The sequence below is a fragment of the Cryobacterium sp. Hh7 genome (assembly GCF_004403155.1).
Classification (GTDB): domain Bacteria; phylum Actinomycetota; class Actinomycetes; order Actinomycetales; family Microbacteriaceae; genus Cryobacterium; species Cryobacterium levicorallinum.
The window spans coordinates 1-57,671 of the sequence record NZ_SOHG01000021.1; the positions used below are offsets into that span (position 1 = coordinate 1).

The window sequence follows — 57,671 nt, forward strand, 5'->3', positions numbered from 1 at the left end:
CGTCGGCTTCGACGACATGAGCGAGGCCCGCTATTTTCAACCTGGCCTCACGACCGTTCGGCTCGACTTCAACGAGGTCGGCCGGCTGGCGGTGGAGCGCGTGCTTCGGCTGATGGGCGGCGAGCCCGCGGAGCTGATCCCCGTCATTCAACCGGAACTGGTGGTGCGCGACAGCACCGCGGCCCCACATCAGTGCCCTTAGCCTCACCATTCATTTAATGGGCTATCCATGTAAGTGCAGTAGACTGCGGAAATGCTGGAACGGCCCGAAGCGGGGCTGCACTATCCAGGTAGCCTCGCGGAGCTACGCAGTTGGTTTCCAGACGACGATGCGTGTCTGGACTTCTTGGACTGGTTGCAATGGCCCCAGGGATTCACCTGCCCTCACTGCGACTCATCCCGCAGTTGGCGGCTACCTGATGGGCGCTATAGCTGCGGAGGCTGCAGGCGTCGGGTCAGCGTGACCGCTGGAACCATCTTTCACCGGACGCGCACGCCGTTGACGGTCTGGTTCGAGGCGGCATGGCTGTTGACGGTGCAGAAGCACGGCGCGAGCGCGTTGGGCCTGCAGCGTGTGCTGGGGTTGGGTAGCTACCAAACCGCCTGGGTCAGGCTGCACCGATTCCGGCGGGCCATGGTCGTGTCCGATCGCGACAAGTTATCAGGTGAAGTGGAGGTGGACGAAACCTTCATCGACGGGAAGAACAAGCCGGGCAAGTGCGGTCGCGGCACTGCTGGCAAGACGTTGGTTGTCGGGGCGATCGAGCGGTTGCCAGAGGGACGACGAGGCTTCCGGCGTGTGCGGATGGCCGTTATCGCCGACGCGACATCGGCGTCACTGCGCGAGTTTGTGGCCGCGAACATCGAGCCGGGCAGCACCGTGATCAGCGACGCGCTCACCAGCTACCCCGGCGCTCTGAAGGGCGAGGAATACGAACATCAGCCGATCAATGTCAAGCGATCCGGGCTGAAGGCGCACGAACTACTGCCGGGCGTGCATCGGATCTTCAGCCTGCTCAAGCGCTGGCTCGATGGCACGCTGCAAGGAGCCGTCGAGCCAGACCATCTGCAGTCCTACCTCAACGAGTTCGTCTTACGGTTCAACCGGCGCCACGCTCGCCGACGTGGCCTACTGTTCTTGCGACTGCTCGAACAAGCGGTCAACACCAAGCCGCTGAGCTACAAAGCACTCGTCGCCAACCCACAGCCGACCGGACGTGTCGGGCGACCACCAGGTGCCCGCGAGTGGCCGGGCACGCTCGCCGCCGAGGCGCTAGATCGTCCGTGGCGTTCAGCCACCCCTGACTCGACAGCCGGGCCGCCTGAAGCCGGCCGCCATTCGGAAAACGCCCGTTGATCGGGAGCAGGACGACCACTGCACTCACATGGATAGCACATTTATTGAATTTCCTCGGAGCGGACCTTGAGGACCTCGTCGAGAACGGCAGCAACAGCACGGGGGTCATGCGCGAACCGGCCGAGGAAGAGACCATCGACCCCGGCGCCGAGACGACCGAGTAGCCCGGGCCCCGCGCTGCCGCCGTAGATAACCCTGCCGGAGTGGATATGTGAATTGGTTTCCAGCACGTCGCGCAGCCTGGCGCAGACCTCGGAGATGTGCTCCACTGAAGCCGGCTCGACCGCGCCGATCGCCCACTGGGGCTCATAGGCGACGATGACATCTGCGCCTGTCTCTATCCCGTCCAAGACTTCGATGATTTGCCCGACGCAGTCCGTGGCTGCGTCCTTAGGTGATCCCGCTGTCTCCTCACCGATGCACAACACAGGAGTCAGCCCGTTCCTCAACGCGGCTCGCGTCTTCGCAGTGACGATAGCGGGGGTCTCACCGAAGAGTCGCCGCCGCTCCGCATGCCCGACCTCGGCAAGGCTGACGCCCATCTCGGCCAGCAACGCGCCGCTGACCTCACCTGTGAACGCGCCGGAATCCTCAACGGCGATGTTCTGCGCGCCGACACGGATCCCCGTGCCCTCTGCCAGATCGAGTACCGATGGGAGTAACGGGAATGAGGGCAGCACGAAGAGCTCGAGCACACCGGACTGTATGGCCGGATGCGTGCGCGCTATCTCGGCGACTGATCGCATCCATTCAATGGTCCGGGCCTGCCCGAAATACATCTTGGTGCTCACACCGACGGTGAACGGTCCGGGCGTCATCGCTTATACGCCGGCCTTCTCGTAGTCGGTGATGGCGCAAACCTTGTCGTTCGACGCGCTGGACGTGTCGAAACGATAGCTCAGCCATTCGCGCGCGAGTCGCCTAGCGAGTTCAATGCCCACAACGCGCTGCCCGAAAGTCAGTACCTGAGCGTCGTTTGAGAGTACCGCGCGTTCTACCGAATAACTGTCGTGCGCGGTAACCGCGCGGATGCCGGTCACCTTGTTGGCGGCGATGGCCACGCCCAGACCTGTTCCGCAGATCAGGAGCGCACGGTCCGCTTCGCCCCTGGCCACCATTTCCGCCGCTTGTATCGCCACGTGCGGGTATGCGGTGTGGCTGTCGGCGTTAACCCCGACATCGATCACGGATGCGACAAGGTCACTATCCTGCAGGTCTTTCTTCAGGACCTCCTTGTAGTCGTATCCGGCGTCATCCGACCCGATGACGATTCTTAGTGACTTCATGTGCGTCTCCTACTTCTCAGTGTTGTGTCGGCCGGCGATCACGCCGGACACGGCGGTCACGATCAGCGCAAAGGAATGGGCGCCGGGATCCGGGGTGCCCACGCTCTTCTGCGCGTGCGGGCGGGCGCGGCCGATGCGCGGTACCAGCGCTCTGGTGGCCGCAGCGGCTTCGGTCGCCGCTTGCGAGGCTAGGAGCCAAGCCTCAGCTAAAGGTGTCCCAGCGCCAACCGCCTCCTCCAGCGAGTCCACGAACGGCACAATGGCATCGACCATCGTCTTGTCCCCGATCTCGGCATGCCCGAATGACCGGATGCAGTCACTCGCTGCCCGCATCGCCTGCGCCACCCCCTGCCCGGTAACCTCCTGTTCGTCGCCGAACTGTTCGCCCAGTGTCCTCAAAGCTCGGCCCCAGAGCGCGCCGGACGTGCCCCCAGCGCGGTCGGCCCACGCGTCACCCGCGGATGTGAGCACCGTCGCCGCGCCGGCGCCGCGCTCGGCGGCCGCTTCACCGGCGGATCGAGCGGCCGTCGCGCCGCGCTGCATGCCGATTCCGTGGTCGCCGTCGCCGGCGACGGCATCCATCTGCCCGAGTACACCGGCGTTTTCATCGATCGTCTGTGTCACTGCTCGCAGCGCGGTGGTGATCAGGCGTGCAACTTCGCGGGAGACGTCGGTCGCCGCCGGAATCTCTTCAATGTTGCCACCATCCATCCCGACTACGGCGGACCTCGTGCTCCAGTCGGGAGCTCCTGCAGCGACGCCGCCCTTGCGGTATGCCGGGCTGTCGGCCCCGGCGAGCCAGTATTCTTCCAGCTCCTCGTCGAGCCACGCCAAGGTCAGAGAGACTCCAGCCATGTCGAAGCTGGTGACGAGTTCTCCCACCTCGGGGTCTACGACGGTCACACCGGCGGCATCGAGCAGCTGCTCGACACGGCGGTACACCACAAACAACTCCTCGTACTTCACGGAACCGAGACCGTTGAGGATGAGTGCGACGCGCTGATCGGATGCGTTGTCGACCCCGGCGGGAAGTTCGGCCAGCAGGGTTGATACGAAAAGTGCAGCGAGTTCGTCGGCACTGGGCACTTCGGCCTCGTCGATCCCCGGCTCGCCGTGAATGCCCATTCCCACAGCCATGCGGCCGGACGGCACATCGAAGAGCGGTGTGGCTGAACCGGGGAGAGTGCATCCGGAGAAGGCTACTCCGAAGCTGCGCGTTCGGTCGTTGGCATGGCGGGCGATGCGTTCGACGTCATCCAGTCCGAGCCCCGCTTCGGCTGCAGCGCCGGCAACCTTGTACACCACGAGGCCGCCGGCGATGCCGCGTCTCTTGTTCTTCTCGGCCACTGATGCGCTCGAGATATCGTCTGTTACCACGACGGTCCTGCAGTCGATGCCTTCCCCTTTGAGGCGCTGTTCGGCCTGGTCGAAGTTGAGCACGTCGCCGGCGTAGTTGCCGTAGCAGAGCAGGACTCCGCCGGAGTCGGCTGCAGACCGGGCGACGCTGTATACCTGCTGGCTCGACGGCGACGCGAACAGGTTGCCCATGGCCGCGCCGGCAGCGAGGCCGGGACCGACCAGCCCGCCGAAAGCGGGATAGTGGCCTGAGCCGCCACCGACAACTAGTGCGACGTGACCCGCAGCCACGCGGTCTCGCCGCACGACGCCACCTGTCACCGCGCGCACCCAGCGGCGGTTAGCAGCCACGAATCCGGCTGTGAGCTCGTCGGCGAAGGAGACAGGGTTATTGAACAAGCGGGTCATACGGGCCTTCCGGTGAGGTGCGAGTCATCGACGTATTGGTCGGGGCTTGGCGGTTAGTGGATCGGTGAAGGTCCGAGTTCCCGCACGAGCTGGGCGAGCCTGCTGTAGGCCTCGCTTCGGTATGCGACGAGAGCTTCCACCTGCTCTGGTGCGAAATTGCCGGTGAGACCGGCTCCGTTCTTGGTCCCGTGCCTGCCGGCTTTGACCGCGTCCTCCAGCATCTTCGGAGTGGCAAGACGCGGGCCGAATTCTTCTCCCAGTGTGCGGAACCCGTTGGCATAGACGTCGAGGCCGGCCATGTCTGCGATCGCGAACGGGCCAAAGAAGGCAAGCCGGAAGCCGAATGTGGAACTGACGATGGTGTCGACATCTTCCGGAGTCGCAATGCCCTCTTCGACGATTGACATCGCTTCCTTGAGGAGCACGTATTGCAGCCGGTTCAGTACAAAGCCGGGCACATCGGCAACAAGGGCGCTAGAGCGGCCCGCACGGGCAAGCATCTCCTTTACGACCGGGATGAGGGCGCGGTCGGTCTGCTCTCCCGCGACTAGTTCGACGCCCGGGATGAACGGAGCCGGGTTGCTCCAGTGCACGGTGAGGAAGCGTTCTGGATGTTCAACGGCCGACTCAAGTACCCGCACCGGGATCGTCGATGTGTTGCTGCCAATGATCGCGTCACCTCTAGCTGCAGCGCTGACGCGGCGAAGTACCTCGTGCTTGACCGCCACGATCTCCGTGACGGCTTCCTCCACGAAGTCCACTCCGGCGACGGCTTCCTCGATCGTGTCGGCCGCGCGGAGATTGGTCCGAACCGTCTCGGTGCTTCCCTGCGCGAAGAGGCCCTGATCCTCGAACTGCTGCGACTCCGTGAGGAGGCGTTCGAGCTGGGCTCGCGACGCTTCGGCGGACACGTCGGCGATGGTCACCGCAAATCCCGCTGACGCCAGCGACTGGGCGATCCCGCCACCCATATAGCCAGCGCCGATAACGGCCACGGTTTGGATTCGTTCAATCATCGTTTACTTCTTCCTTGTGAATCGGGACAGCGATGGCGTCGCATCGCCTGGATCGTTGTGGCCGTACGGTGGTCAGCGGGATACGGCTTCTGATGGAAGGATGCGCCGAAGATAGTCGCGGTTGGCCGCGCTGACGCCGAGGCCGTCCCCCCCGTAGTGCTCCACGCAAAACGCTCCCCGGTAGCCTTCGGCGATCGCGAAGGACACTGCCTCGCGGTAGTTGATCACTCCGGATTCCATCGGCGCCGGCATCGTTGCGATGTGCCCGGTGGTCGCATCCTCACTGCGGTAGTAGCTCTTGACGTGCCAGTAGGAGGCGTACGGCAGGGTTTTCGCAACCATTTCCTGCCATCGTTCGACGGGGCGGTGCAACCGCAGCAGGTTTCCGAGGTCAGGGTTGAGTCCGACCGACGAGTGACCGATGTCCTGCACCAATTTCACCGCGCTGTCGGCACTGCCCAGGTAGGTGTCCTCATACATTTCCAGTGCCAGTGATACTCCCACGGATTCGGCGTGCTCGCCCAGCTCGCGGAATCGCTCGACGGCGCGGCGCCAGACCGATGCGTCGTCGGGGTCGACGGCGCCCTGCGCAGTCCAGAACCACACGGCGGCGGCCTGCGCGGCAGTGAGGGCGCGCATGAGTCCGAACGACACCGTACTGACGCCGAGTTCTGCGGCGACGTCGATGACACGGTGGCTGTATGCCAGATTGTCGTCGCCACTCTCCGGGTCAATGACACTCCTTCTGGCGGTGGACAGTGACACCATGCCGAGTCCGACATCCTTGAGCACGTCAGCGAACTCAACCCGCCGGTCGGCACTGAGGTCGGCGACCCGCAACCAGGAATCCGTCGGGTCTACGTGCTGGAAGCCAGCGTCCGAGACCTGCCGGAGAGTCCCGGCCCACTGCTCGGCGGTCTGCTCCTGTACAGAAGTCCCGGCCGCGTCGGTCGATCCAAAGTTGATCATCGCTGCCGCGATCGGCCAATTCTCGCGGTTGAGTGGGGCTTCGATGCCGGGTACGCCATTCACTTGGTCACCTCGGCTTCGGCGACGTCGAGGCGCGGGATCCATACGCGCATCGTCGACGCTCCGCGGTTCGCCCAGCTGTAATAAGGGATAAGGGTGAACTCGACCGGGCGGTTTGTTCCCTTCGGGACTGCCCCGGAGTACGGCCAGTCATCGTGGTCGATCGCCCGCTCCGCCCCGCGTGCCAGAAGCGGGACGATGCCCTCGAGGCCGACATCTGAGGCTGAATCGTGAAGACCGGCGGACGTGTCGATCGTCACCAAGTCAAGGTCCAGCTCAGGCTGGTCAGGCGATTCCAGCGCGTAGACGAGGGGTCCTCGCTCGACTGCTGCGCAACCGCGCACATCGTCGATCCGCGGATCGGCGTAGACGAACCGGGGGCGCATGTCGAGCCTCAGCTCCACCGTGTCGCCCGTTTTCCAGGCACGAGTGACGCTGACGGTGCCCGAAATGACGAGCTTCTCCTCGCCGGCGACGGTCAGCTTCGCCTCCTTACTCCAGGCGGGCACGCGGAGGCTCAGCGTCCACTCCTCGCCGTCGGTCTCGGCGACCGTCACTGTGATGACGCCGTCGTTGGGGTAGGTGGTTGTGACGTCGAGTCGTGCCCGGCGGTTTCCGAACGCGGTGTCGAGGGCGCCGGCGGCGTATTGGTGGATCTGGATGCCGTCGTCATCGGTCGTTGCAAGATATCCGCCGAGGCTCGCGAGGGTGCGGGCCAGGTTCGTGGGGCAGCACGAGGTGGTGAACCATTCGGCCCGGGTGCCGTCGGTTCGGCGCAAGCTCGGCACGCCGGGCTCCGGATCGATTCCGGGCGCACGTCGCTGTAGGGCGTTGACATAGAAGAACGAGCGGCCGTCTGCCGAAGGGGACGACACAATGCTGTTGTACAGCGTGCGCTCGATCAGGTCGGCGTAGCGTGTTTCGCCGGTGGCGAGGAGCAGCCGCCAGGCCACGTGTACTGACGCTACGGCGGCACAGGTCTCCGCATACGCACGTTCGCTGGGAAGTTCGAAATCATCGCCGTAGGTTTCACCATGGTGGTTCGAGCCCATGCCCCCGGTAAGGTAGGTGCGCCTGTCGAGCGTGCGGTCGTATTGGGCCTTGACGGCACTCATCAGGGCCACGTCGCCCGTTTCCACGGCGACGTCGATGGCGCCGGCGGCCAGGTACAGCGCCCGCACCGAGTGACCGACGAGTACCGCGGCATCCCGGACCGGCACATTGTCCTGGTAGTAGTCGCGGCCCTTGAACATGGTGTCGCCCAGCGTCTTGTGGCCCCGTCGTTCGACGAAGATCCGCGCCTGCTCGAGGTATCGATGCTCACCGGTCGATCGGTACAGCTCCACGAGTGCGGTTTCGATCTCGGGGTGGCCGTCGATGGTCTGCCTACCGTCCTCGCCGAACTCCGCGCAAATGTGGTCGGCGACGCGGCGAGCGATATCGATCAGGTCCTCCGGACCACCTGTGCGAATGGCTGCGACGGCTGCCTGGAGCAGGTGCCCAAAGCAGTAGAGCTCGTGGCCCCACTCCATGTCGCTGTACCGGTCCGGTCCACCGTCGTATCCGTAGTATGTGTTCAGGTATCCATCACTTGCCTGGGCCGCTTGGAGCAGCTCTGTCAGCGCGACGATGCGTTCTGTGAACTCGGGCGCTGATTCCCGCGCGTTTTCCCAGGCCATAGCCTCGATGGTCTTATAAATCTCGGAATCCGTGAACAAGCGGCCGACGCGCTCGGTCGCAAGGGTGCTTCTGGCCGCCGCACGGAAATTCTCGATCCAACCCACTCGCTCGAGTGAGTTATCGCAGTGGGGGATGATCGATTCCCGGTTGAGCCGCTGCCGGTCGGCCCAGAAGCCCCCGCTAATTCGGTAGTCCGTGAGCGCCAGCGGTCGCAACGCGCCACTCGAGGTTCGCGGGTCCACGGGCACTGCGGCGGAAAGGGTCGTTGTCATGTCAAAACTCCTAGGTCGGGAAGTGAGGAAGCGATGCGGGAGAGGGTCAGCCACGGACTGCGCCTGCGGTGAACCCGCGCACGTAGTGGCGCTGCAAGAGGGTGAAGACCAGCAGGCAAGGGATGGCCGTGACGACGATGCCGGCCTGAAGCGCGCCGAGATCGATCGTGCCCATTTCACCGCTTCTGAGGCTCACCAGCGCCACCGGAAGGGTGAAGTTAGTTCCCTCGGTCAGGAAGATCAGCGGGGTGAGGAATTCGTTCCACGAGGCGAGGAAGGCGAACATGCCGACGGTGACCATCGCCGGGGTGACGGCGCGCAGAAGGATCCGGCGTAACGCGCCGAGGCTGGTGCAGCCATCGATGAGCGCAGCCTCCTCGAGTTCCTTGGGAAGACCCTCGAAGGCGTTGCGCATCATGAAGAGGCCGAACGGCAGCTGGAACATGATGAGCACGAGGGCGACGGCCAGGAGTGAGTTCTGCATGCCGAACCAGCCGAGCATCGTGTAGAGCGGCACGAGGATCGTCGGGTGCGGGATCATCAGGATGGCGAGTGCTCCAAGGAACAGGAGGTTCTTGCCGGGGAAGTTGAACCGGGCGAGGGCGTACCCGGCAAGAACTGTGATGAGGAGCGTTCCGACGACGGTGATGGTGGTCACCACTGTGCTGTTCCAGACGTACTGGCCTAGACCGACACCGTATTCGATGAGGCGGTTGTAATTGTCTAGGCCGAAGCCTGCTTCACCTCCGGTGGCACGCGATCCGTAGACCGACGTGAAGAACGCCCACACCAGGGGTCCCAGGAAGAGTACCGCTAGGACGATAGAGACGCTGTAAAAGCCGGAATTGCCGAGCCCGCGGCGGGTTTTTCCGCTCACGCGAGGGTTTTTCACTTGGGGTTCCTTTCGCGGAAGAAGTACAGCTGGGCTGCGTTGATAACGACCAAGGAGACGAGAAGGACGATCGCGATGGCCGCCGCACTGCCAAGGTCGAACATCGTGAATGCCTCGCGGAACATCGCCATCACCATGGTCACGGTGCTATTGCTCGGTCCGCCCGCGGTCAACACGTAGAACGGCTCGAAGGCGAGGAGGGAGCCTGTGATGCTGAGCACCAGGATGAGAAGGATGGTGGGTTTGAGCAAGGGCAGGGTGACGTGCCAGAGCGTCTGCCACCAGCCGGCGCCGTCGGTCCGGGAGGCCTCGTAGACCTCAAGAGGAATTGCTTGCAGTCCTGTCAGCAGAATGATCATGTTGAACCCGGCGAAACGCCAAGTGACCATCACAACCGTCGACGCGAAGGCATTGTCCGGCGTGCCGAGGAAGTCGGCGTTGCCCTGCAACAAGCCAAGCGAGCGGAGAATGTCGTCAAGCGGACCGAACTCGTTGTTGTACAACGCATAGAAGAGGAGCGACGAAGACGCCAGGCCGACGGCGGCGGGAAGCAGGAAGGCTGTGCGAAAGAATCCCACGCCGGGTCGCGCGTTCTGTACCAACAGGGCGAGCGCGAGCGAGACAACCAGGAAGATCACCGTGATGATCAGTGTGTACTTCAGGGTGAAGAGGATCGAGTCGATGAACAGTGTATTCGAGCCGATCGCTATGTAGTTGTCCGGCGCGTTGAACACTGGCTCGCCGATCAGCGGCCAGTCGTTGAGGGACATCCAAAATGCGAGCGCGAGCGGCACGGCGAACAGAATGATCACGAAGATCGCGGCCGGCAGCGCGTAAAGCGCCCCCGCTGCTTGCTCGCGCCGGGCCTTGGTCGCGAATGACTTCTGCCACTTCGGCGGATTGGTTAGCGTTGTTGTCGCCATAACGTGGCTCCTGGTGATAGGCGGTAGTCGAAGGGTCCGGAATCGAACCGGACGCGGACGGGACCCGATCAGAGGCCCGGAATGGACCCCGCCCGGACGTGGGCGGGGTCCGATCCGCGTTAGTTGCCAGCGAGGGACGAGGAGATCGCGTCGTTCGCGTCGGAGAGGGCTGCCTCTGCGTCCGTTCCGAACAGCGCCTCACGGAACGCGCTCAGCGCGGGACCGTTGGGGTCGTTGAAGGTCTGGCCGTAGTTGAGCGCCTTTGGTGTGTCGCCGATGCCGACCAATTCGTTAAGCTTGACGACCCGTGGGTCTGCCGCTGCGTACTGGTTGTCCGCAAGGTCGGCGCGCACCGTGAGCTGGTTCATCTTCGCAAAGACATCGACCTGTGCCTCTTCACCGATCGTCCAGGAGAGGAAGTCCCAGGCTCCGTCGACGTCTTTGCAGGAGGAACTGATACCGACGGCATCCCCACCCACATACGCGCTCTCGCCGCCACCGACGCCGGGAATTCCCTGCACGCCGATCTTCAAGGCTTCCGTTTCGGGAACCGTCTCGAGCACGGAGTTGCTAGCGAGGACGTAGCCCACGTTGCCGGTCCCGAAGACTTCGTTCCTTGTGGCACCAGATTCGTTACGAACGCTGTCAGGACTGGCGCCCGAGGCAAACATCTTGTTGAAAGCGTCGAAGACCGCGACGGACTCTTCCGAATCCAGCAGAGACTCAGTGCCGTCTTCGGAAATGGCCTCGCCGCCAGAGGCCCAGATAGCCGGGAAGTGCGTGAACGATATGCTGCCCGCGTTGTTGCCTGTGTAGTACAGGCCAGAGTAATCGCCACCGAGGGCCGCCACCTTTGCGGCGTTCGAGGCGAGCTCTTCGAGGCTTGCCAGTTTCTTCGTCGGGTCGATGCCTGCCTTCTCGAGGAGGACGTCGTTCTGGAAAATCGCTGAAACGGCCACGTTGTGCGGTACGCCATAGATCTTGCCGTCTTCGCTGGCGAGGTTAATGTGGCCCTGAGCGAGCTCGTCGGCGAAATCGAGCGCTTCAACTCGGTCGGTGATGTCGACATACAGGTTCTTGGTCACGAAGTTGGGCATGTACACCACATCGGATGCCATCACGCAGGGAAGCTGATCGGCCCCGGCAGCGACGCCGACCTTCTGAAGGTAGCTGTCGGTTGGGACGACCGTCAGCTCGACCTTCTGATCGTGCGACTTATTGTACGCGTCGACGAGCGCCTGGCTCTGGCTGGCGGTTGCGGCGCGCGCCCACATGCTGATCGATTCGTTTGACGCGGCGGGCTGTTCACCGCCACCGCTTGCACACGAAGTGAGAGCGAGAGCGCCGAAGAGGGTGCTCGCCACTAAGGCAGTTCGCTTACGAGAGATGCTGCTCATGTTGAGATTCCATTTCTTTGCCACAGCGCCAATGCCGCAGCTAGTTAGTAGTGGTCAATCCGCGCGCAGCAGAGAGGAAGCTACATCGCGACTCGCGACTGAACCTAACACTAGTCAGACTAGTTAGGCAAGAATCGTGGACGAGTTCTCGCCACTCTCACTCGTTTTCTTCTGCTGCGTGGCAAATTTATGCCATTTTCGCGGCAGGTCCCATTACGAACGGGACTCACAGCACGCTGACTTATCTGATGAGTTGCAAGATTTTTCTTACATGAACGCGCGCTTTCTGGCAGACTAGATGCATGACATCCATAGATCAGATGGAAGAGCCGACCTCCGCGGGCGACCGCGGCGCCGGTCAGCTTGCATCGCATGCCGTCGTGCAGCATGTTTTGCAATTGATCTTCGGCGGTGGTGTAGAGCCGGGAGATTCGCTGCCGTCGGAAAGCGAGCTTGCGGGGAGCCTTGGCGTGAGTCGCCTGACCGTCCGAGAAGGGATCCGTGCCCTTGAGGCGCGTGGCCTTATCGAAGTTCGTCACGGCCGTCGACCCGTCGTGGCACATCCAAATGCCGTTCCGCTCCGCGATTTCTTCTCGGCCTCGGTGCGCAGGGATCCGCGGGGCTTGCTTGAGCTGCTTGAGGTGCGGCTTGCGATCGAGGTTCATTCTGCTCAGCTGGCTGCCCAGCATGCGACGAGGGCAGACCTCGCTTTGTTGGAGATGTCCCTCGAAGCAATGCGTCGGTTTGTCAACGACGAGGATGCGTTCAACGACGCGGACGTTCGATTCCATGCTGCTGTGGCTTCTGCCAGTGGGAACAGGATGTTGAACTTCCTGGTCGAAGGCATGGAAGAGCCGCTGCACCACAGTCGCTTGCAGAGCATCCGCGGCTATCGGAGCAAAGCCGACGACATCGAGTCGTTGATCGAGCAGCACGGGGAAATTTTTGAAAAGATCAGTTCTCGCGATGTTCGCGGCGCCGCCACGAGCATGCGCAAGCATCTCATCCACACGCGGAACGATCTTCGGGCGGCGGCCGCAATCCAAAATGGGGCCACCTAACGTTCCCCTGGTTTAGTGCCGTTGCGATAGACATTCCTTTGCCCCGTCTGATCGACACCCTGGCCGTACACGCCGAGGCGGGGCCTTGGGGCCGCTCCCCCTTCGGCGATTCAGTTGATCTAAGCTCTATGCAGCATGGCGCAGAAGGCAGGCTGCGGTGGCATTACCTATTCTCTCACGCTCTCACGGCCCGGCGCCACGAGATTGATCTCACTCCACCGTGGATACGGCGCTTGCGGAATGACCTCGTGCGACTGACGAGGTGACATGCCCGTCGGCTTTCTTTCGGTCGGGGTGCTCTGAGCCCGCGCACTGCGCGCAACACCCGCCGGCTCGGACTCGCCAGGACCCGTCGGACACCCCGGCACCCTCTGAAAGGAAAACTTCATGGACTACAGAAAACTCGGCAACAGCGGCATGTACGTCAGCGCCATTGCTCTGGGCAACTGGGCAACCCACGGCGAAACCGTGGACCAGGATGTCGCCACCTCCTGCGTTCGCAAAGCCCTGGACCTGGGCATCACCACCTTCGACACCGCCGACGCCTACGCGGGCACCAAGGGAGAGACCATGCTTGGGCAAGCCCTCAACGGCGTGCGTCGCGAGGGCATAGAGGTCATGACGAAAGCGTTCTTCCCCACCGGCCCCGGCAGGAATGACCGCGGCTTATCCCGCAAACACGTCATGGAGTCCATAAACGGCTCGCTGCGCCGGCTGCAAACAGACTACGTCGATGTCTACCAGGCGCACCGCTACGACTACGAGACCCCGCTGACCGAAACAATGGGTGCCTTCTCGGACATAGTTCGTGCCGGGAAGGCCCACTACATCGGCGTCTCGGAATGGACGGTGGAAGAGATCCGCGCCGGCGCCGCTTTGGCTGACGAGCTGGGAATCCAGCTCGTCTCCAGCCAGCCGCAATACAACATGCTCTGGCGAGTCATCGAGGCCGAGGTGATCCCGGCCTGCGAGGAGCTCGGGATCACTCAGGTGTGCTGGTCGCCGCTGGCCCAAGGCGTGCTGAGCGGCAAGTATGGCGCTTCCACCGTCCCGGCCGGAAGCCGTTTCAGCGCCGATGACGGCGGCCTGAAGACAGAACACAAATTCATGCAGCCGGCGATCGTCGAACGAGTTGAGAGGCTCAAACCGATCGCCGCCGACCTCGGCGTGCCGCTGGCTACCCTTGCCGTGGCTTGGGTACTGACCAACCACAACGTCTCCGCGGCCATTGTCGGCGCAAGCCGCCCTGGGCAGCTCGACGAAACCGTCAAAGCCACCGACTTAATCCTTGACCAGGAAACGCTGGAACTGATCGACGGCGCCCTGGGCGAAGTCATCGAGCGCGACCCCGCGAAGGTGGAGTCTTTCCTCCAGCGCGTCTAGGAGCGTGGGTCAGTAACACTAAAGTTTAAAACGCCGGTCGATTTCCCGGGGTTGGGGTGGGGGTCTGGGAAAATTGCTTATGAGCGATTCTGATGGTCTGTTCCCCGCGACAGAACTTGAGCATGTTGACCTGGTCGTGGATGACGGAGTCGAGGCTGGCGCTGGCGTGAACAAACGGTTTCGGGCGTTCGAGCCGGCGGCGGTGATGTTGGTGCCGCCGTCGCTGGATGAGTGGTTGCCGCAGAACCACCTCTCTCGTTTCATCGCGGACATCGTCGAGACGCAGCTGGACTTGAAGAAGTTCTACGCGTCCTACGCGAAGTCGAAGGGTCAGCCGCCCTATGACCCTCGACTGATGGTCCGCGTGCTGCTTTACGGGTATTGCGTCGGGGTTCGCTCGTCACGCGAGTTGGAGCGGGTCTGCGTAGACGTGGTCGCGTTCCGCTGGTTGGCCGCGCAGCAGGCACCGGATTTTCGCTCCATCGCCCGGTTCCGCAAACGCCACCTCTCCAGTCTGGGGAACGTGTTCTTGCAGGCATTGGAACTGTGCCGCGCGGCCGGAATGGTCTCGCTCGGGCAGGTCGCGTTGGACGGCACGAAAGTGCGCGCGAACGCGTCCCGGCGCAAGGCCATGAGCTACGCCCGCCTGACGGAGAAGCAGAAAGTCCTCGCCGACGAAGTCTCCGCGCTGCTGGCCGACGCCGATGCGATCGATGACGCTGAGGATGCCCGGTTCGGGAAAGACAAACGCGGTGACGAGTTGCCGCCGGAACTCGCCCGGCGGGAGTCACGCCTGGTGAAACTGGCCGAAGCGCGCGCCGCGTTGGAGGCCGACGCGGCCGCCCGGGCACGGAAAGACGCCGAGAAGAAAGCCCGAGACAAAGGCGACGATGACGATGCCGCCCGGCAGAAGGGTGATGGCGCGGCGAAGAACGCGGTCGTCGCTCCGAAGGCGCAACGCAACTTCACCGACCCTGACGCACGGATCATGAAGACCGCCGATGGGTCGTTCCATTACGCCTACAACGCGCAAGCCATCGTTGATGCCGACCACCAGATCATCGTCGCGACGACGCTCACGAATGTTGGCGTGGACGTTGAACAGGTCGTGCCGCTGGTCGAGAAACTCCACGCCACGATGGGAGTTCTGCCCCGGCAGATCCTGGCCGATGCCGGGTATTGCTCAGCAACAAATCTCGACTACTCCAAGACCATGGAAGCCGCCAGCGACGGCCGGACCGAGTTTTTCATCGCGACCGGCCGGGTGAAGCACGGCGAGAATGTTCCCGACGTTCCCCGGGGCCGGATCCCCGCCAATGCGACGCTCCGGGAGCGCATGGCCCGCAAGCTCAAGACGAAGAAGGGCCGAGCCGTTTACGCGCGGCGCAAAGCGATCGTGGAGCCCGTGTTCGGTCAGATTCATACTCGGCAGGGGAAGTTCGTGTTGCTACGACGGTTGGAGCAAGCAGCTCACGAGTGGGATCTGATCGCGGCCTGCCACAACCTGATGAAGCTGCACACTATGCAAACCAAGGCGCTTCTGGGCGCACGGGCCGCGCTGATAGCGCGGCCGGCAACCTGAAGAACGGGCAGGACCGCCCTGACGGGCGGAACCTGCCCGGGGCCAGACGACGGTCCGCGGTCCTGGCCCTGTTTTCGATCGACACAGAACGATCAGACGTTGAAACCGCCGGAAATCGCCTACAGCCCAGCCCAGCCCGCCCCAGCACCGCCGACCCGAAATCTGCCCGATCAACACGGGATAGGCGTTACTGACTCACGCTCCTAGGGGAGCCACAGGAAAGTGATGCTGTCGTCCGCAATGCAGGGTTTTCCGGGTATACCCAGGGACCGAAGGTGGTGCTGGACGAGTTGGGACCGGATGACAGTGACGTCGTCATCACTGCCATGTACGCATCACCCAGCTGCTCAACCCCGACCGTACTGAATCCGTTCGACGCTCCCTATCAGATCACGCTTGAGCGTGGCGAATTCGCGGTGTGCCCCGAGCTCAACCAGGCCGCCCAGTGGCAGCGCCTCGAAGTGCGCGCGGCCGTGTCTCAGGTGCCCGCGCTCAGGCCGGTGATCTCGGTGATCTGGGGCCAAGATTCCCGTTACTTCGAGAGTCCGGCGATGATCGGGGGGTACAACACAATCGCCCTCGAATACTGCGCTCGACTCGACCTCACCGTGAGGACACACGGCGAGAACGGCTTCGTCAGGACCCTGCCCGAACATCAAGTGAAGTGGATCATCACGGACGACGGCGGGTGCGGTCCATTGGAGAGCCGTCCCGACGCCGCGGTCAGCACCCGGCTCGCGAATGACGTCGCGTACTCCTACTCCCTGGGCCCGGGGAAAATCTCGCTTGACTCCTCCGGCTTTCCTCGATTCACGCGCGCGACGATGCCCACGTTCACGGTGGACCCGCAGGGCGAGTCCAAAGCCGCCATCTTGGACCTGTACGTCAACTGCGTCACGGTGGCGGTGGGGGACCGGACGAGCCGGGTCACCGAGCCCAACTGTCCGGGTGGGGCCGGCGACCGGTATTTGAAGGGCACGGTGGTGCAGCTCGCCGGCGACGTGCACGATGACGAGGGAATCTACGGTTGGTACGGGTCCGACGAATGGAACGGAACGACCGCCTGGGTGATCGCCGAAGAAGACCGTTCCGTCGCCATCTCCATCGACTCTCCGAGTTCGACCGAAAAATTCGTGAACACGATGAGTGGCCTGGCGCAACGGATTGTGGCCGCGGCGGTCATCGTCGCGACCGGACTCGTGCTCGCGAAGATGCTGCTGCTGAAGATCACTACAATGGCGCTCAAAGGGGTGGGCGAACTCGTGTCCATTGCCGGCGGCGGTGACGACATGAAGCGTGCCATGAACCGGCTGGACAACACGGTCAACGCCGTCATGTCGACGGTGGGTCTGTTTAGCACCTGCGTCAGCCAGGGAGCCCGCGGCAAGGGAACGCTCACGCAACCGCCGAGCGGAGCGGCGTCCACGGGCGTCGCCGCGGCGTCGGGTGCGGCGGCGGTCACCGGCCGGTATGCGGGCGGCGCAACGGGCGGCGGTGCGAAGGTGATCCTGACGGCGAGAACAGCGGTCGACCTGTTCGGCAGCAACACCAGCCTGTATAGCAAGGATGCCGCGCAGGCGTGGACCTCGATGGGAACCGGGCTGGGCGGTTGTATGAAATCAGGGCTTCAAGAGAACGCTGAGATGGTGGGGACCGATAAGTAGGCTGCGTGGGCGCCGTCGGACTAATTCGTGAGGAACCCACGAACTCCATCAACGGACTCGAAGGACTGGTGCCGCCCGGAAGCCGTGCTGAGGTGATCGCGACCGGGTCGGTGTGGGCGGAGAGCGTGGTGCACCGGCCGGCTCGTATTCCCTGCGGTGGAGCGACATTCCCGGCAACCGCATCCTGCAGTATGACCTGGTGACGGGTGTGACGAGCGTCTATCAAGCGGATTCGATCTGGTGGATGAACGATTCCTCGGACCTTCGGTGGCGGTGTAGAAATCCGCTGCTATGTGCAAAGCGTCGTCTCGACGAACGTGCTTACGTCGTTTCTCTCTGCACAATCCACCCAGGGAAGGCGGACATGAGATCGGGATCTCGACCCCCTAAAGACGTCAAGGCGTTCTCCGCCCAGAAGTGGGCCACCTTGTCAAAATTGAAACCAACGGTGGTGAGGCCTCGCCTCGCAATGGGACGGTCTCCCGTGCCAATGTGCGAGTAGCGCGTGGACGAGAAGTTGATCGTTGAAGCGTTTCGAACGAACGCAGCCAGCTCGTCGGCATGAGCGATGACTCCCGTGATTGGCTCCGCTCCGGAGAACCACGCCACCCAACGTGACATGACCCGTCCCGGCGAGGGTGAATGTGTATAAGCGTGCATTTCGGAGACATCGGACACACAGCACATTTCCAGATGCGTCGGGCGCCTTGAGGCCGCGTATCTCCACGCCCTCACCGGCAAAGCATCCCCTCGCCGTGACCGATGCGGGGACGTCGAACCGCTGCTCACGAGCCGCCTCAGCGCACCATGAAGATCGTCGCCAGGAGGGTGCAGGCTACTATGCAGTCGCGTGCGTCACCACCCACCGCATGCCTCGCCTCGCACTTGCTCAAACCTGTTGACGCCGACCCAAAACAGGGCCAATAGTGCCTTGGGTTCTACTGGTCGTTGCAACACCCAGACTCTTGGGAGTTTGCATGACCACGATAAAGCCGGCCAATGAGCCCTCGACCGACGAACAGAATCCGCGCGCGGACAAGGCGTCTTTTCTGATCTTGCTGGAGCGTCTTGGGGACGTGACTGCTGCCTCGGCTGAGCTTGGCATCAACCGGGGCGCTGGCTACCGTTGGGCGCGCAGCGTTGGGATTCGCGGACCGAAACCGCACCCTGGGCGCGACATGTTTCGTGAGCTTCGCGCGGCCGGCACCCCACGCCGGGAGGCGGCCGCTTTGGCCGGGGTCGATATCAGGACTGCCGTCGACTGGGACAAAGGAATCCGAAAATCGAACAACCGGCGTATCTACCCAGACGGCCGCGTGATCGAGTACACAGGAAATGTGAACCGCACTCCGACAGCCAAAGCCATCGAGCTCGCCGCGCTTGAGAAACCAATCAATGTCCGCTACCTCTCCCTAGTTGAGAGAGAAACGATCCGGGATCTTCATGTTGCCGGCGGCTCCCTGCGAACAATCGCCACATTGATGAGCCGGTCCCCGTCCACGATCAGCCGCGAAATAGCCCGAAACCGTCAACCCGAACACGGGGAATATCAGCCCTACTCCGCACATCGACTAGCCGCCAGCCGTCGACTGAGGCCTAAAGAATTGAAATTTCATTCTGAGGTGCAGCTGCGCGAATACGTTGCCAAGAAACTTGGCGTGCGCTGGTCTCCCGAGCAGATCAGTCAGGCCCTGATCAGGGAATATCCGACGACCGACACCATGCGGGCAAGTCCTGAAACAATCTATCAAGCTCTCTATTCTCCAGCCCGCAGCGGCCTCCGCCGGGACCTCACCGCGAAGTTGCGCACCGGCCGATCGCGACGCAAACCCCGAAGAAGCAGCGAGAAACGCCGGTCACGATTCGTTGACCCGATGACAATGATCTGCGACCGTCCCCCGGAAGTGGAAGACCGATCCGTTCCCGGCCATTGGGAGGGTGATCTCATCACCGGCGCCCACAACAGGAGCGCGATCGCCACGCTTGTGGAACGCACGACTCGCTTCGTGATGCTCGTGCACCTGCCCGTCGATCACACCGCCGAATCAGTTCGCGACGGCCTCGTGGCTGCGATGAACAACCTCCCCGCACATCTACGCGGCTCTCTGACGTGGGATCAAGGTGTCGAGATGGCGCATCACACCGCCATCCGCCTTGGCACAAACATGGACGTCTACTTCTGCGACGCAGCCAGCCCCTGGCAACGCGGATCCAACGAGAACACCAACGGCCTACTACGCCAGTATTTCCCCAAGGGCACCAACCTCTCCACCTACACCGCCGACGACTTACGCGCGGCAGCACACGAGCTCAACGAACGCCCACGGAAAGCGCTCGACTGGGACACCCCCGCCGAGCGCTTCGCTAAACTGCTGACTACTGAATAGACCACCCGGTGTTGCAACGACCCCTAGAAACCGCCGCGATACTGGCCCTATTTTCGGTCGGCGTTAACAAAACCCGCTCACAGATGTACGCAGTTACTGCTGCGTTACTGCAGGGCCAATCCGGGCAATGAAAACCCCCTACTCCCCAGTGAAAAACTGGGATGTAGGGGGTTTTTCGTGGCGGTACCGGTGGGATTTGAACCCAAAGTTCCCCCCCAGTCACAGCCTGTCGGAAGGTAAACTACCTCGTAAATTCAACGGTTTTCGGTCACCGTGACGCCTCGTGGATCATGCCGAATTTTTTCAAGTGTGGGCAGAATGTGGGCAAGCCCTTCAGGACCAGGGACAGCCTCCACTGAACGCCCTAGGCTGAGAGACCTCAGCGGGAGGCACTGGGCATCAGACACTAATCGACTGTTCCAGGCTGCGCACGATTGTGTATTTGGGATGGCTCGGGCTACGGCCGAGAAGATCGCCGAGGTCGGTGCTCGTGCGGGAGAGAAACCCGTGCGCCACGCTCGAGCAGATCGATACGAGCATCGCTGGCTGGAACGAATACAGCCCTTCTGTTTGAGGGTCAGCGTTCAGGGGCACACTCAGACAAGTCAGTGAAGAGGCTGGAGCCAAGCTCCTATTAAGTCATGGTGGTGCTCCCGAACGCGACAATGCGTTCGGGAGTCGGACACCAGTCGACGCATCGAGACAAAAGACAACCGAAGCGTCAGACAAGCTCAGAGTCAGACCGGGCCAACCCCCTGTAACCATCATCTCTGACAAGTTAGACCAGCGTAGGGGGCTGGACCAGTGGTCGAAAGCTACTCGGCTGCCGGCAGCGCTGCGACTACGTCAATCTCAACGAGAATGTCGGCGAGCTGGGAGCCGACGGTGGTGCGCACGGGGAACGGCGCGCTGAAGAACTCCTTGTAGGCCTCGTTGAATTCGGCGAAGTCCGCTTTGAGGTTCTGCAGGTGCGCGGTGACCTTGACCGAGTCGTCAAGCGTGAGGCCCTGCTCGGCGAGCACAGCGGCAATATTGCGCAGGACCTGCCGGGTTTGATCGCCCACGGCGACGGCCTTCTCGCCGGTCTCCGGGTGCTTCGGGCCGAAACCGGCACTGTAGAAGAATCCGTTGGCGACGACGCCCTGGCTGTAGGGGCCGGCCGGCTGGGGAGCATTGGCGGTTCTGATGGCAATTTTCGACATGTTGTTCCTTTCGTGGTGGGTGGTCTCGATGATCCGATAGATGTCAAGCCGAGATTGCGGCTAGTTGGTGGCGTTCTCGGATGGTGATGAGGATGCGGAAGATTTCGCGTGCGACGTAGCGTTTGAGGGGGCGCCTGGCCTCTCGTTTGGTCTTTCCGCGGGCGAGGGCCTTCACGACGTAGTCGCGGGTCTTCTCGTGGGTTTGCATCCGCACCATGACGATTCGGTAGGCCGCGGAGTTGCCCTGGCGGTGCCCGCCGCGGTTGAGTCGGTGCCGGTTTGTTTTTCCGGATGAGGCTTGGATCGGCGCGGTTCCGATCAGGTGCGCGAAAGCCGCTTCGCTGCTGAGGCAATCGACGTTTTCGCCCGCGACAATCAGCATGGTCGCGGCGACGTCCGGTCCCACGCCGTGCACGATGATATGGCGGCTGGTACCGGCACATCACCCTCGCCATGTTCGCCCACGCCTTCCTCAGTGTCATCCGCTCAAAAAAAAGGGGGCCCACATCCAGGCTCCGACCAGCTGGTGAGGCTCTCACTGCCCGAAATCAGGCACCTCATCACACGTCTGGCACCGGGAATCAGCCCCCGCCACGTGATCCGCTGCTCCCTCTGGCGAAGAAAACACCCCCGCCGCGCCCAACAATTCCATTGCACGCCCGCGGTCACCCCCCACAAACGCGACTGTAGTACTAGATCGAATCGATCACGGCGGGAAGGTGGCCCCCGACGCGCTCGGTAATGCGGGCCCCGCACTCGGCAAGGAGCTTGCCGATCCGGTCAGCGTTGTCGGCATTGAGCTCCGAAGAGAAAGAAAGTGAAGCGATGACGTGAGAGACGCTGCCATCACGGTTGCCAAAGATCGGAGCGCCAACCCCACTTTGGGCGGCATCGAACTGTTGCACGCTCACGCTGTAGCCGCGGTCACGTGTGCGAACCAATTCGGCGCGAACTTCGCCGGGCTCGGTGAGAGTTTCTTCCGTAAATCGGGTGATGCCGATGCGCTTGGCCACCTGATCGAACTCGCTCTCGGCCGACCAGGCGTGGAACGCATTCATGAGAGCTGGAGCGGAGAACTCAAATTGCTGGCCGATGCCGACCGTGACGCGTACTCCGAACCGTTGTTCCGCTTTCGCGATCACAACGTAGCCTCCGGCACCGTCGGGCTCCGTGATGAAGACAACGAAGCCAATTTCACGGCTCAGCGCGTCGATCTCCTCCTGCATGACCTTCAAAGCCATGTCTTCGGTCACTCCGGTCAGAGTGAGCAGTTTGGGTCCGAGCGTCCATCCGGCCCGCTCGCCTAGGGAACGCACCCAGCCAGCTTGCTGGAGGGTGCTCAAGAGGTTGTAACAGGTGCTGCGGTTCAGGTCGAGTTCGTGCACGAGATCACGGGGTGACACAGCTTCGGGCCAGTCGGCAGCGAGGCGTTCGATAATGCGCACCGATGATGCCACTGCTGGAACGATAGTTGCCACGAGAACCCCTTACTGTTCTGCCGTCACAGGTTAAGTGTGATGAACGGATGATCCTACTTTAGCCTCGCGCATCAAATGCAAGTTCTGAGTCAGAAACCAAGGAAATCGGTGATCGTGGACCAGACGGTTGGGTTTTGCAACAGGCTCAGGTGCCGCGTGTCGGGGAGCACGAGCAGTCGCGAGCCGGGGATGTTCCGGCTAATAACGGAGGCCATTAATGGTGGAGTTGCGTAGTCTTCAGCGCCAACCACCACGAGCGTTGGTGCTTTGATGCTGACTAGTTGATCGGAATCGTTGAATGCTCCCAAGGCTCGGCAGGCGGCCGCGTGGGCGCCTGAATCGGTCTGAACGAAGATGTCCGATACCCTTGCCACTTCCGCCGGGTCGTTCTGTAGAAACCACGGAGAGAACCACCGGTCGTGTTGAAACGTGAGCTGCTGCTCACGGGTCTTGCTCTGGGCATTTTGCGCCCGAGTCTCCCACGTTTGCTCCTTGCCGGCGCCGTAGTCGCTCGTCGTATCGGCCAGGACCAGTCGACTCACCTGATCAGCATGCCTGACGGCCAGGTCGATCGCGGTGCACCCGCCCATCGACATGGCGATGACCATGGCGGGTCCGGCCTGGAGCCGGTTGATCAGTCCAGCGACATCGTCGGCCAGATCGGTGATCGTAAAGGGCTCACCGTCCCACGAGGAATCGCCGTGACCGCGGGCGTCCGGTGCCACGACGCGAAATTGGGGCGAGAGCCGATCAATCACCGGGCGCCACAGTTCCGCCCCCTGGGCTAGCGGATGGAGGAGAACGACCAGTGGACCGTCGCCTTCATCGATCGCGTTCATGGTTCCCCAGGCGGTATCGATCTTCACGCTGATTTCCTCCGGGCGGCCTCATGCACTGCTGCTCGAATCTCGAGGTAGGTACCACACCGGCAGATGTTTCCTTCGAGGTGTTCGGTGATTTCTTCGTCGGTCGGATGTGGATTCTGGGCCAGCAGTTCGGTCGTCATGAGTACAAAACCAGGGATGCAGTATCCACACTGCATTGCATTCGAATCCACGAAGGCGGCCACAATGACGTCGTCTGCGGGCAGACCGTCGGCGGTCGTGATAGCACAGTTTTCGTAGCGCTTGGCGTTCGCGAGACAGGACGAAACACTGCGCCCCTCCACGAGAACCGTGCATGCGCCGCACGCTCCGACGCCGCAGCCCTCACGAGCGCTGCGAACTCCTGTCCCATCGCGCAGAGCGTCGAGGAGCACGGTCATATCGTCGACCTCTACCGAGCGTGGCGTGCCGTTGACATTGAGATTGATTGCGCTCATGCGTCGTTCTCCAGTTCTAGGGCCGCAACCACGGATTCGGGGGTGAGGGGCAGTCGAGTGATTCGCACACCGCAGGCATCACGCAGGGCATTGGCGAAAGCGGGTGCAATGGCGAGGATTCCCGTTTCCCCGACTCCCTTGGCCCCGAACGGTCCGTCGTCGTGCGCGCTCTCAATGATGATGGGAGTGATCTTGTCTGGCACATCGGCGATCGACGGCAGCTGATAGTCGAGCAGCGTCGCGTTGATCATCTGCCCCTGATCGAAGACCAACTGGTCAAACAGCGCGTGGCCCAGCCCCATGATCGCTGCGCCCACGAGTTGTTGCTCGACCAGCATCGGATTGATCGCCTTGCCGACATCTCCGGCTACTGCGAGGTGTTCGGTGTGGATGCGACCCGTCTTGATATCAACTTTGATGCGTACCGCGACAGCTCCGGCAAACCAATGCTCGGTCGCCTTCTCGGACAACCCGCTCGTCTTGTCGAAAGGCTTCCACCAGCTCGTAAAATTGGCCTCGGTCGTCGTCGTGGCGCCGCTGGCACCGAACTTTGCCAACATGACATCTTCCAGACGAACGGGCAGTTCGCGCAGCGGATGCGAGATACCCGCCGACCCCAGCTCCAGACCCTCGATAGCAACGGCGAGCTGTTCGGCGGCGAAGCCGAGGAGCCGATCGCGCATTCTCTCTGCGGCAAGCCGAACGGCATTTCCGGTGTGGTAGGTCGTGCGACTGCCCGCGGTGATCGTGTCATACGGGGTGGCATCGGTGTCGGCCCGCACGACGTGCACCTTGGTGCTGTCAATGGACAGGACTTCCCCGACAATCTGCCCCATGATCGTATCGCTGCCCTGGCCCATATCGACCGTGCTGATCAGCAGGGTCGCTGATCCGTCCTGATTCAGCTGTAGCGTGGCGTTGGCGACCGTCGGTGTCAGGACTGCCTTGAGCCCAACGGCGATTCCCTTGCCATAGCGGAATCGCTCATCCGGTTCCTTACTGGGCGCGTCCCAATCCACGGCCTTGGCCACCGCATCGATACAGGCGATGAAATCTGCACTGTGCATAGCGGTGCCCATCGAAGCGACGTCGCCTTCCCGCAAGAGATGGCGGCGACGGAATGCATAGGGGTCTTCGCCCAGCTCGAGAGCCAGCTCATCGATGAGCGTCTCATGCGCCCAGGTGGCCTGGGGAACTCCGAAACCACGAAAGGGTCCAGCGGACGGCTTGTTGGTATAAACACAGCGCGACCGCACCTGAACATTCTGAATGCGATAGGGGCCGGGAATGACCATTCCCGACTTTCCGGTGATGCGGGGGCCAACATCCGCATAGGCACCGGTATCGTAGCGCAGATCGGAGGTGGACGCGACAAGATTGCCGGCAGCGTCGGCCGAGAGCGAACCGGTAACCTCGGCGCCATGCCGGGCCGTCAGGAAGAAGGCGTCCTCCCTGGTGGCCATTATTCGCACCTTGCGTTGAAACTTCCAAGCCAATGCGGCGGCCAAGGGCTCGAGACGGTCGTACATCTTCGAGCCGAAGCTGCCGCCGAGCGCGCGCGTCATGATGCGCACCCGGGACAACGGCAGGTCGAGGAGGCCGGCAACGGCTTGGCGAACGTAGGAGGGAGTCTGCGTGGTCGACATCATTTCGAGCCGGCCGCCGTCGACCCACGCTATGGTCACCGGCAATTCGATCGGCACGTGGTGGGTTGGCGGTGCCCACATCTCGGCGTGCACGGTGTGAGCGGCAGCGTGCGTCGCTGCGGCGGCGTCACCCACGATTTGGTTGTACTCGTAAACGACGTTGGTGCCTCGAACACCGGTCAGGTGTGCTAGGTCGGCGAAGACCGCCGAGGGCAACAGCTCATCGTGAACATGGTGACCGCTGGTCAGCGCATCGTTGATGTCGTAGACAGGCTCGAGCTCTTCGTAGTCAACGTATATCAGGTCGGCCGCGGCCCGTGCAGTGGCGGAGTCAACGGCGAGTACGGCGGCAACCGGCTCACCGACATAACGCACTTTGCCCACAGCGAGACTGGGCTGATCGGCGAAGGCCGGACCGGTGAAAAAGCGCTGACCGTACTCCTTATATAGGTCGTCGCCGGTGACGACCGCGTAGACACCCTCCAGCGCCTCTGCCTCGGTCGTGTCGATCGTCACAATCGTGGCGTGCGGCTGCGTACTCCGATGCACGGCGACATGCGCCGTGTCGTTTCCTGCCTGCTCGTCACCGACGTGAAAAATCGTGCCGCGCACCCGGCCTTGAGCATCGAAGCGGGGGCGACTCTCGCCCACACCAAACAAATCAGTCGGTGTGCCGCCGCTCGTGTTCTCTCCGATTTCAAGCACGAGGGACCTCCTTCAGGACGCTGCGAACAGCGTCTTCAACAATCACGCGCCCAATCCGGGCTTTGTATTCCACGCCACCACGCACATCCGCGATCGGGTCTATGGCCGAATTGGCGAGGTCGAGTGCCGCTTCGATAATTTCCTGGTCGCCGACGGTTGGGTCAACAGTGAGCGAAAGGTAAACGGATGTCGGTGCGAGCGCGCCCAGTCCGAGTTGTACTGTGAGGCTCCCCGAATGTTCGGTGGCGAGGGCAGCGACCGAGGCACACGGCCAGTCATTGGCGCTGAGGCTGCTGAATTTCATGAATCGCCCGGCAGATCGATGCTGCTGCTGGGTGGGGATTCTGATGGCAGAGATCATCTCGTCCTCGGCCACGTCGGTGGCCTGAAAGTCCACGAAGAACTCTCGAATGGGTAGCTCTCGGGTGCCGCGGATCGACGTGATGATCACCGTGGCGTCCAACACCAGCAGGCTGGTCGGTGGATCCAGACGGTAATCACCGTGGGCGATATTGCCGGCAACGCTGGCCGTGTTGCGCACCCGAGGATTGGCGACCCTGGAGTACGCGGCTGAAGCGAGTGGAATTGCACTGCGGATGCGGGGGTCCTGTTCCATCTCACGCACCGACACCATTGCGCCGACGGTGACGTACTCGTCGGTAACGGTGATGTCGTGCAGCCCCGGAATGCGGCTGATATCGATGAAGTCGTCGGTGAACAGAATTCCTTGTTTGCGCAGGATCTGAATGGCGGTTCCTCCGCCGTACACCATGGCGTCCTCGGTTGAGGCTAGGAGGGCTGCTACCTCGTCGAGCGTCTCAGGACGGTGCATCCGGGCCATCAGTTGGACTTCCCGCGATTTCCGAAAAATGCGCCAATGGCCGAGGTCGTTGCGACGGGAGCCGCGGGCACTTCGCCCGCGCACACAGCTGCCAGAGCGACCGCAAACTGCTTCTCGGCCTCCATGCTGCGGCGCCGGATGATGGATTCGCCGAGGCGGCCCAGCTTGCCCCACATCGCCATTTCGAGTTCGTACGAGATGCGCGATTCGTCGCCATCGGGTGCCACGGTCATTGTCGCGTCGATCTTGACCGTGCTGCCCAGGCGGCGATCTTCGCCCCGGAGCACAGCGTGAACGACCGATGAGCCGTTCGGCTCGGCGGCGGGTGTCACTGACTGGATCTCGGCCGAAAAGGCGGCTCGAAACTTCATGTGTGCAACCTCGTTCGTCAGGCTGCCCCGATACGTCTTCTCGTCGACCCGAACGAGCTCTTCGCAGCCGGGGAGGCAGATGCGCATCGTGTCGGCGTCGAAGAAGAGCGAAAAGACCTGGTCAGGTGCTGCCGCGACGTTGAATTGCGAAGCAAGTTTCATTGTTAGCCACCAAAGAGAGAGAGAAAGTAATCCTGTATAACGGACTCTATGACTTCTACACGAGACTGTCAATGATTCCATCTGCCGGCACCGCCTCACGGCCATAGTTCGGCTGCCACCGCCGTTCAGCCGCCGATGTAGCTCATTTCGATCTTTTTCGCACCGGATGCCCGCAGTTCGCTCGTCTTGGCGCTGCGTAACTGCGAGTACCGGTCGGTGCGCTCCCGCCAGAGGTGCGCCATGACGGTGGAGAGCTCTTCGTCGGAGCAGCCGCCGCGCATGAGCGCCCGCAGGTCGTGGCCCTCGGTGGCGAACAGGCAGGTGAACAGCTTGCCGTCGGTGGATATCCGGGCTCGCGAGCAGGTCTGGCAGAAGTTCTGGGTGACGCTGGAGATGACGCCGATCTCGCCGCTGCCGTCCTGGTAGCGCCACCGGCGGGAGGTTTCGCCGCTGTAGTTCGGGGCGATCTCTTCGAGGGGCAGCTCGGCGTGGATGCGCGCGATCACGTCCTTCGACGGAATGACGGCGCCCATCTCCCAGCCGTTGCTGGTGCCGACGTCCATGAACTCGATGAACCGCGGAATGTACGGGGTGTCCTTGAAATGCTGGGCCATGGCCACGATGTCCTGGTCGTTCTTGCCGCGCTGCACGACCATGTTGACCTTGATCGGGCCGAGGCCGACCGCTTCGGCTACGTCGATGCCGTTTAGCACTTTGGCGACGGGAAACTTCACGTCGTTCATGGTGCGAAACGTGGTGTCGTCGAGGGAATCGAGCGACACGGTGACGCGCTTGAGGCCGGCATCCTTGAGCGCCTGCGCTTTCAGGGCCAGCGCCGACCCGTTGGTGGTGAGCGCGATGTCGATCTCGCAACCGTCGGGGGTGCGCAGCTCGGCCAACAGTGCGATGAGGTCTTCCAGGCCCTTGCGCAGCAGCGGTTCGCCGCCGGTCAGGCGAATCTTCTCGACTCCGTGCGCGACGGCAATGCGCGCGAGCCGAGTCAGTTCTTCAAAGCTGAGCAGTTCGTCGTGTTCCATGAACGCGAAGTCCCGCCCGAAGATCTCCTTGGGCATGCAGTACACGCAGCGAAAATTGCAGCGGTCGGTGACGCTCAGGCGCAGGTCGTGCAGGGGCCGATTCAGCCGGTCGGTGACCAGCCCGGTGGGCTCTTCGAGGTGCACCGGAATATCCGCCCGCTCTCGGAAGAAGCGCGGAACTGGTTCTGCAACGTCGGCGCCGGTCACAGTAGCGGCTCGACGTCACTCACCGGCGATGACGAGCTTGCTCAGGTCGACGGTGCCCGTGAACCCGGCAAAACGCTCCATGGCGTCCAGCCAGATGGGCAGGTCCTGGGGACGTGAGCCCGCTTCGTAGGTAGGGATGGGGAAGTTCGCAATGACTGTCTCCGGAAGTCCGGTGAAGTTCTGAAGCGACGCGCGTGCTGCGGTCTCGTTGGCCGGGTCGTCGACCCACTCGACCGCCTTGGCGAGGCCGGCACGGAACGTTGCAACGGCGTCAGCGTTCTCCGCGGCCCAGGCCGGGCTTGTCGCCCAGAGGATGAGACCGATCTCGTCGGCCATCTGGAGGTGGGGCTGACCAAGGTCGACGACGCCTGGCGTCGTCTGCATTGCTGCCATGAATGGCATGACGGTTTCGACGGCATCGATTCGACCTGACATGAGCTGATCCTGCTGAGAGCCCAGGTCTACCTGCACAATGTTTATCGAGTCGAGGGGGACTCCGGCCTGGTCGAGCCAGAACTTGGTCGCGAGGTGCAGGGTTCCGGTCTCGTTGAGGATTCCAATGGTTTTACCGGCGAGGTCGCTCGCCTGGGTCACTCCGGAGTCTGGCCCGGCAAGCACGACGGCCGTTGGGTTTTCCGCGTTTTCGATTGACGTTCCACCGACCTGGGCGATGTCAATTCCCTGGGAGGCAGCACTGATCAGCAGCGTCGGGGTCGACAAGACGATATCGAACGACTTCCCCAGGGCAGGCGGAAGGGTCTCTACGTTTTCCACCATCGTGAACTCCACGTCAAGCCCGTCCAGAAAGCCTTGTTCCTCGGCGATGCGAGCGGTGAGTGCGCCCGCATTGGAGTTGTGAGCAATGCGAATGGTGGTTGGCGCGGTGGAATCCGATGCAGTGTCCGGTGTTGCCGCCGAACAGCCTGCCATCCCGCCGGCGACCAGCAGTGTGACTCCGAGTGCGAGAAATGAACGTTTGACCACGAGTGGTTCCCCTCAATTGTGCTGAATCCTGATTTCAGATTTCAGATTTCAGATTTCAGATTTCAGATTCCAGATTCCAGACTCCAGAAATTCCTGTATGGGGAACAGTACGCACAAAATACAGGTCAAGTCAAGGAATCAACGCCCAGCACTCTTTCGGGCCTGTGCGAGAATGAATGGGACTCGTTGGGGGTGGCGCGGGGAGTGAATCGACGTGGTCGGTACTGCCGGCCCGCCAAGCTATCCTACATACGAGTCCCGATGTCCTTTATGTTGGCATTCAAGAGCTGATCAAATCAGCCGATTCAATCAATCGTTTGTGGCAGAGTTGCCGCGGCCCGCTCCGCGCCCTGTTTGCGAACCTGAGCAACCGGGAAGTTTGGCAAATGACGAAGAGCGAGCCGATCTTGAGTTTGCGGACCTGGATAGACGATATTGACGGCGCTGGGGAGATGGCCCACATTCGTGGAGCGCACTGGGACAAAGAAATCGGGGCGATTGCCGAGCTGAGCTATCAATCGCCCCACACGAAGGCGATTCTGTTCGATGACATCGTGGGGTACGCCCCTGGCCAACGAGTCCTCACAGGAAGTACCGGATCCCCGCAACGCCTGGGGCGAACGCTTCGGCTCGGCGACAATCTGACCAATGCCGAACTCGTAGCCCAGCTCCGGGGCCGTACCGCGCAGTGGGCGGCGGCCGCGCATGATTTTCCGGTGATTGAAGTCGATGATGCCCCCGTGCTCGAGAACACACTGACCGGTGATGACATCAACCTGCTGAATTTTCCGGTTCCGCGCTGGCACGAGCGCGACGGTGGTCGCTTCATTGGTACTGGGTGTTTCGTCACCACGACCGATCCCGAGACCGGGGCAGAAAACGGGGGGTGCTATCGCATGGAGGTGCAGGACGATGGCCGGTCCGCCTCGATCAGTGCTGTGCCGGGAAAACACGGTGCCCAAAACATCGCCAAATGGTTTGAGCTGCACGGCAAAGCGCCCGTGACCGTGTCATTTGGTCATGACCCCGTACTGCTCATTACCGGGGGCACTGAGGTTCCCTCCGGCATTCCTGAACTCGAATATGCCGGCGCGATCGTTGGCCAGCGCGTTCCCGTTATTCGAGGTCATGAATCGGGCCTGTCCATTCCCGCCGGCAGTGAGATCGCGATCGAAGGATGGTTGACTCCGGATCGACTGCGCGACGAAGGTCCGTTTGGGGAATGGACCGGGTACTATTCCGGCAAGCGTCGGCCAGTGCTTGCAATGGATATCACCAAGCTTCACTTCCGGGACAACCCCATTCAGCTTGGGGCACCTCCCGGCAAGCCGCCGCACGACTACTCCTACATGCGCACCATTATGAAGTCGGCAATGATTCTCGACGATCTCGTCGCGACCGGGGTCGGCGGCATAACGGATGCCTGGGCCCACGAGTCCGGTGGCGGCCGGCTCCTTGTTGCCGTTTCGATTTCGCAAAAGTACGCCGGCCACGCACGCCAAGTGGCCCACCTGACGGCCCAATTGCCCACTGCGGCCTATATGAACCGCTATGTCATCGTCGTCGACGATGACATCAACCCGGCCTCGCTCGACGAGGTCATTTGGGCGATGTGTACGCGCACCGATCCCTCGCAGGACATCGATATTCTGCGTAGAACCTGGGGCAGCAAGCTCGATCCGATGCTGGCCGACGGGGCAACCCCACACAACAGCCGGGCGATCATCGATGCCTGTATCCCCTACGAACGCCGATCGACATTTCCGTTGGTGGCGCAGAGCGACCCGGCGTACCTGCGCGTGATCGCGGAGCGATGGGGTGGTCAACTGAAATGATCGTGACGGCAAAATACGGCACGGGAAATCCGCGCCCCCGCACGCCCTGGGTCGTTGGGGTGACCGGTGCGAGCGGAATCCCCTATTCCACGAGCGTGCTTCGAGGCCTGATCGATGCCGGCGAAAGCGTTGACCTTGTCGTGAGCAAGGCAGGGCGATTGACCATGATCGACGAGCTCGGATTCGCGGTGCGGGACAGCCACTGGCGAGAGGATGTCACCCATTGGCTGCAGCGCGACCTGGCGTCGGTCTGTTACTGGTCGCCCGGCAACTTCGCGGCCGGGCCGGCAAGCGGCTCGTACCGCACGCGCGGAATGATCGTGGTGCCCGCCACCTCGTCAGTTGTGGCCGGAATTGCACTCGGCACCAGCAAAGACTTGATCCAGCGTGCCGGTGACGTGACCCTGAAAGAACGGCGCCCTCTGGTGTTGGTCGTGCGCGAAATGCCCCTGCGGGCGGCGACCCTGGATCACATGGCTAACCTGGCGCGTGAAGGTGCCGTCATCATGCCGGCCAGCCCCGCCTTTTATGCGGGGTCCACCAGTGTCGCTCAACTCGTCGATTTTGTGGCTGGTCGCGTGCTTGACCAATGCGGAGTCGACCACGACCTGTACCAGCGCTGGTCAGGCGTCCTGGGGGACGCGACTCAGCTGACCTCGCTTGACCACGGCTAGTTTGCCCAATAGGCTCTCCGTCAGAGGACTTTGTGTTCGCTATACAGGTCAATGATGACCGGCCTTGAGGCCCGGACGTCTGGTACGAACCGAGATTAGAGGAATAAAGATGATCAAGAAACAATGGCCAATCCTTGCGGTCGGACTCAGCGCCGTGCTGGCGCTTGGCGGCTGTGCTGCCACCGAAGCGCCGAGTCAAGAAGGCGGACCGATCAAGATCCGCATTGCGCACAATTCAAATGCAGCGGTGCTTCCGGCTCGAATTGCGCTCGAGCAAGGGTTCTTCGAAGACGAAGGCCTCGATGTGACGTTTACCACGGTTGAGAACATTGCGACGCTGCCGCCCGCCCTGGGCAAGTCCTTTGACATCGTTCAGACCCCGCCGACGAGTCTCATCGCCGCCAACGCGCAGGGTATCGGCATGATCGGAATCGCCGGCGCTACCATCGACATTCCCGAGAACCCAACGTCGGGTATCGTGACGCTCAAGTCCTCGGGCATTACGTCGATTGAGCAGCTCGAAGGCAAGACCCTCGGTGTGCTGACGGAGACAGGCACCCTGCATACGGCAGCACGCTTCTGGCTGGACAAGGCAGGGGTGCCCCTCGACAGCGTCAAGATCGTACAGATCGATGGTCCGGCCCAAGCCGATCAACTCCGCTCGGGGCGCATCGATGCAGTCGAAACCCTCGCCCCGTTCCGTGGAACGCTGCTCGCCCTCGGCGACACAACCGACCTCGGTGATCCCTATCTGGAGATGGCGCCCGAGCTTGGCGCGATGATGTGGGGTGCACAGCGTGAGTGGGGTGAGGCAAACCCCGAGGCGCTCGATGGATTCCGCGCGGCGCTGGCGAGCGCAATCGACTTCATCGCAACAAATGATGAGGAATCGCGGGCGATTCTGATGGACTACACCGGCCTCTCCGAAGAAATTATTGGCAAGACCGTGCTGCCCACCTTTGATTCCGCCTTGCGCCCGCAGGACCTCGAGATCTGGTTGGAGGCCATGCGAAAGGTCGGCGGTTTCGAGGGCGACATCGAACTCGATGACCTGATCCCCGCCGCCGATTAGTTGCAACTGAAACAGGAAAGGAAAATGACATGGCAATCTGGGACGCCATTGTTCCCCAAGATGAACTTGACCTCCTCCAGCAGAGGGGCTTCGGCGGGGCCGTTACCCTGGGCGAACGCCCCTGTCTGATCGTCATCGACGTCGTAATGTCCTTCCTGGGCCGCAGGCCCGGGGACGAGACCGGTGAACAATTCGCAACGGGATGCGGCAAGGTGGGGTGGGATCGACTGCCCACAATCGTGAAACTGCTCGACGCTGCGCGGACGACAGGCCTCGCACGAGTGCTCACGAAAGGTTCGCCCGATGCCGCAGCCATGGTCGGCGGTGCCATCAAACTCAGCGCCGACCCGCACATCGCCAGACGCACGCACTCAGCGGGGTTCCCCGTCGAAATCGAGCCTCGCGCTGACGAGTTTGTGCTCGAGAAGACCAAGGCGAGTGCCTTCTTTCTGACTCCTTTGCTCACTTTTCTGCACCAACACAATGTCGATTCCATCATCCTGGTCGGTACCACAACGTCTGGATGTGTTCGGGCGACTGCCGTCGACGCGGCGTCGTTTGGGTATCCAGTGGTGGTGGTTGAGGATGCGTGTTTTGACAGGTCTCCCTTTGCCCACGCCGCCAACCTGTTCGACATTGAAATGAAGTACGGCAGCGTGGTGACCAGTGACGAGCTCCTCCAGATGTTGGCGAACTCGGCGACCACACCAACGGCCGCAATAAGGACCAACCAGTAATGGGACAGGCAATGCATAATGACGTGAGTACAACCGCAACGACGGAGACGGCGCTGCCCGCGAACCCCAGCGCTGCCAGTTTTGATTGTCAGGATCTCGAGGTCACCCTGATGGGTGCAACGGGAGGTGCTGTGATCCTGCAGCATGTCAACCTGCGCGTCGAGCGCGGTGAGTTCGTGTCCATTCTCGGCACGTCCGGTTCCGGCAAGACCACCCTCCTCCGAGTTATCGGTGGTCTGCAGCAGGCGTCCGGAGGCACCGTGCTGTGCGGAGGCGCCCCGGTGACCGGTCCTCCCAAGGGGGTCGTGACCGTTTTCCAAAACTATACGGAGTCGCTCCTGCCCTGGCGTACCGTGCGGAGGAATGTCGGGTTGGGGATCGAACGGGACCTCTCCAAAGCGGAGTGCGCGACTCGGGTGGAGGAGACCCTGGCCATCGTCGGACTCGAGGCCTATGCCGATGAGTATCCGTCTCGGCTCTCTGGCGGTATGCAGCAGCGCGTACAGATTGCCAGGGCGTTGGCCATGCGGCCCTCCGTTCTGCTGATGGATGAGCCGTTTGGGGCGCTGGATGCGATGACTAAAGCGAGTCTGCAGGATCAGCTGCAGCAGGTTCAGGCTGTGACGAAGACAACCATCGTTTTCGTTACGCACGACGTCGAGGAAGCGGTCTACCTGAGCGACCGCGTCATCGTTCTGCAAGGCCGCCCCGCCCAGGTCGGTTTTGAACTCGCCATCGAGCTTGAGCGTCCCCGCCACCAAATCACCACCAAGGAGCATGCGGACTACCTCAAGGCCCGTCACCGCACGTACGAGGCTTTGGGGCACGGAGTCAGCAATGCGTAAACTGTTACGCCTCCGGATCAATTTTCTGGGTGCCGCAACGGGCGTACTGCTTCTGGTGTTGTGGGAGCTCGCCGTTCGCACGGGCATCCTGGATTTTGAATATCTACCCGGACCCACCGAGATTGCTGTCGGGCTGCGGGAAATAACGATCACGGGTGAGTTGCAAGGCAACTTGCTGCACACACTGACTGCATCTCTGACCGGCTGGGGCTTCGCGGCAGTCGTCGGCACTCTCTTTGGCGTGGTGCTTGGTCTGGTACAGCCAATTTGGCGGTATTCCATGGCGAGCTTCGAGGCGCTCCGTGCTCTTCCGATTGTCGCCTTTGTTCCGGTGGCGGTACTGCTCCTCGGGTTCACGATGCAGATGGAGATAACAGTCGCGTTCTATGCGGCAATTTGGCCGATTCTGCTCAGCACGCAAGCGGGCGTACGTAGTTTGGACCAGCAGCTCTCAGCAGTTGGGCATGTTCTCGGGCTGAACGCCCGAGAGCGACTGTGGAAGCTCGTGCTGCCTGCGAGCACGCCGTACATCATGGTCGGTCTGCGATTGGCCATGTCCGTTTCCCTGGTGCTGACCCTGGTCGCCGAGATGGTGGGGAATCCCGCAGGCCTGGGCTTCGCCTTGATTCAGAAAGGCCAGTCGTTGCGACCAGATGAAATGTTTGCCTACGTCTTCGTGATCGGTATGGCAGGAATCGTGCTGAACGCTGCGTTGGTTCTCTTTGCACGAGTGGCATTTCGTGGACAAATGATTGCGGCAGGTGAAACGGCATGAGCACTGTAAAAAATATGGCGATTCGAGTACCCGCGAAAGTAACGGGGCCATCGGTTCGCGCCGACTGGTCTGGCACGCCACTAAGAGGCTTTCTGCCACTGGTCGTGGCGCTCGGTGCCTGGCAAATTTTTGGCGATAAGGAATCGCCCTACTTTCCGCCGCCGAGCGAATGGGTCGCCGCCATCGTCCCGCTCGTCAAGGGCAATTTGCTCTTGCCCGCCCTGGGCTGGACCACGCTGACCTTCGTCTTGGGTTTGCTCATTGCCACGGTGGTCGGTGCGATTGTCGGCACACTGGTCGGATCGAACCGCTTCGCGGATCGTGCACTCGGCCCGACCTTGGAATTTCTTCGGATCCTTCCAGCCGCGTCCCTTGTTCCGCTCGCTGCCCTCATCCTGGGCTACACCATGGAAATGAAGCTCGCCGTGGTCGTGTTGCCGGCGATCTGGCCCATCTTGTTGACCTGCCGAACCGCTCGGCGGTCGATGAGCCCGGTGCGGTTAGACGTACCCCGCACCCTGGGACTCAGCCGGTGGGAGGGGCTTCGAAAAGTGACGATTCCATCGCTGGTTCGCCCAGTATTGCTCGGTGTGCGGGTATCGGCACCGCTGGCGCTCATCATTACCCTGCTCGTCGAGATCGTGACTCGGGTAAACGGGCTCGGCGGTCTGATGGGGTCAGCGCAGTCCAACTACTTCTCCGCCCAGGTCTATGGCCTGCTCATGATCGCCGGCGCGCTCGGGTTCGCCACCAATTGGCTCGTCACCAAGCTGGAGGCCGTTGTGGCCGCCCGTCTTGGCGGCAAAGCGAATTAGCTTGACTCCCTCGGCACAACGAGGCCCTTCCTCGCCTGCTCGTGCGGGCGCGGAAGGGCATCGTTGGTGCGAGTGTTCAGAGATGTTGCTCTAGGACTGGCTGAGGTCGTATTCCCGCGGGGAGGCGTCCATCGACGCAGCGTCATGGTGAATGGGCGCGTGGTGAATTGACGCAGAGAGCGACCGCAGTCGCTGGCCGCTCCCGCCGCACTGGGTCGCGATGATCTCAGCAGCAATTGAGACGGCGGTTTCTTCCGGGGTGCGAGCGCCCAGATCCAGCCCAATCGGCGAGGAGAGCCGCTGCAGGTCGCTCGGGCTCAGGCCGGCGTCACGCAGTTGCGCCAGGCGATCATCGTGCGTACGTCGGCTGCCCATGGCGCCGACGTAAGCAGCGGACGTTTTCAGTGCTGCGGTGAGTAGTGGCAGGTCAAATTTCGGGTCATGAGTCAATACACAGATGACCGTTCGTTCGTCAATGACGGCCCCGGCGAGAAACTGGTGCGGCCATTGCACAACAACATCATCGGCATCCGGAAAGCGGCGTTTGGTCGCGAAGACGGCACGTGCATCACAGAGCGTCACTCGGTAACCGAGAAACTTACCCATGCGTACGACAGCGCCGGCGAAATCGATGGCTCCGAAGACGTACATCTGGGGCGGAGGAGCAAAAGAAGCGATGAAGACCGTCACCTGATCCATTCGCTGTTCCCCGTTGCGTCCGACGTGCACCGAGCGGGTGCGACCGGCTTCTAACAGGCCACGAGCCTGCACGCCGGTTCTCTGGTCCAGACCGGCCGACCCGAGTGACCCGACCGAAGAATTGGCGAGAACGACGAGATGGCGACCGATGCCGGCGACTGCGTCAACGACCGTGGCAACGCTCACGGCGCGCCGCTCTGCAATCGCGTCGGCGAGCAGCGGAAATTCAGGATAGGTATGAGCGTTGACCAGCTCGACAAAGATTTCGATCTTCCCGCCACAGGTCAGTCCGACCGCGAATGCATCGCCGTCGGCAATGCCATAGACGTGTGAGGTGGGAACGCCCGACTGGAGAACGTCCTGGGCCAGCTCGTAGGCCGCACCCTCCACGCATCCGCCGGAGATGCTTCCGATCACTTCGCCCGTCGACGAAACGGCCATGGCGGCGCCGGGCGCCTTGGGTGACGATGCCCAGGTGTGGATGACGGTGACCAGCGCGAATGGAGTGTCCTCGTTGTACCAGGCCTGCAATTGGCCCACAATGTCTCTCATTGTTGACCAACCTCCGCATTGACCTGCATGCTGTACACAGTGTCCTCTAACGGAGAGTTTAGGTTGGCGCGAGTTTGGCGTCAAGTCCCGAACTCGGCCGCTATTCGCCGATCAACCGCAGACCGTTGTACCAGCAGACGGCGCGCAGCCAGTCGTCGTCGAGCCTGGGCTCCCGGTCGCGCAGGCGCTCGAGCGACTCGAGCTGGTGTGCATATGGGTACGGAATGTTGGGAAAGTCGCTGCCGAGCGCTACTCGCCAGGGCAGGTCGGCCAGCCGTGGCAGCAGGGCGGGGTCGAACGGTGCGAACTGCTCGAAGAAGCCGGTGAACACCATGGTGGTGTCCAGGTGCACCCAGGGGTAGCGTTCGGCGAGATCGAGAAACTCACCGTGTTCCGGGGCGCCGAGATGGGCGACGGCGGCTGTCAATAGCGGATGCCGCGCCAAAACTCCCGCAAGCTTGTCCGGCCCGGTGATCCCCGGCCGGGACACCGGCCCGCCGCCGACGTGGATCACGACCGGAATCACGGCGTCGGCGAGCAGTCCCCAGACTGGGTCGTGCACTGGTTCCCGCAGGTCGAATGCTCCGACCTGCGCGTGAATCTTGAACACCCGAGCGCCCCGATCGAGGGCGCATTACACCTGCTCGAGCACGCCCTCCTCCGGATAGAACGTGGCGCTCGGCACGCAATCGGCGTGTTCAGCGGCCAGATCGAGGGAGAAAGCGGTCAGGGAAGCCGCCCCTCCCGGGCGATGCGCGTAGGACAGCGCGGTGAAGCGCCGCATGCCCAGAGCAAGATCGCTGCGAGCACTGCCTTGCGCGATGCGGTCCAGAAGCTGCTGAAAGAGCAGTGGAGCCCACGCCAGATCAGCTACCAGCTGAGCATCGACTACCCCGGCCAGCCCGCGATGAACGTCGTTCACGAGAGCAACTACCAAGCACTGTATTCGCCGCAGAACCACGGCCTGACCCGGGTCATGACCCGTCACCTGCGCACGGGCCGGCGCGGACGACTGCCGCGGCGCAGCAGCACCGCGAGGCGCTCGAGATTCTCCGGCCCGCTCCTCGACGAACGGCCCGCCGAGGTCGATGACCGCGTCATTCCCGGGCATTGGGAATCTCACAGAAGCTTCTATATCTCGTCAACCCCCAATTTTGTGGCTGACGCGGTGTTGAGGTGCCGGTAGATGCTTCTGGCCAGGTAGCGTTTGAGGATGCGGCGGATCTCTCGGTCGGTCTTTCCCTCAGCGCGTCGGCGTTCGACGTAGTCGTGTGTTCCCGGGTCGTGGACCATTCGGACCATCGCGATGATGTTCAAGGCACGGTTGAGTTGGCGGTCTCCGCCACGGTTTAGTCGATGCCGTGTGGTGTTGCCTGATGATGCGGGAATTGGATTCACGCCGGCGATCGCGGCGAAAGCGGCTTCGCTCTTGACCCGGCCCGGGTGGGACCACGCGACGAGTGTTCTGGCTGCGGTGACGGGACCGATACCGGTTTTTTCCAGCAGCTCGGCTGCAGGGCTCGCTGCGACGAGGTCACTAATACGCGTCATGTTTTGGCCGAGCTCGGTGTCTAACTCGAGGATGCGTTTGGCTAGACGTATTGCTTCTGTGCGCGCGGTGGTCGCGGCGAGGGCTTCTTCTCGTGTGCGCCAGCGCGCGACCTCGGCGATCTTGCGTGCTCCGAGGGGACGTCGGGCGTCGATGCCGAGGTCGATAATCCGAAGTAATGCGGTGAGTGCGTTCACCGCGCGGGTGCGCTCAGCGGCGAGTCCATCGCGGGCAGTCAGGAGGATTTGCGCTGCTGCCCGCACGCCCTCATCCTGCCGCGGGGTGCGGAGTTGATTGACCGGTAAGGACAGCACAGCGGCGGCGATCCGACGTGCGTCGAGGGGGTCGGACTTCCCAATGCCGCGCCGGCCCGTCCGGCCCATGCGTGCGGCCTCAACAACACGGTAGCCGGTGTCCGCTACGTTGCGGGCCAGCTGGGCGCCGTAGCTCCCGGCTCCCTCGATCACCCAGAGCGCATCGGTGACGCCGCCAGAGCGACGCCCGGCCCAGTTGATTGCGCGGGATCGACCAGCGGCGGTATTGGGGAACGTTTCGGTTCCGAGGTGCTGACCTGCCGCCGTGAGGACAGCGTAGGTGTGGGTTCTGGCGTGCGTGTCCACACCGATAACGAACGGATGGGTGTGCGCAACTATGGTGTCCATAGTGTCCGGGTTCCTTTCTTGGAGATGGGCGATGATCCAGTCGCTGACGACCGGCGCCGATCCGGAGAGGAATCACTTCGGGGCATACCTGTGATGAGCCACGATCCGCACGGATCGGGCATGCTTCTTATTAAGCCACTGAGGTGGGCCGGGCCGGCGTCGGTCACCCACCACGGCCGGACAGTTCATAGGTAAGGCACCCGCGAGGGGCCAGTTTTGTCATGAGTCACGACCACGGCGGAGCGACCAACACCAACTCTGCCAGCCAGTCCCGGACCAGCCACCCCAAGACTCACAGTCTTTGTCAAGCGGCGAGTTGGTGTTCAGTTTCGTAGAGGGTGATCGCTAATAGGGGCTCGACGGGAACAAACTTTCTTGGTCGAACGTAACGTGGATGCCGAGACTTGATGCCGCATTCGGTGTGGCAGGCGGCGATGCCGATCGCGCAGGTCAGATAGGTTTGCCGCCTCCGGTTGGGGAGATGATGAGCAGGTTCGTCGGGTCTGCTCTCCACTCATGGCTGGCGTAGCGTTTCATCCGCATCGGGGCGGGAGCGCGCACCGGGCTGCTCGAAGCGGCCGCAGTCGGCACGATGCGGATGAAGCAGAAGATGGCTGAAGCGGTCGCGTTGGCCAAGATCTCCGGGCAGGCCGACGTCGACCAAGCGCTGGGCACGGCGGCCATCCACGGCCGCTTCGCGCACAAGGACCTCGCCTCTATCCTCAACGCCACCGGCCTACGCACCAGCACCCACACCGCCAGTGAGACCCGGTCTCTGACGCAGGGCACCAGTGGGTGGGCGGCGATCGGCCAGCCACCCGCCGCGGCTGTTGATGACGGTCCGGCTGCGGACGAGCAGGAGGAGTGCGCATGAGTGAGTATTTGCGAGTTCGGGGGCCGTTGAATATTGCCTTCGGGGGCCGCCGGTATTGCCTTTCGGTGCCGGGCTGCCGCGCGGTCAGGGGCCAGCGGCACCCGACCGCGCGAGCCTTTATACCTTGACCTGGCCGGCGGTGTGTTCTCGCATGTTGTGGCCGCCGGTCTCGACCCAGATGGCGTTGTGCACGATGCGGTCCATGATCGCGTCCGCGTGAACTCCGGAACCGAGGCGCTGATGCCAATCTTTCTGGGCGTACTGGGTGCAGAACACCGTTGATGCCTGGTCGTAGCGCCGCTCGAGGAGCACCAGGAGCATGCTCCTGGTGCTCTCGTCTGGTTCATCGAGGAGCCATTCATCGATGACTAGGAGCGAGAACGCGGCATACTTGTTCAGAAACTTCGTCGTCCCAGCGGGTTTGTCGCGGGCTAGCTGCCAGGCCTCTTCAAGCTCCGGCATACGAATATAGTGCGCCCGCACCCGGTGCAGGCACGCCGCCTTCGCCAGCGCGCAGCCCAGATACGACTTCCCCGACCCGGTGAATCCTTGGAACACAACGTTCTGTTGCCGGTCGATGAACGAGCAGGTGCCTAGCCCCGCGAGCATCGACCGGTCAAGGCCGCGCCGCCTCGACAAGGTCGAGGCGGCGCAGGTCAGCGTTTGGATAGCGCAGGTTCGCCCGGCGGATCGGCCAGGTAGCCGATCACGCGTTTGTTGATCGTGTTCCCCGCCGGTTCGACAGCCGTCTTGTCGCGGTTATCCCAAATTCGGGATAACCGCGAGTCGCATTTTAAGACTTTGAAGTACCGGCCCGCCATCAGCACGCCCGTGCCCGCGTTCTCACGACCGCGTATGCCGCGCACCCCGCACGCTTCGTACGGCAGCACCCGCAGCCATCCACGTTCCCCACGACGTCCTGGATCAACGAACCCGAAAAAGAAGGAACGAAGTCAATGGCCCCCTAAAGAAACTGACTCGTACAGGTTGACATCTTCCGCGGCAGTTGCCCCGATGATTGGGTTCGAAGAGGGAAAAAGAAAATCGAGCTGTGGCTTCACGTGCTCCACAAAGTTACGGATGCCGCGTGACGTCATGTCATGGTCCATGAAGCCCGCTTGCCCGTGAAGGATCAGATGACCGAAACCTCCGACTCGGCCATAAAATTGCTCGATCTGTGCCGTGACTGTGCTCGGGCTTCCTGCAAACATGATTCCGGACTCCAATAGCTGGTCCATGGTCATGCTAGCCAGATCAAATGCTGATTTTCCGCCTTGCAGTGTTGCCGCACGGACAAAATATGGCGTGTAGCCCGGCGGGAGAATGAACTGCGGCGGGACTTTGTTGGACCGCAGATACCACATCAGCTGTTCCGCACCCTCCATCCCTTCGTCGTCCGTACGCCCAACATAGGTCATAGCGCAATAAGCGAGTCGGTCCGTTGGGACCTCCCCTTTCCCGGTTTCCGCCCACCGTGTGCGGTAGGCATCAAACACCTTTTTGGTACCTTCGTACCCGGTTAGGAAGGTTGCCAATACATAATCGTTGTCCGCGATCTGGGGAACGGAAGTGGGCGACATGCCTGTGACCCAGATGGGAGGGTGTGGCTGCGTGTAGGGTCGCGGCCAGATATTTACCTGCCGGTGATGGAAGTGCTCGCCCTCCCAATTGAACGGCCCGTCGTGGTTTTCCCACGAGGCTTTGATCAGATCTATCGCTTCCCACATACGCTCATTCATGCGCACGGGGGAAGCGTTGGTGGCTGACAACTCGTAGGGAACTCCGCGGACAAAGCCTACTTCGAGGCGTCCCCGGCTCAGCAGATCGACCAGTGCCATTTCCTCTGCGACGCGAACCGGATCCTTCCTGTTGGACACCGGATTTCCAAGAATCAGAATTTTTGCATTCTTAGTGACCTGAGAAATCGCCGCCGCTACGACGGGGGCGGCGGCATCCATGCAGGTTGCCGTCCCATGGTGCTCGTTCACCATGATGTTGATGCCGGCTTCGTCCGCGACCTTCCAGTCTTCTATGTAACGCTCCCAGAGGTCGGCCGCTTTCTCCGGGTCCATGACCGAGTTTGGCATGGTGACCCGGACTGAATCGTAGGATCCTTCCGGGGGAAGATTAGGGTAAGGCGTCTCGCTGAAGTGCCAATATTCCATGTTTTCTATCCTTTGTTTGGACTCGTCTTAGCCGCGGACGAGTTCGGCGATGTCCGTGGGTCGGTCGATCTGGGCGCAGTGGCCGGCGTCGGGAACCAGCACGAGGGAGGATTTGGGAATGTAGTCCACGAAGGCTTGGGCATAGTCCGGCCCGACGATGCCGTCCTGCTCACCCCGGACAACGATGCAGGGAATCGAGATCCGGCTGAGCCAATACTTAAGGCGAGGATTGTGCATATAGGGCTCCCACGCATAGGTGGCCAGCGCTTCCTCGTTCCGTGAGAGAAGGAGCACATCGCTTAGATCGGCAGATTTCAAATCTCTAAGCGGATTCTTATCTGGAGCAGCGAATCGGGCGGCATCTACCAGCTCGCGAGCGGTGGCAAAGACATCCAGGATTTCCCTTTCGGTTGGAGCCCCGACCTTGATCCCAATGGGGTTGACCAGAGTCAGCTGCCCAAGGCGTGAACAGTCCCTGATTGCCAGTTCAGCGGCGACCCATGCCCCGAACTGCAGGCCCACAAGGTGGACATTCCTCAGGTTCAATTGATCAAGCAGATTGAGGTAGGTGTATGCGATGTCGTCCACGCCCCGGAACCACGTGGGCATAGGAGACAGGCCGAAGCCGGGGTGCGTTGGGACGTACACGGTGTGGTCGAGGGCCAGAGCCTGTATCAGCTCCTTATTTCCCTCTGATCCTTCCGCCCCATGAAGCAGTAGGATCGCCGGACCAGACCCAAACACCTTTAGATCTAGGACGATGCCAGGAGAGACGACCGTGCCGGTGTGATGGTCGACCAGTGTGAGTGTCGTGAGTGCGCTAGACATAGATTTTCCTTTGCAGGCTTAAGATTGATGCTGATATGGCGGGCCAGGTGCTCCGATGGGGCACCTCACGTCCGGATCGTTTAGGCGACGTGCGTCTTCACATTGGCCGAAAGTTCTTCCCGGTTTGTTTCGCGGAGGCGCAACACAAACAGGAGACTGATTGCGCCCGCAGCGGCTATATACCAGCCAGGCGCCAGATTGTTGCCCGTGCGTTCAACGAGCAGGGTGGCAATGAACGGGGCAGTGCCGCTGAAGAGCGCTGTACTCACTGCATATGCAATACCAAACCCGGACACGCGGACCTCCGTTGGGAACAGTTCGGCAAATGCCGCGGGGGTCACACCGCAGAAAATCGCTACCGGAACCCACATCACCATCTGGCCCACGTACACCGCCAGCATGGAACCGGTCAGGACGATCATCAAACCAGCCAGCGGGAGAACGATGGAGGACACACAAGCAAGAATGAGCAGAGGTTTGCGCCCGACGCGGTCCGAAAGCCATCCGAAAACAGGGATGAGCAGGGCGCCAAAAACTGTCACCACCACCACCGACAGAGTGGCTGGCACCGTCTCGATGTGAATCACCGTCCGTAGGTACGACAGCATGAACGACACAACCGTGTAGGTACTGATGGCAAAAGCTATGACGATGCCCATGACGATCAGCATGTTCTTTCCGTGGGATCGCACAATCGTCTTGAGAGGGAACTTTTCTACTGCATCTTTTTCTTGGAGGGCGTTGAATTCCGGCGTCTCGTTGATCTTCAGACGCATGTACGTGCCAAGGAGAAGGAGCGGGAAGCTAAGCAGGAACGGGATCCTCCAACCCCATGCAGCCATGTCGGCCGAGGACAGAATGACGCTGAAGACCAGCACAATGCTGCCCCCAATCGCCATCCCTAAGATGGAGGAGAAGTATGCTAGGGAACCGAAAAGTCCGCGTCGACCAGTCGGTGCGTACTCCACCAGGAAAGAGGTCGAAGTCCCGTATTCGCCCCCGACGGAAAATCCTTGGAAGAGCCTGGCCACAGTCAACAACACTGCGGCGAGCGTCCCCACCTGGGCATGCGTTGGAATGAGCCCCAGCGCGATGGTAGCAACGCCCATCACCGTCACAGACACGATGAGCGCTTTCTTGCGGCCGGTCCTGTCTGCTAGCCATCCGAAGAAGACGGCTCCAACGGGACGCATGATAAACCCAACCGCGAGCACAGCAAACGTTGAGAGTATGGACGTGAGTGGGTCCCTGCTGGGAAAGAACAACTGCGAAATAACCGGCGTTAAATAGGCATAGACAGCGAAGTCATACCATTCGAGAGTATTGCCTAGGGTGGCCGCGAGAATGGCGCGCTTGGAACTGCTGGCTGGGCGGGAGGGGGGCGGGATCACACCCACAAGGGTTTCCATGTTCATAAAGTCACCTTTTCTTCATTGAAAACGTACGGGGGACTGATTTGAGGGGGCATCGCGCGGAAAGGCTGCGCCGCCCTCTACGTTATGGATACGGAGGGACGTTGCCTGTGATTAGAGTCACTCGCGGTGGTAAGAATTGTTGAAGCGGGCTTTCTAAGCGTCAATCCACCTGTCGGGCCGCTGCCACTGGAGCCGCAGATGACGACGCGGCATCTGCGCGGAAGGCCCCGCCTACTGACCGCTCAGGCCTTCGGTCAGCTCCCTCTCGTCTTCTGCGGGCATCGGCCGGAGACGCCATAAGTTCAGCCCCCGTACTCCACTACTGCATCGTCTCACTGTCGGAGACGCGTCAATCCGTTCCATGACTCCTTCTGTGAACTAAATTGCGCCGACGACATCGATCGCAGCCGACGCCAACTTGGTCGATGGTGGTCGACTCGAGAACGTCAAATAGGGGGGGTCCTGAGATGGGCACCTTTGTCAGCGACGGTTGAAAACTAAGCCAGAATCGACGGTGAAAACTGAGCCACCCGAGCACGATTGATGGGTGATTACGGTGGAAGAGTGGGCTTTGGTTCGTCGCCTTCATGTGAATGAGGGTATGTCGCAGCGCGAGATCGCTAAGCGGTTGGGCATCGCGCGGAATTACGATCCGCGCGATGTTTCCGAAATTCGGGTTTTTAACCACGGCTTTCTGCGCATCGACGGCGTCTGGCGACTGAGCCCGAACTTCGACGTGAACCCGACCCGTGCCGGAAGCCGAGTCCGCTCACGCCGGATCAACGACCGGGATGATGCGTCCAACCGCGACGTATGTCTGCTAATTGAGGACCGAGATACTTACCGCCTCACGAAGCACGCCGCCGCGGAAGGGCTCTCCCGCGTGACCAGCGCCGTCGGAACATGGCGCGAAACAGCGCAAAAGCACAAAATCGGTACCGCTGAGATCAAGCACATGACCTCCGCGTTCAGGCGCTAAACGGAGGTCATGATGGATCTGGGTGTTAATAGCATTAATACAAATTAATGAAGATTCATAGGAGCGGTTGATGAAGTTATTAGCCACCGCGGTCGTTGATAACTTTATCAACCGGCCGCAGGCATGGCTCGTAAGTCTGCGTAGACAGTGCACTCGGCTGAAGGTGAGCATCGGTCCATTATTGTTTGACTGATGAGAACAGGCCGTCTCGCAAAGCCAAGGATAGAGTGCGCCCATGAGCACGCCACACTCGTGCCCCGATCCTAAAAGTGACACGGTGACCGTCATGAACAGCACACGCAAAGAGACCCTGCGCCCCGCTGGTGTGTTTCCGGGCACGGGAATTTTGCTTGCCCTGGACGTAGATGGCGTACTTAACACCATCGACATCGACCAATGGGAGCGTAATCGCAGGAGCGGGCAAACGCTCCAGAAGGCGATGCCGCCCGTGGCTGACGGATTCACGCGTCGTCACGTACGTACTGCTCACGGTGACAAGTACTGGGTCGACATCGACCCGAAAGTCATCGACGCCCTGGACGCGTTTATCACCTCCAACAACATCGAGCTCGGTTGGCTCACCACCTGGGGTCCGAACGTGCGTGCCTTCATTGAGCAGGCCCTCAACGGAATGCTATCCGGCGGATTCGTGCTGACCAAGAAGCCCTCGCGATCCCGCGGTGCTGTACCGGCCGAGTGGAAACGTGCAGCGCTCCGTGCGCGGCTCGAGAGCACCGGGCAGCCATGGATCTGGGTTGACGACGAGGAGATTGCGATTGGTCGCACTTCGTTGAACTTCAGCGACGACCCGATCTTCGCTGTGCCGCACTTGATGTTCGAGCCGGCACCCACGGTCGGGCTCACTGTGGACGACGTCGCGGCGATGGAGCGGTTCGCTGCTTCGCTGTGCGTCAATGTGGGCAAGCCCGGATTAGGCAACGGCGAAGTGTGCAGATTCGGCGCAACGTCGACCGAGATCCAGGCCCTCCTCGGCGAGCGTCTGCCCGCGTTCCACGTCTGGAGGAGGGAGCTAACCATGGGCGTGTGTCCGGAGCACGGCCCAGTGGTCTACCGGTCCGACCTGGAGCGGTTCCTCGCCGGACGCCCAGTACTCGACTGATACAGAGACCCGGCTGCGCGCCGACACCAGTGGTCGCCAATCATCCGCGGAACTGAAGCGTGTTCGCAGGTGTCTTTATGGTGGCTTTTCCGTAGAAAGTTAGTGGACATTGCGTATGTGCACGCGTAATCTTGATCTAGACGCCAGACGGAGATGAGGCTCGCAATGACCAACAAGACGCCAAACAAGACAGTTGTCAGTGCCCCCGCTCGGAATACCAGCCGATATGCAACCCGCGACGCCGCAGTGAACGTCGCCGTGAACGGTGCACCCAACGGTGCGCGGAACGCCGCCTACCAGCGAACGATTCGGCTCGACATCCGAGAGATCACTAGGCGACTGAACGCTGCCCTGGGTGGGACGCTCGTCGCTGTGCTCGCTGGCTCGAAGGATACCAAGGCCTCGCACAAATGGGCCAAAGAGGGCGGACCTCAGCCGCGACCAGAGGCAATAAAGCGACTCGCTTTTGCCTACGAGCAGTGGCAGAAGGTCGCCGAGGCTGAGGGCGAGCACGTCGCACGCGTGTGGTTCATCGGCGCCAACCCGTGGCTTGACTATGACACTCCGGCGAATGCGATCAGGGAAGACCGCCTCAAAGAGGTCAGCCGAGCCGCCCAGGCACTGATCGACGATGCGTTCAGCGGGTGACGGAGCGAATCTGCGCGAAGACCGGGTTCGCGCCAGAACATCGAACGGCCCGCGATCGAAGCTCGGCTCGCAGACGCACGGGCGCATGTCGCTCGAAGAATTCATCGAAAAGTCGAAAGATCTCCGATGCCGGCTGGCATCGCTGAGGGAGCTAATCACCACTATTCTCGCTTTAATTGGTGTTTAGTAATGACAAGCACCATCTAGGTGCTGTAAAATTGTGGTTATGAGCGCTGAAATCACCAACACAGCCTGGCCTCCACACGACGTTGAGACTTTGCCCTGGCGTCAGCAGGTACGCGCCGGCACGCGTGAAGACCGGGTACTGAGTTCGGTCGACGCGACAATTCCGCCACTGATCCAGACGCTCGACTACATGCCGCCCCTGGCAGTGTTACTGGAAACAGAGAAAGCCCTTCTCGCCGTCGCGCAGGCTGATACTGACGCGGAAGGCCATTCCGCGGCGCTGAGCCGTTTCATGGTGCGTTCGGAATCTGTGGCTTCCTCGAAGATCGAGCACATCTCTGCCTCGGCGCTGGACTACGCCCAAGCGGTTGCGGGCAACCGAGGCAATGCCTCTGCGATGAGCATGGTCGCCGCCTCGGCTGCGTTGCACGAACTCATCACCACCGTCGAGCAGCACGGCCGTTTTGAGCTGGAGCACATCACGAGCGCGCACCGCGCGCTGATGCTTGATGACCCCGATGAAGCGAGCTACGCAGGACGTCTGCGGGACATGCAGAACTGGATCGGCGGAAGCGACTACTCACCCCGAGGTGCTCTTCACGTGCCGCCGGCGCCTGCGCGAGTAGCTGAGCTGATGACGGACCTGGTGGCGTACCTCAACCGCGACGACGTCCCAGTGATGGTGCAGGCCGCGATCGGCCACGCCCAGTTTGAGTCGATCCACGCCTTCACCGACGGCAACGGTCGCATCGGACGTGCGCTGGTATCCGCTGTGCTGCGTCGCCGTGGTGTCACCCGTAACGCCGTTGTGCCTCTGGCCAGTGGTCTCCTCGCCCGCCGCGACGACTATTTTGCATCGCTCGGCGCCTACCGCCGCGGCGATCCCGGGCCGCTAATTAGCTTGTTCGCGCACTCAGCCCGTGCTGCCGCCGAGTGCTCGCGCGGCACCATCGCTCGCCTGAAGGCCATGCCCGATCTGTGGGCAGCAGAGCTGCGCCCTCGCGCCGGATCCGCGGCCGCCGCACTGATTCAGGCGTTCTATGACCACCCGGTGATGAGTGCAGCCGAGATCGAGACACGGTCCGGGTCCGTGGCTTCCCAGGCCTACCGGGCCATCGACCAGCTCACCCGAGCTGGGTACATCCAGGAAATCACCGGCCGCAAAAAGAACCGTGTGTGGGCCGCGTCAGAGGCGCTGGCCGAGCTAGATGATCTTGATCGGCGCATCCAGGCTGCGATGGCTTGAGATCGAGCTTCGAGAACGTAGCGCGCACCGAGGTTTTGACTAACGATTTCGATCTCCGGCTTGCACGCGAGGAAGACATCTAGCCGGTTACGAGCTCGCTGTCTTGGCGAGAAGAGAAACTACTTCGCGGCAGGTGTCTGAGAAAGCTTGACGATCCACTTTGGCGTCGCCACGCCGCCGCGGCGGTCTGCGTTCACTCGAACACGCGCGGCTACGGCCTGAGCTTTCGGGCTAGGTCGGCTGTCGCTCTGACGTTGCTGAATCTCGTTGATCGTCATGGTGTGCCTCCTGTTCCTGTACTTATTATGCGCGCGAGAGCCTGAAAATAAGGGGGACCGGACGTAAATTCCCACTAACGCTCTCTGACCCCTTATTTTCAGCTCAGCCTCACCTCACTTCAAGGCACGTGCGGCTGGGGACCCCGGATGTCAGCGCCACAGACCTGATGCGTGTCACCCCAACACGCGTCCCACGCAACGTTCCGAGGGCGCGAACGTCCTAAACCAAGCGCGACACGAGCGTTGCGTTCAACTCAGGAAGCGGGCCCCGCGAAGAACGCGCTGGTCTGAGCGATGCTCGAGGCGACGACCCAGGCTCCGCCGGGAATGTCGGCAGTGGGTACCTGGGCACAACCAATAAATCCAGCCTGAGCCCCGCCGTACATCACGCCGACGTTGTACAACTCACCGGGATCGGGCAGCACCGCCGAGCAAGTGAAGCTGTCATACGTGTTACCTGACGTGGTGACGTACGAGATGTCGAAGGAGGCTGCCGGGTCAGCGCCATCTACTACGGCTGCGACGTCATCGACCTGCACCGTCACAGGGACGGTGATGTAGCCGTTTCCCTCCGCCGGAGCCTCGTTGTACTCATTGAAGGCCAAGATCTCAGGCCAAGCGTCGATGTCCGTCTCGCCGACGCTAAACGTCCATACCGAGTCGGAGGAGTGCTTCCCCGCGGTGCCCGTCGGGAACGGGTTGGTGCGGGTGCCGAGCTTGGCCGCGGTCGCTTCCTCGGTGGCCGCGGCGGACGGCTCAGCGCTGACTTTAGGCTCAATCTTGCCTTCGACGGGGCCGGCGCAACCGCTCAGAAGAAGCGCAGAGCAAATGGCAGCAGTGAACAGAGCGGACGCGGGAGTGCGCACGGGGATTCCTTTCGATCGGGACGAGGGTCGCGAACCTCGGCTCGAGATTGAATCCAATCGCGTACCGGACACCGCCCCGAGTGCCCGTAATCTATGGCGACTCCCCAAGTCTGACGCCAGCTTACAGTTCGCGTTTCGCTCTGGACTTCCACCGCCAGATGTAGAGCGGTGGCAAAACGGTGACGTCGACCTGACAGCGCCTGCTCCATCGGGTCAGTACAGCAATTCCACGCGTGGCTACCCCGTTTTCTGCGCAGCTCCATCTCACTTCAAGGGTCTGGTTTTTTACCCCCGATAATCGCACTTATGCGGACTATCGGCACTAAGTTTCTGGTGCGTGCTGCTGAGGCTCGTTCCTGCCGGCTCGTTCGATTTGCTTTTGGTCGCGGCTCGAGGAGGCGCGTTGCGACGCCAGCTTCCTCCCACGCTCCAGGTTCCGTTGACGGGCGGCATCGGGGGTTCAGGAGTCACCTCTCGCAGGGGACTGCATCACCGATCAACGGCGAGCGGGCGGAAGTGTGTGTGCGTCGGCCACGAGAAGGGACTGGGCTGAGCCAAATCGTGAATGAGGACTCAGCTGTACGACCTTGAATCCAAGGACTGCGTAGGTTGTTACGATTCGGCTATGTCACATCCTCGATTCGAATTCGCCCTAGGGCAGCTCAGGGCCGAGCATTGGCGTCTATTTGAGAGGCTCGCGTCGGAATTCCTCGTTGACGAGTTCCCATCATTGAGGACGACGGCTAGTCCGAGTGGCGATGGTGGACGCGACGGCGAGGTGTTTCAAGTAGATGAAGATCCGAGAACCGGATTTCAGTATTCGGTCACGGTCGATTGGCGACCCAAAATAAGGGCGACAATTCGGACGCTCCAGGTCACGTTCCCTAAGTTGCGCCGGTTGATCTACTGCACGAGTCAAGAAATTGGCGCACAAGCAGACGACCTTCGAACGGAAGCTTGGAATGACTTTGGAGTTCAACTCGATGTCCGAGATCGGAATTGGTTTATCGAACGCGCGGCAACGAGTGTTCAGCGTGCCACTGCAAGCGAAGAACTCGCTGTTGCCATAGCGGACCCGCTCCTGCAGGAGCGAAAGCTCGTTAAGGTCATCGCCACGCCTCTCTCGAATGAGGAAAGCCGAGTCGCTCTTCTGCAGTTGGCGCTCAATGCGCGGGACCGCGAAACAGACCGTGGAATAACCAAGACCTCGTTTGAGTCGCTGGTGAAGGCGGCCCTTGTCGGTACGTCCGCTGAGGACATGCGCACTTTAGGGGAAGTTCAGTCTGTAGTTTGTTCGTACCTTCCGGGCGCAAATGCGGCGCAGGTCGACGCGCTCACTCTCAGCGCCCTGAATCGAATGGTGGTAAAGCGTGGGCCAGTCAAGCAAAGGACGGATACGAAGTCCTACCACCTGAGTTTCGAGGAGGCACAGCAGTGGAAGGAGAGCGCAGCGGCGTACCTATTGGATCAATGCGAAGTTGAGGCTGATCTTGCTGCCGGAGCTTACGGTCTCGACACGGTTTTGGATCAGAACTATGAGCTGTTACGAGCAGAGGCAGTGCTCCTTCGACAGGCTCTGGAGAGCCTCTTATTGCAGCGTGGCGAAGCCTTTGTGGACGCCGTCCACGGCAATAGCGAGCCGACGACCAGCCTTTCTGAGCTTTCTGAGCTGGTAGCAGCGCTCGACTTGCCTTTGCGGCTTTCCAGCGATTCGGCCGCACAGGCTATTGGCAACGTGTTGGCTGGCCCCTCAGACCGGACCAAGAATCACCTCACCCGGGTTCTGGATGCCTACACCCTCTTCGCTTTTCTTCAGCAAACCCCAGACGTTCAAAAGACGCTTTCTCGAGTCTTTAGCGGAGGCGAGATATGGCTCGATACAACGGCAATTCTTCCCCTCCTCGGAGAGATGCTGATCGAGGAGCCCTCGAAACGAAACTTCACCAATCTTCTTGGGGCTGCGCGGGAGTCTGGAATTTCGTTGGCGGTCACCGATGGAGTGATTGAGGAGATCGAGGCGCACCTTGAGAACTCGTTACTGTACATCCGCATGGCCGGCGAATGGCGCACTCGCATTCCTTTCGTATACAGCGCCTACATGCTGTCAGGCAGAGCAGAGGGAAGCTTTCCCGCCTGGGTTTCCGATATCAAAGGGACCGACGAGCCGATGCTGGACGTTGAGCTGTTTCTTGGGCATCACTTCGGGATTGAAAAGCGAAACTTGTCATATCTCGCAGACGCAGCCGACACGGAACTCCGCGGCGCCGTCCAAGAACTTTGGCGTCAATCAGCGCGACGCAATAGGAGAGGGGCATCGGACTCTTCGACGCATCGCTTGATCAGTCACGACGTCGAGAACGTGGTTGGGGTGATAGAACATCGAAAGGGTTCACCCGCTTCGCCGCTTGGATACAGTGCCTGGTGGCTCACACTTGACGGCAGAGCCTTCAAGCTGAAGGAATGGCTCTTGGATCAATTGGGTAAGAACGCTCCGGCCAGCCCCGTCATGAGCCCCGACTATCTTGCGCAGATCCTGCGTCTTGGGCCACTGCGGCGAGAATTGGGCGTACGTGACATCACGACGATGCCACTGACGATGAGCATCCGAATGTTCGAAGACGTGCCGCCGGAACTGATTGGAATCGCAAAGGCGACCCGAGAGAAGTTCCTAGGCTTTGATGAACTTCGTATCCAGCGCGAGGTCCGTGACGCCCTAAATCGGAGCCGAACACCATTGGGCAAGGAGAGTGATTATGCCTCTGTGCTAGAGGCCGAGATCGCTGACTCGCTTCAGCCCTCATAGCGGAACCGGGACGATGGGCGCGGAGGTCTTCTTTCTGCTTTAAGACTCGTCTGGGCACTCGAAGTAGGTGTGGCCATTTAGTGGACCTTCAACAACTCCTCACGATTCCAGGTAGCAGACCCCGTTCAATCAGGTTGATGGTCGCCTGATCTTGAGCGAGGACAATACGAGCGATGTTCTCCGCCAGATTGTCTTGTTGCACGCTGGTGAGCTTGTCCCAACATGGCCGCTGCCCACGAGTCGCAGCCGACTGCTGATCTGCCAGGCACCGAGCTGTCTCGTCGACGAGATTCACTCGAATCGCGGGCCACTCGTCGCGCCAGTTTGCTGAACTCATTAACGTCCTCTTTCCCCGGATAAGCTGCGTGACCGTTCACAGGCAGGAACTCCGCGATGTCCAATTTTATTCAGCGAGGCATTCGATTAGTAGTCCACTCATATCTGAGCACAATCGAGCTGAGGTGAAGCTGGTCATGCTCGGGAGACGCGCCCCCATGCCGAGAACAGTCACCCGAATAATGCTTGACTATGCCCATGCGAACTTCACGAGTTGGTACTTCACGAGGTGGGCGTCCGTCAAAAGGCCAGCGCGTGCTACTCGGCACGCGCGCTCTGACTCCGCTCGCGGACGCAGCACGTAACCGAGCAGATGAACTTGGCATGACTATGAGCGACTACCTCGTGTCGCTGATCGCTAAGGACATCAATCGGCCGCAATTCGAGTGAATCTCGTCTACGAGCGGAACTGAGGACGGGCCACGTCTTCATTTGGCCGGCGTGCAACGAATGAAATTGCTCGGGAAATAAGTCAAATTTCGCTTCTCTTGAGCGCAACGCCAGCACTTCCGTTCCAGTTCGTGGATGTCAGCTGCCCAGAGCCGACCCCGCAGCGCTCTGCTCGTCCTCGACCTCGACGAGCTCCGAGCGGAGGCGCTGCAACCTCTTCCGCTCTGCAGCGTTGTGCGGGCTCAGTATCGGGGACGCTGCGGGAGGCGCCTCTACGCCGGTAATGGCCTCGCCGAGTGTCTCTGACTCCGGTCTGTCCTCGGAAACCTCCTCGGGCTCGTGGGTGTTCATGGCGGCTTCCCGGGTCTCCTGGGCGCGCTTCCGGAGCTCGGCGAGCGAAACCCCAAACAGTGGCTTCCCCTGCGGCCGGCGCTCGGGCGGTGTTTGGAGAGCTGCTTCTACCTGGCGCGCCTGCTGTTCGCGATCGACAGGCTTTGGCGCCTCTTTGTTCCGGAGATGCTCAGTGATTCTCTTGTCGCTCCCGGCCTTAGCCGGCGCGATGGCCTCTTCCGGCGCTGCCCCTATCCGATCCCTCGACGTCCGCTTCACCGCAGGAGATGGCTGCTGCGACTCAGAGGCAACCACTGGCTGAGCCTGCGCCTTGGCGTCGGGAGAGGAGGTCGCTGTGTTCTGTGCCTGCTGCGCCTTCCGTATCGCCTCTTTCTCGCGGGTCGCATTCGCCAGGCGCGCCAGCTCGGTGAAGTCACCAAGGCGATCGGCCTCGGTCGCCGCGTCGAAGTCTTCGAATATCGCGGGGAAGAAGTCGGCCGCCGCCTGGTCCTCGGCCTGCGCTGCGCGCTCCGCGCGGGCGAGCCGCTCGACGACGGCCCGAGCATCGGCGAGCTCCTGAGCAGTCGGCACAGGAAGTGGTTTCGGGGCGCCGACACGCTGCTGCTAGGGGCGCCGCTCTCGCTCTTGGCCAGAGGCATTGTCTTCGAGCTGCTGGATGGTGCTGTCGAAGGCGTAGTGGGCGCCCAGACTCGTGCCGCGCACCGGCGTTTTCATCTCGTCCAGTCGGTACGACAGTGCGTGCTTCTCGCCGGGCTTCCCCGCGCGACTGACACGGAGGTTCACGGTCACGTGGTTCTCGGACATGACCTCGACGAAACCGTCGAGGTCCACGGAGCGAGGGTCGTCCATCGAGTCTTCGAAGGCGGAGCGGATGATGTCGTGGTTTGAGGTCTGACCCTTGGTAGCCATGCGCCGATCGCGGGTGCTGCGATTCTCAGCTTTCTGTTTCGTCATCGAGGGGAGCTTCTGTTCGACGCCGTACTCGACACCGCGCTGCTTGATAAAGTTATCAGCGCGCTCACGCAGCCGGCCGATGTCAGTGAGGGCGCCGGACATCTTGCGCCCGGCTTCCCAGATCTGGCCGTCGACCTCCATGCGCTCGACGACGACCGCTTGAAGGACCCCATGCACATGGAACGCTCGCGACGCTGAATCGGCCTGTCCGACGCATTTCATTTGGACGCCTGGAAAGAGGCCCGTCATCATCGTCACGACGAACTCGAATGCCCGTCGAACCTGCTCGGGATCGTCGGGGTTCACCTCGTCGAGGCCGAAGCTGACGATCACGTGCACCGCCTGAATCTCGTCGACGTAGCCGTCGCCCTCGCGGCGGACGTGCGTTGCCGCGGCGCTGCCTGCTGCGAGCGCCCAGTACTTTCGTCCGTTCGGGCGCGCGCGCCGGACATGAGTCGCAACCTCGCCAGGCTCGGGCAGCTCGTACTTCGCTGGGACCTTCCGCTTCGCGCCCTGCTTGCCGTGCATACGGCGTACCGCGGCGAACTCCCGCTCGGCGGTGGGGACTCGGCACCGGATGCCCTCTGAGTACAGCACGCGGGGCTCAGTGCCGCCGGCCTTCTCTTTCTCCGTGTATCGCAGAAGACGTGCGGCGACCGCCGTCTTGCCGATCACTACGACAGGAATGGCAGGACCTTCAGCGCTTTCGCGTCGCGCTCGGCATCCGTCATCATCTGCCACCGGATATCAGTCAAAGCGCGCTCGACCCCGCGGATCGCATCGGTGTCGACCTGGCCCGTCGCGTTGGCAACCTTTACGATTTGGTTCCAGTTGTGACCAATGAAATGAATCTCTCGCGTGCGCTCGTTGTAGCTCTTCGTGACCTCACGAACTGCATCCCGGAACTCGATCAGCAGTGCCTCATCGATGTCAACGGCGGGTCGCTGAGCTTTCGCTGACTGATACGACTCGTCGCGCTGGAGTGCTGCGAAAAGCCCGATCACTTCGCGAATGGCGTCGGGTCCCGATGCTGCCCCGAGCTCCGTCTGAACGAACGCGAGATCAGCTGCGTGGTCAGCCGTCATCCTCACGGTGACGACGACATCCTTGACCGGGCGGGCCGAGCTGCGCTCGTTCGCCCTCTCGCTCGCAGCTGTGCTGCGGCTCACGGCTGAAGACTCCGCGGCCACCTGAGGGGTGTCCGCATCGGCCATCGTCGGGCGCTCCCAGCTCTTCGCTACGCTCATAGCCCGCGCCCTCCGTGTGTCTTGTTCACTAGCCTGTTTCGCATCCGGAACTCCGCTTCTTCGAAGCTTGGTCCCGTGCTCAACAGCCTAGTGAACAAGACACTGGCAAGCAATCCGACCGAAATCATTTTTGCTGCGCTCGATGATTCGGTCGGACCGGGCAGTCCCTCTCGCTCCGCGCGATAGTCTGCCCTTTGCTTGCGGGGGCGCTGCCCCTCTGACCCTGATCAAGGCGGGCGCTGCCCCCTCGATACTCCACCCGGTTAAGAGGGCGATGCCCTCCCCAATGGTCTCCCCACACGACGAAGCCCCGCATCGCCTAAATGGTGATGCGGGGCTTCGTCGTGTCAGGTGCTCCTGCTACAGGCCGAGCTTGGCCCGCAGCTCCACGATCCGTTCGCTCTCGCTCACATCGCCTGTGGTGGCCTCGACGCCGTACTTCACGTACAGCTCATCGATCAGCTCCATACGCTGCTTGTCGCGGTTGGCGATCACCTTCGTGCGGAGCATGCCCGTACGCTTCTCGGCAGCAGCGAGGAGCTGTTCCACGGTCTTGGGTGGTTTGCGTGATGGCTTGGCCGTTGTCGTCCAAGGGATTGCCCGCGTGGCCACTTCGCTATTCGGGAAGTCATTCATAAGTGTTCCTTTCGTCTTTCATCGTTTTTCTACGCGCTGCTCGACGTAGCTCGTGTCGAGAAATCCACCTGCGGTCTACGTCGTGCTGTGATCAACGGCCACCCCCGGCCGCGCCGCGCCGCGGCTGCTGCGCGTGACCGGATAGCCAAGCTTGTCCAGCGCGTCGCCAAGCTTCGTTCGACCGAGCACGTGCGCCTGGTGTATTCCTTCGTCAGACGCCCACGATCCGTACGCCTCAAGCCGCTCCGTGGTCGTGTCACCGCCGTTGGTCGGTACATCGGTGCATCGCGCATCGACGAACCTCCGAACGGCGTCCTGCGATTCTGCATATTCTTTCGTGGCCGTCGTCACCGATTTTGGCTCACCCAGACCATTGGTCTGGTAATCGACGAGTCCCTTTATCGCCCACGCAAGCACGGTATCCGCGACGCTGTCGAGCTTTGAGCCCAAATGAGGGTCCTGCTGATCCTTGGGGATGACGACGCCG

Annotated in this window: 54 protein-coding genes and 2 pseudogenes (1 of these 56 running past the window's edge); 20 read left to right on the plus strand and 36 right to left on the minus strand. The window is 61.6% G+C overall.

Annotation, left to right across the window (positions count from 1 at the left end):
- Both E3T43_RS08380 and E3T43_RS08385 read left to right on the plus strand, forming a co-directional pair.
- Positions 1-202, plus strand: a 202-nt coding sequence (locus E3T43_RS08380; RefSeq protein WP_166791275.1) for a substrate-binding domain-containing protein, incomplete at its 5' end; no start/stop codon positions are given.
- A 51-nt stretch (positions 203-253) separates the two neighbouring features.
- The gene (locus tag E3T43_RS08385; protein ID WP_370449914.1) at positions 254-1,357 is read left to right on the plus strand and encodes an IS1595 family transposase; all 1,104 of its coding nucleotides are present in this window, start codon (positions 254-256) and stop codon (positions 1,355-1,357) included.
- A 41-nt stretch (positions 1,358-1,398) separates the two neighbouring features.
- On the opposite strand, the gene E3T43_RS08390 is transcribed toward E3T43_RS08385, so the two are convergent.
- The 9 genes from E3T43_RS08390 to E3T43_RS08430 form a co-directional block, all read right to left on the minus strand.
- Complete coding sequence (locus E3T43_RS08390; protein ID WP_241978879.1) at positions 1,399-2,148, minus strand: triose-phosphate isomerase family protein; 750 nt, start codon at positions 2,146-2,148, stop codon at positions 1,399-1,401.
- A 30-nt stretch (positions 2,149-2,178) separates the two neighbouring features.
- Positions 2,179-2,643 (minus strand): ribose-5-phosphate isomerase, encoded by a 465-nt coding sequence (locus tag E3T43_RS08395; protein ID WP_134472073.1) that lies wholly within the window; start codon positions 2,641-2,643, stop codon positions 2,179-2,181.
- Between the two features lie 9 nt (positions 2,644-2,652).
- Positions 2,653-4,407, minus strand: a complete 1,755-nt coding sequence (locus E3T43_RS08400) for a dihydroxyacetone kinase family protein (protein ID WP_134472074.1) — start codon at positions 4,405-4,407, stop codon at positions 2,653-2,655.
- Between the two features lie 53 nt (positions 4,408-4,460).
- A complete protein-coding gene (locus E3T43_RS08405; RefSeq protein WP_134472075.1) occupies positions 4,461-5,423 on the minus strand; it encodes a 3-hydroxyacyl-CoA dehydrogenase family protein in 963 nt (320 codons plus the stop codon).
- 72 nt (positions 5,424-5,495) lie between these two features.
- Positions 5,496-6,455, minus strand: a complete 960-nt coding sequence (locus E3T43_RS08410; RefSeq protein ID WP_241978880.1) for a sugar phosphate isomerase/epimerase — start codon at positions 6,453-6,455, stop codon at positions 5,496-5,498.
- Positions 6,452-8,404 carry a glycoside hydrolase family 127 protein gene (locus E3T43_RS08415; protein ID WP_134472077.1) on the minus strand — a complete coding sequence of 651 codons (1,953 nt, stop codon included), beginning with the start codon at positions 8,402-8,404 and terminating at the stop codon, positions 6,452-6,454. The genes E3T43_RS08410 and E3T43_RS08415 overlap by 4 nt, the downstream gene beginning before the upstream one ends.
- Positions 8,405-8,450: 46 nt before the next feature.
- A complete protein-coding gene (locus E3T43_RS08420) occupies positions 8,451-9,296 on the minus strand; it encodes a carbohydrate ABC transporter permease (protein ID WP_241978881.1) in 846 nt (281 codons plus the stop codon).
- Positions 9,293-10,219: a carbohydrate ABC transporter permease gene (locus tag E3T43_RS08425; RefSeq protein WP_134472078.1), complete on the minus strand. Its 927-nt coding sequence runs from the start codon at positions 10,217-10,219 to the stop codon at positions 9,293-9,295. The genes E3T43_RS08420 and E3T43_RS08425 overlap by 4 nt, the downstream gene beginning before the upstream one ends.
- A 119-nt stretch (positions 10,220-10,338) precedes the next feature.
- Complete coding sequence (locus tag E3T43_RS08430; RefSeq protein WP_134472079.1) at positions 10,339-11,616, minus strand: sugar ABC transporter substrate-binding protein; 1,278 nt, start codon at positions 11,614-11,616, stop codon at positions 10,339-10,341.
- Positions 11,617-11,918: 302 nt separating this feature from the next.
- On the opposite strand from E3T43_RS08430, the gene E3T43_RS08435 reads away from it, so the two are divergent.
- The 5 genes from E3T43_RS08435 (at position 11,919) to E3T43_RS08455 (ending at position 19,693) form a co-directional block, all read left to right on the plus strand.
- Positions 11,919-12,677 (plus strand): FadR/GntR family transcriptional regulator, encoded by a 759-nt coding sequence (locus E3T43_RS08435; protein WP_134472080.1) that lies wholly within the window; start codon positions 11,919-11,921, stop codon positions 12,675-12,677.
- Positions 12,678-13,064: 387 nt separating this feature from the next.
- Positions 13,065-14,060 (plus strand): aldo/keto reductase family protein, encoded by a 996-nt coding sequence (locus E3T43_RS08440; RefSeq protein WP_134472081.1) that lies wholly within the window; start codon positions 13,065-13,067, stop codon positions 14,058-14,060.
- Between the two features lie 79 nt (positions 14,061-14,139).
- The gene (locus E3T43_RS08445) at positions 14,140-15,642 is read left to right on the plus strand and encodes an IS1182 family transposase (RefSeq protein WP_241978882.1); all 1,503 of its coding nucleotides are present in this window, start codon (positions 14,140-14,142) and stop codon (positions 15,640-15,642) included.
- A 275-nt stretch (positions 15,643-15,917) separates the two neighbouring features.
- Positions 15,918-17,306, plus strand: a complete 1,389-nt coding sequence (locus E3T43_RS08450; RefSeq protein ID WP_134472082.1) for a hypothetical protein — start codon at positions 15,918-15,920, stop codon at positions 17,304-17,306.
- A gap of 1,178 nt (positions 17,307-18,484) precedes the next feature.
- Complete coding sequence (locus E3T43_RS08455) at positions 18,485-19,693, plus strand: IS30 family transposase (protein WP_241978885.1); 1,209 nt, start codon at positions 18,485-18,487, stop codon at positions 19,691-19,693.
- Positions 19,694-20,092: 399 nt separating this feature from the next.
- On the opposite strand, the gene E3T43_RS19085 is transcribed toward E3T43_RS08455, so the two are convergent.
- The 11 genes from E3T43_RS19085 to E3T43_RS08510 form a co-directional block, all read right to left on the minus strand.
- Positions 20,093-20,287, minus strand: coding sequence for a hypothetical protein (locus E3T43_RS19085; protein WP_206751397.1), 195 nt, complete (start codon positions 20,285-20,287; stop codon positions 20,093-20,095).
- 221 nt (positions 20,288-20,508) lie between these two features.
- A complete protein-coding gene (locus tag E3T43_RS08465) occupies positions 20,509-20,895 on the minus strand; it encodes a RidA family protein (RefSeq protein WP_134472083.1) in 387 nt (128 codons plus the stop codon).
- A gap of 43 nt (positions 20,896-20,938) precedes the next feature.
- Complete coding sequence (locus E3T43_RS08470; RefSeq protein WP_134472084.1) at positions 20,939-21,301, minus strand: transposase; 363 nt, start codon at positions 21,299-21,301, stop codon at positions 20,939-20,941.
- Between the two features lie 286 nt (positions 21,302-21,587).
- Positions 21,588-22,373, minus strand: a complete 786-nt coding sequence (locus tag E3T43_RS08475; protein WP_134472085.1) for an IclR family transcriptional regulator — start codon at positions 22,371-22,373, stop codon at positions 21,588-21,590.
- A gap of 89 nt (positions 22,374-22,462) precedes the next feature.
- Positions 22,463-23,239, minus strand: coding sequence for an alpha/beta fold hydrolase (locus tag E3T43_RS08480; RefSeq protein ID WP_134472086.1), 777 nt, complete (start codon positions 23,237-23,239; stop codon positions 22,463-22,465).
- Positions 23,236-23,694 (minus strand): (2Fe-2S)-binding protein, encoded by a 459-nt coding sequence (locus E3T43_RS08485; protein WP_134472087.1) that lies wholly within the window; start codon positions 23,692-23,694, stop codon positions 23,236-23,238. The genes E3T43_RS08480 and E3T43_RS08485 overlap by 4 nt, the downstream gene beginning before the upstream one ends.
- The gene (locus E3T43_RS08490; protein WP_198414334.1) at positions 23,691-26,045 is read right to left on the minus strand and encodes a xanthine dehydrogenase family protein molybdopterin-binding subunit; all 2,355 of its coding nucleotides are present in this window, start codon (positions 26,043-26,045) and stop codon (positions 23,691-23,693) included. Before E3T43_RS08490 ends, E3T43_RS08485 begins: the two co-directional genes overlap by 4 nt.
- On the minus strand, positions 26,038-26,877 hold the full coding sequence (locus tag E3T43_RS08495) for a xanthine dehydrogenase family protein subunit M (protein WP_134472088.1): 840 nt from the start codon (positions 26,875-26,877) through the stop codon (positions 26,038-26,040). The genes E3T43_RS08490 and E3T43_RS08495 overlap by 8 nt, the downstream gene beginning before the upstream one ends.
- Positions 26,878-26,885: 8 nt before the next feature.
- On the minus strand, positions 26,886-27,419 hold the full coding sequence (locus E3T43_RS08500; RefSeq protein ID WP_166791276.1) for a CoxG family protein: 534 nt from the start codon (positions 27,417-27,419) through the stop codon (positions 26,886-26,888).
- Between the two features lie 125 nt (positions 27,420-27,544).
- Positions 27,545-28,576, minus strand: coding sequence for a GTP 3',8-cyclase MoaA (gene moaA, locus E3T43_RS08505; RefSeq protein WP_241978886.1), 1,032 nt, complete (start codon positions 28,574-28,576; stop codon positions 27,545-27,547).
- A 102-nt stretch (positions 28,577-28,678) separates the two neighbouring features.
- Positions 28,679-29,647: an ABC transporter substrate-binding protein gene (locus E3T43_RS08510; RefSeq protein ID WP_134472090.1), complete on the minus strand. Its 969-nt coding sequence runs from the start codon at positions 29,645-29,647 to the stop codon at positions 28,679-28,681.
- A 176-nt stretch (positions 29,648-29,823) separates the two neighbouring features.
- On the opposite strand from E3T43_RS08510, the gene E3T43_RS08515 reads away from it, so the two are divergent.
- The 7 genes from E3T43_RS08515 to E3T43_RS08545 all read left to right on the plus strand — a co-directional run bounded on the left by E3T43_RS08515 (position 29,824) and on the right by E3T43_RS08545 (position 36,400).
- Positions 29,824-31,482 (plus strand): UbiD family decarboxylase, encoded by a 1,659-nt coding sequence (locus E3T43_RS08515; RefSeq protein ID WP_198414335.1) that lies wholly within the window; start codon positions 29,824-29,826, stop codon positions 31,480-31,482.
- Positions 31,483-31,484: 2 nt separating this feature from the next.
- The gene (locus tag E3T43_RS08520; RefSeq protein ID WP_198414341.1) at positions 31,485-32,156 is read left to right on the plus strand and encodes a UbiX family flavin prenyltransferase; all 672 of its coding nucleotides are present in this window, start codon (positions 31,485-31,487) and stop codon (positions 32,154-32,156) included.
- A 109-nt stretch (positions 32,157-32,265) separates the two neighbouring features.
- Positions 32,266-33,228, plus strand: coding sequence for an ABC transporter substrate-binding protein (locus E3T43_RS08525; protein ID WP_134472092.1), 963 nt, complete (start codon positions 32,266-32,268; stop codon positions 33,226-33,228).
- A 29-nt stretch (positions 33,229-33,257) separates the two neighbouring features.
- Positions 33,258-33,965 (plus strand): isochorismatase family protein, encoded by a 708-nt coding sequence (locus tag E3T43_RS08530; protein WP_134472093.1) that lies wholly within the window; start codon positions 33,258-33,260, stop codon positions 33,963-33,965.
- Positions 33,966-33,988: 23 nt separating this feature from the next.
- Positions 33,989-34,810: an ABC transporter ATP-binding protein gene (locus E3T43_RS08535; protein ID WP_198414336.1), complete on the plus strand. Its 822-nt coding sequence runs from the start codon at positions 33,989-33,991 to the stop codon at positions 34,808-34,810.
- Positions 34,803-35,585: an ABC transporter permease gene (locus E3T43_RS08540; RefSeq protein ID WP_166791277.1), complete on the plus strand. Its 783-nt coding sequence runs from the start codon at positions 34,803-34,805 to the stop codon at positions 35,583-35,585. Before E3T43_RS08535 ends, E3T43_RS08540 begins: the two co-directional genes overlap by 8 nt.
- Positions 35,582-36,400: an ABC transporter permease gene (locus E3T43_RS08545; protein WP_134472097.1), complete on the plus strand. Its 819-nt coding sequence runs from the start codon at positions 35,582-35,584 to the stop codon at positions 36,398-36,400. The genes E3T43_RS08540 and E3T43_RS08545 overlap by 4 nt, the downstream gene beginning before the upstream one ends.
- 90 nt (positions 36,401-36,490) lie before the next feature.
- Here E3T43_RS08545 and E3T43_RS08550 read toward each other — a convergent pair whose 3' ends face one another.
- The 4 genes and pseudogenes from E3T43_RS08550 to E3T43_RS08560 all read right to left on the minus strand — a co-directional run bounded on the left by E3T43_RS08550 (position 36,491) and on the right by E3T43_RS08560 (position 39,862).
- Positions 36,491-37,651, minus strand: coding sequence for an XdhC/CoxI family protein (locus E3T43_RS08550; RefSeq protein WP_134472098.1), 1,161 nt, complete (start codon positions 37,649-37,651; stop codon positions 36,491-36,493).
- A 100-nt stretch (positions 37,652-37,751) separates the two neighbouring features.
- Positions 37,752-38,264 (minus strand): annotated as a pseudogene (locus E3T43_RS08555) (amidohydrolase family protein); the annotation flags it as partial.
- Positions 38,265-38,285: 21 nt separating this feature from the next.
- Positions 38,286-38,762: a hypothetical protein gene (locus tag E3T43_RS19715; RefSeq protein ID WP_198414338.1), complete on the minus strand. Its 477-nt coding sequence runs from the start codon at positions 38,760-38,762 to the stop codon at positions 38,286-38,288.
- 20 nt (positions 38,763-38,782) lie between these two features.
- Positions 38,783-39,862, minus strand: a complete 1,080-nt coding sequence (locus E3T43_RS08560; RefSeq protein WP_134472099.1) for an IS110 family transposase — start codon at positions 39,860-39,862, stop codon at positions 38,783-38,785.
- A gap of 532 nt (positions 39,863-40,394) precedes the next feature.
- On the opposite strand from E3T43_RS08560, the pseudogene E3T43_RS08570 reads away from it, so the two are divergent.
- Positions 40,395-40,736, plus strand: a pseudogene (locus tag E3T43_RS08570) (IS21 family transposase); the annotation flags it as partial.
- A 117-nt stretch (positions 40,737-40,853) separates the two neighbouring features.
- On the opposite strand, the gene E3T43_RS08575 reads toward E3T43_RS08570, so the two are convergent.
- From E3T43_RS08575 to E3T43_RS08595, 5 genes are all read right to left on the minus strand, one after another.
- Positions 40,854-41,345 carry an ATP-binding protein gene (locus E3T43_RS08575; protein ID WP_304999000.1) on the minus strand — a complete coding sequence of 164 codons (492 nt, stop codon included), beginning with the start codon at positions 41,343-41,345 and terminating at the stop codon, positions 40,854-40,856.
- A gap of 47 nt (positions 41,346-41,392) precedes the next feature.
- Positions 41,393-41,626 (minus strand): hypothetical protein, encoded by a 234-nt coding sequence (locus tag E3T43_RS08580; protein ID WP_134472102.1) that lies wholly within the window; start codon positions 41,624-41,626, stop codon positions 41,393-41,395.
- 63 nt (positions 41,627-41,689) lie between these two features.
- Complete coding sequence (locus E3T43_RS08585) at positions 41,690-42,901, minus strand: LLM class flavin-dependent oxidoreductase (RefSeq protein ID WP_134472104.1); 1,212 nt, start codon at positions 42,899-42,901, stop codon at positions 41,690-41,692.
- Between the two features lie 27 nt (positions 42,902-42,928).
- Positions 42,929-43,729, minus strand: coding sequence for an alpha/beta fold hydrolase (locus E3T43_RS08590; RefSeq protein WP_134472106.1), 801 nt, complete (start codon positions 43,727-43,729; stop codon positions 42,929-42,931).
- An 80-nt stretch (positions 43,730-43,809) separates the two neighbouring features.
- A complete protein-coding gene (locus tag E3T43_RS08595) occupies positions 43,810-45,144 on the minus strand; it encodes an MFS transporter (RefSeq protein WP_198414339.1) in 1,335 nt (444 codons plus the stop codon).
- A 547-nt stretch (positions 45,145-45,691) separates the two neighbouring features.
- On the opposite strand from E3T43_RS08595, the gene E3T43_RS08600 reads away from it, so the two are divergent.
- From E3T43_RS08600 to E3T43_RS08615, 4 genes are all read left to right on the plus strand, one after another.
- Positions 45,692-46,123 (plus strand): hypothetical protein, encoded by a 432-nt coding sequence (locus E3T43_RS08600; RefSeq protein WP_134472107.1) that lies wholly within the window; start codon positions 45,692-45,694, stop codon positions 46,121-46,123.
- Positions 46,124-46,409: 286 nt separating this feature from the next.
- Positions 46,410-47,243 carry an HAD domain-containing protein gene (locus E3T43_RS08605; RefSeq protein WP_134472109.1) on the plus strand — a complete coding sequence of 278 codons (834 nt, stop codon included), beginning with the start codon at positions 46,410-46,412 and terminating at the stop codon, positions 47,241-47,243.
- Between the two features lie 165 nt (positions 47,244-47,408).
- Entirely contained in the window at positions 47,409-47,891 is a 483-nt protein-coding gene (locus tag E3T43_RS08610; protein ID WP_370449915.1) for a hypothetical protein, read from the plus strand.
- 277 nt (positions 47,892-48,168) lie between these two features.
- On the plus strand, positions 48,169-49,323 hold the full coding sequence (locus E3T43_RS08615; RefSeq protein ID WP_241978883.1) for a Fic family protein: 1,155 nt from the start codon (positions 48,169-48,171) through the stop codon (positions 49,321-49,323).
- Positions 49,324-49,442: 119 nt separating this feature from the next.
- On the opposite strand, the gene E3T43_RS18735 is transcribed toward E3T43_RS08615, so the two are convergent.
- Both E3T43_RS18735 and E3T43_RS08620 read right to left on the minus strand, forming a co-directional pair.
- Entirely contained in the window at positions 49,443-49,601 is a 159-nt protein-coding gene (locus E3T43_RS18735; protein ID WP_166791278.1) for a hypothetical protein, read from the minus strand.
- 254 nt (positions 49,602-49,855) lie between these two features.
- Positions 49,856-50,467, minus strand: coding sequence for a hypothetical protein (locus E3T43_RS08620; RefSeq protein WP_134472112.1), 612 nt, complete (start codon positions 50,465-50,467; stop codon positions 49,856-49,858).
- Between the two features lie 625 nt (positions 50,468-51,092).
- Here E3T43_RS08620 and E3T43_RS08625 point away from each other — a divergent pair.
- Complete coding sequence (locus E3T43_RS08625) at positions 51,093-53,270, plus strand: hypothetical protein (protein WP_134472114.1); 2,178 nt, start codon at positions 51,093-51,095, stop codon at positions 53,268-53,270.
- Positions 53,271-54,134: 864 nt separating this feature from the next.
- On the opposite strand, the gene E3T43_RS08630 is transcribed toward E3T43_RS08625, so the two are convergent.
- From E3T43_RS08630 to E3T43_RS08650, 5 genes are all read right to left on the minus strand, one after another.
- Positions 54,135-54,917: a hypothetical protein gene (locus E3T43_RS08630; protein WP_134472116.1), complete on the minus strand. Its 783-nt coding sequence runs from the start codon at positions 54,915-54,917 to the stop codon at positions 54,135-54,137.
- A 33-nt stretch (positions 54,918-54,950) separates the two neighbouring features.
- Positions 54,951-55,976, minus strand: coding sequence for a relaxase/mobilization nuclease domain-containing protein (locus E3T43_RS08635; RefSeq protein WP_166791279.1), 1,026 nt, complete (start codon positions 55,974-55,976; stop codon positions 54,951-54,953).
- The gene (locus tag E3T43_RS08640) at positions 55,976-56,548 is read right to left on the minus strand and encodes a hypothetical protein (RefSeq protein WP_134472118.1); all 573 of its coding nucleotides are present in this window, start codon (positions 56,546-56,548) and stop codon (positions 55,976-55,978) included. The genes E3T43_RS08635 and E3T43_RS08640 overlap by 1 nt, the downstream gene beginning before the upstream one ends.
- Before the next feature lie 360 nt (positions 56,549-56,908).
- The gene (locus tag E3T43_RS08645; protein WP_134472120.1) at positions 56,909-57,184 is read right to left on the minus strand and encodes a hypothetical protein; all 276 of its coding nucleotides are present in this window, start codon (positions 57,182-57,184) and stop codon (positions 56,909-56,911) included.
- Between the two features lie 75 nt (positions 57,185-57,259).
- A protein-coding gene (locus tag E3T43_RS08650) for a phage/plasmid primase, P4 family (RefSeq protein WP_166791280.1) crosses the window boundary here: on the minus strand, positions 57,260-57,671 show its end. 788 nt of this gene lie beyond the right edge of the window; only the last 412 of its 1,200 coding nucleotides appear in the window; its start codon lies beyond the right edge, outside the window; the stop codon is at positions 57,260-57,262.

Excerpts from the sequence above, each read along its gene's own strand:
- E3T43_RS08385 (WP_370449914.1), top strand. The coding sequence starts at position 254 with ATGCTGGAACGGCCCGAAGCGGGGCTGCACTATCCAGGTAGCCTCGCG.
- E3T43_RS08530 (WP_134472093.1), top strand. The coding sequence starts at position 33,258 with ATGGCAATCTGGGACGCCATTGTTCCCCAAGATGAACTTGACCTCCTC.
- E3T43_RS08645 (WP_134472120.1), bottom strand. The coding sequence starts at position 57,184 with ATGAATGACTTCCCGAATAGCGAAGTGGCCACGCGGGCAATCCCTTGG.
- E3T43_RS08440 (WP_134472081.1), top strand. The coding sequence starts at position 13,065 with ATGGACTACAGAAAACTCGGCAACAGCGGCATGTACGTCAGCGCCATT.
- E3T43_RS08405 (WP_134472075.1), bottom strand. The coding sequence starts at position 5,423 with ATGATTGAACGAATCCAAACCGTGGCCGTTATCGGCGCTGGCTATATG.
- E3T43_RS08435 (WP_134472080.1), top strand. The coding sequence starts at position 11,919 with ATGACATCCATAGATCAGATGGAAGAGCCGACCTCCGCGGGCGACCGC.
- E3T43_RS08500 (WP_166791276.1), bottom strand. The coding sequence starts at position 27,419 with ATGAAACTTGCTTCGCAATTCAACGTCGCGGCAGCACCTGACCAGGTC.
- E3T43_RS08590 (WP_134472106.1), bottom strand. The coding sequence starts at position 43,729 with ATGTCTAGCGCACTCACGACACTCACACTGGTCGACCATCACACCGGC.
- E3T43_RS08625 (WP_134472114.1), top strand. The coding sequence starts at position 51,093 with ATGTCACATCCTCGATTCGAATTCGCCCTAGGGCAGCTCAGGGCCGAG.
- E3T43_RS18735 (WP_166791278.1), bottom strand. The coding sequence starts at position 49,601 with ATGACGATCAACGAGATTCAGCAACGTCAGAGCGACAGCCGACCTAGC.
- E3T43_RS08495 (WP_134472088.1), bottom strand. The coding sequence starts at position 26,877 with ATGCACCGTCCTGAGACGCTCGACGAGGTAGCAGCCCTCCTAGCCTCA.
- E3T43_RS08540 (WP_166791277.1), top strand. The coding sequence starts at position 34,803 with ATGCGTAAACTGTTACGCCTCCGGATCAATTTTCTGGGTGCCGCAACG.
- E3T43_RS08430 (WP_134472079.1), bottom strand. The coding sequence starts at position 11,616 with ATGAGCAGCATCTCTCGTAAGCGAACTGCCTTAGTGGCGAGCACCCTC.
- E3T43_RS08515 (WP_198414335.1), top strand. The coding sequence starts at position 29,824 with ATGGGACTCGTTGGGGGTGGCGCGGGGAGTGAATCGACGTGGTCGGTA.
- E3T43_RS08455 (WP_241978885.1), top strand. The coding sequence starts at position 18,485 with ATGTTTCGTGAGCTTCGCGCGGCCGGCACCCCACGCCGGGAGGCGGCC.
- E3T43_RS08550 (WP_134472098.1), bottom strand. The coding sequence starts at position 37,651 with ATGAGAGACATTGTGGGCCAATTGCAGGCCTGGTACAACGAGGACACT.
- E3T43_RS08610 (WP_370449915.1), top strand. The coding sequence starts at position 47,409 with ATGACCAACAAGACGCCAAACAAGACAGTTGTCAGTGCCCCCGCTCGG.
- E3T43_RS08525 (WP_134472092.1), top strand. The coding sequence starts at position 32,266 with ATGATCAAGAAACAATGGCCAATCCTTGCGGTCGGACTCAGCGCCGTG.
- E3T43_RS08585 (WP_134472104.1), bottom strand. The coding sequence starts at position 42,901 with ATGGAATATTGGCACTTCAGCGAGACGCCTTACCCTAATCTTCCCCCG.
- E3T43_RS08465 (WP_134472083.1), bottom strand. The coding sequence starts at position 20,895 with ATGTCGAAAATTGCCATCAGAACCGCCAATGCTCCCCAGCCGGCCGGC.
- E3T43_RS08575 (WP_304999000.1), bottom strand. The coding sequence starts at position 41,345 with ATGCTCGCGGGGCTAGGCACCTGCTCGTTCATCGACCGGCAACAGAAC.
- E3T43_RS08545 (WP_134472097.1), top strand. The coding sequence starts at position 35,582 with ATGAGCACTGTAAAAAATATGGCGATTCGAGTACCCGCGAAAGTAACG.
- E3T43_RS08415 (WP_134472077.1), bottom strand. The coding sequence starts at position 8,404 with ATGACAACGACCCTTTCCGCCGCAGTGCCCGTGGACCCGCGAACCTCG.
- E3T43_RS08640 (WP_134472118.1), bottom strand. The coding sequence starts at position 56,548 with ATGAGCGTAGCGAAGAGCTGGGAGCGCCCGACGATGGCCGATGCGGAC.
- E3T43_RS08445 (WP_241978882.1), top strand. The coding sequence starts at position 14,140 with ATGAGCGATTCTGATGGTCTGTTCCCCGCGACAGAACTTGAGCATGTT.
- E3T43_RS08400 (WP_134472074.1), bottom strand. The coding sequence starts at position 4,407 with ATGACCCGCTTGTTCAATAACCCTGTCTCCTTCGCCGACGAGCTCACA.
- E3T43_RS08425 (WP_134472078.1), bottom strand. The coding sequence starts at position 10,219 with ATGGCGACAACAACGCTAACCAATCCGCCGAAGTGGCAGAAGTCATTC.
- E3T43_RS19715 (WP_198414338.1), bottom strand. The coding sequence starts at position 38,762 with ATGCCCGGGAATGACGCGGTCATCGACCTCGGCGGGCCGTTCGTCGAG.
- E3T43_RS08560 (WP_134472099.1), bottom strand. The coding sequence starts at position 39,862 with ATGGACACCATAGTTGCGCACACCCATCCGTTCGTTATCGGTGTGGAC.
- E3T43_RS08595 (WP_198414339.1), bottom strand. The coding sequence starts at position 45,144 with ATGAACATGGAAACCCTTGTGGGTGTGATCCCGCCCCCCTCCCGCCCA.
- E3T43_RS08485 (WP_134472087.1), bottom strand. The coding sequence starts at position 23,694 with ATGAGCGCAATCAATCTCAATGTCAACGGCACGCCACGCTCGGTAGAG.
- E3T43_RS08395 (WP_134472073.1), bottom strand. The coding sequence starts at position 2,643 with ATGAAGTCACTAAGAATCGTCATCGGGTCGGATGACGCCGGATACGAC.
- E3T43_RS08605 (WP_134472109.1), top strand. The coding sequence starts at position 46,410 with ATGAACAGCACACGCAAAGAGACCCTGCGCCCCGCTGGTGTGTTTCCG.